51 protein-coding genes (2 of these 51 cut by a window edge) are annotated in these 56,965 nt (G+C 69.0%); 29 read left to right on the forward strand and 22 right to left on the reverse strand.

All coding sequences use genetic code 11. The features are described from left to right. Positions 1-625, forward strand: partial view of a porin gene (locus LGM42_RS13150; RefSeq protein WP_226232391.1) — the 3' portion only. Its footprint begins 560 nt before the window's first position; only the last 625 of its 1,185 coding nucleotides appear in the window; its start codon lies beyond the left edge, outside the window; its stop codon occupies positions 623-625. 72 nt (positions 626-697) lie between these two features. Here LGM42_RS13150 and LGM42_RS13155 read toward each other — a convergent pair whose 3' ends face one another. Further along, entirely contained in the window at positions 698-1,717 is a 1,020-nt protein-coding gene (locus LGM42_RS13155; protein WP_060315892.1) for a zinc-dependent alcohol dehydrogenase family protein, read from the reverse strand. A 131-nt stretch (positions 1,718-1,848) separates the two neighbouring features. Here LGM42_RS13155 and LGM42_RS13160 point away from each other — a divergent pair, with 131 nt between their 5' ends. Further along, positions 1,849-2,778, forward strand: coding sequence for a LysR family transcriptional regulator (locus LGM42_RS13160; protein ID WP_059579950.1), 930 nt, complete (start codon positions 1,849-1,851; stop codon positions 2,776-2,778). Positions 2,779-2,900: 122 nt separating this feature from the next. On the opposite strand, the gene LGM42_RS13165 is transcribed toward LGM42_RS13160, so the two are convergent. After that, the gene (locus LGM42_RS13165) at positions 2,901-3,083 is read right to left on the reverse strand and encodes a hypothetical protein (RefSeq protein ID WP_226232392.1); all 183 of its coding nucleotides are present in this window, start codon (positions 3,081-3,083) and stop codon (positions 2,901-2,903) included. A gap of 17 nt (positions 3,084-3,100) precedes the next feature. Beyond that, a complete protein-coding gene (locus tag LGM42_RS13170; protein ID WP_226232393.1) occupies positions 3,101-3,724 on the reverse strand; it encodes a hypothetical protein in 624 nt (207 codons plus the stop codon). A gap of 1,252 nt (positions 3,725-4,976) precedes the next feature. Between LGM42_RS13170 and LGM42_RS13180 the strand changes: the two genes are divergently transcribed. The 6 genes from LGM42_RS13180 to LGM42_RS13205 all read left to right on the forward strand — a co-directional run bounded on the left by LGM42_RS13180 (position 4,977) and on the right by LGM42_RS13205 (position 10,772). Then, the gene (locus tag LGM42_RS13180; protein ID WP_226232394.1) at positions 4,977-5,288 is read left to right on the forward strand and encodes a hypothetical protein; all 312 of its coding nucleotides are present in this window, start codon (positions 4,977-4,979) and stop codon (positions 5,286-5,288) included. Between the two features lie 291 nt (positions 5,289-5,579). Next, positions 5,580-7,529: an arylsulfatase gene (locus tag LGM42_RS13185; protein ID WP_226232395.1), complete on the forward strand. Its 1,950-nt coding sequence runs from the start codon at positions 5,580-5,582 to the stop codon at positions 7,527-7,529. A 15-nt stretch (positions 7,530-7,544) separates the two neighbouring features. Further along, positions 7,545-8,594, forward strand: coding sequence for a formylglycine-generating enzyme family protein (locus LGM42_RS13190; protein WP_059579958.1), 1,050 nt, complete (start codon positions 7,545-7,547; stop codon positions 8,592-8,594). Continuing rightward, positions 8,591-9,403, forward strand: coding sequence for a MetQ/NlpA family lipoprotein (locus LGM42_RS13195; RefSeq protein ID WP_226232396.1), 813 nt, complete (start codon positions 8,591-8,593; stop codon positions 9,401-9,403). The genes LGM42_RS13190 and LGM42_RS13195 overlap by 4 nt, the downstream gene beginning before the upstream one ends. Further along, entirely contained in the window at positions 9,397-10,380 is a 984-nt protein-coding gene (locus LGM42_RS13200) for a YkgJ family cysteine cluster protein (RefSeq protein WP_226232397.1), read from the forward strand. The genes LGM42_RS13195 and LGM42_RS13200 overlap by 7 nt, the downstream gene beginning before the upstream one ends. Before the next feature lie 65 nt (positions 10,381-10,445). After that, the gene (locus LGM42_RS13205; protein WP_099317087.1) at positions 10,446-10,772 is read left to right on the forward strand and encodes an antibiotic biosynthesis monooxygenase family protein; all 327 of its coding nucleotides are present in this window, start codon (positions 10,446-10,448) and stop codon (positions 10,770-10,772) included. Positions 10,773-10,782: 10 nt separating this feature from the next. Here the strand turns inward: LGM42_RS13205 and LGM42_RS13210 are convergent, their stop codons facing one another. Further along, positions 10,783-11,640 carry a hypothetical protein gene (locus LGM42_RS13210; protein ID WP_226232398.1) on the reverse strand — a complete coding sequence of 286 codons (858 nt, stop codon included), beginning with the start codon at positions 11,638-11,640 and terminating at the stop codon, positions 10,783-10,785. Positions 11,641-11,795: 155 nt separating this feature from the next. After that, entirely contained in the window at positions 11,796-12,728 is a 933-nt protein-coding gene (locus tag LGM42_RS13215; protein ID WP_059579973.1) for a LysR family transcriptional regulator, read from the reverse strand. Positions 12,729-12,933: 205 nt separating this feature from the next. On the opposite strand from LGM42_RS13215, the gene LGM42_RS13220 reads away from it, so the two are divergent. From LGM42_RS13220 to pdeR, 4 genes are all read left to right on the forward strand, one after another. After that, positions 12,934-13,707: a putative hydro-lyase gene (locus LGM42_RS13220; RefSeq protein ID WP_059640380.1), complete on the forward strand. Its 774-nt coding sequence runs from the start codon at positions 12,934-12,936 to the stop codon at positions 13,705-13,707. A gap of 84 nt (positions 13,708-13,791) precedes the next feature. Next, on the forward strand, positions 13,792-15,090 hold the full coding sequence (locus LGM42_RS13225) for an MFS transporter (RefSeq protein WP_226232399.1): 1,299 nt from the start codon (positions 13,792-13,794) through the stop codon (positions 15,088-15,090). Between the two features lie 121 nt (positions 15,091-15,211). After that, complete coding sequence (locus LGM42_RS13230; protein WP_226232400.1) at positions 15,212-18,850, forward strand: hydantoinase B/oxoprolinase family protein; 3,639 nt, start codon at positions 15,212-15,214, stop codon at positions 18,848-18,850. 575 nt (positions 18,851-19,425) lie between these two features. Continuing rightward, positions 19,426-21,429: a cyclic di-GMP phosphodiesterase gene (pdeR, locus tag LGM42_RS13235; RefSeq protein ID WP_059640374.1), complete on the forward strand. Its 2,004-nt coding sequence runs from the start codon at positions 19,426-19,428 to the stop codon at positions 21,427-21,429. Between the two features lie 48 nt (positions 21,430-21,477). Here pdeR and LGM42_RS13240 read toward each other — a convergent pair whose 3' ends face one another. After that, positions 21,478-22,341, reverse strand: a complete 864-nt coding sequence (locus LGM42_RS13240; RefSeq protein WP_059579986.1) for a crotonase/enoyl-CoA hydratase family protein — start codon at positions 22,339-22,341, stop codon at positions 21,478-21,480. A 699-nt stretch (positions 22,342-23,040) separates the two neighbouring features. Here LGM42_RS13240 and LGM42_RS13245 point away from each other — a divergent pair. Then, positions 23,041-24,957: a DUF3857 domain-containing protein gene (locus LGM42_RS13245; RefSeq protein WP_226232480.1), complete on the forward strand. Its 1,917-nt coding sequence runs from the start codon at positions 23,041-23,043 to the stop codon at positions 24,955-24,957. Positions 24,958-25,025: 68 nt separating this feature from the next. Continuing rightward, a complete protein-coding gene (locus LGM42_RS13250) occupies positions 25,026-25,190 on the forward strand; it encodes a hypothetical protein (protein ID WP_180278226.1) in 165 nt (54 codons plus the stop codon). Positions 25,191-25,245: 55 nt separating this feature from the next. On the opposite strand, the gene LGM42_RS13255 is transcribed toward LGM42_RS13250, so the two are convergent. Beyond that, a complete protein-coding gene (locus tag LGM42_RS13255) occupies positions 25,246-26,295 on the reverse strand; it encodes an AraC family transcriptional regulator (RefSeq protein ID WP_226232401.1) in 1,050 nt (349 codons plus the stop codon). A 70-nt stretch (positions 26,296-26,365) separates the two neighbouring features. Here LGM42_RS13255 and LGM42_RS13260 point away from each other — a divergent pair, with 70 nt between their 5' ends. Then, a complete protein-coding gene (locus LGM42_RS13260) occupies positions 26,366-27,568 on the forward strand; it encodes an MFS transporter (RefSeq protein WP_060010326.1) in 1,203 nt (400 codons plus the stop codon). A gap of 50 nt (positions 27,569-27,618) precedes the next feature. Here the strand turns inward: LGM42_RS13260 and LGM42_RS13265 are convergent, their stop codons facing one another. Beyond that, positions 27,619-28,497: an aldo/keto reductase family oxidoreductase gene (locus LGM42_RS13265; protein WP_060315847.1), complete on the reverse strand. Its 879-nt coding sequence runs from the start codon at positions 28,495-28,497 to the stop codon at positions 27,619-27,621. A gap of 101 nt (positions 28,498-28,598) precedes the next feature. On the opposite strand from LGM42_RS13265, the gene LGM42_RS13270 reads away from it, so the two are divergent. Further along, entirely contained in the window at positions 28,599-29,498 is a 900-nt protein-coding gene (locus LGM42_RS13270) for a LysR family transcriptional regulator (RefSeq protein ID WP_226232402.1), read from the forward strand. 149 nt (positions 29,499-29,647) lie between these two features. On the opposite strand, the gene LGM42_RS13275 is transcribed toward LGM42_RS13270, so the two are convergent. Together LGM42_RS13275 and LGM42_RS13280 are read right to left on the reverse strand one after the other, a co-directional pair. Continuing rightward, on the reverse strand, positions 29,648-30,409 hold the full coding sequence (locus LGM42_RS13275; RefSeq protein WP_226232403.1) for an isocitrate lyase/PEP mutase family protein: 762 nt from the start codon (positions 30,407-30,409) through the stop codon (positions 29,648-29,650). Between the two features lie 146 nt (positions 30,410-30,555). Beyond that, complete coding sequence (locus tag LGM42_RS13280; protein ID WP_226232404.1) at positions 30,556-31,023, reverse strand: MarR family winged helix-turn-helix transcriptional regulator; 468 nt, start codon at positions 31,021-31,023, stop codon at positions 30,556-30,558. Positions 31,024-31,104: 81 nt separating this feature from the next. On the opposite strand from LGM42_RS13280, the gene LGM42_RS13285 reads away from it, so the two are divergent. Further along, positions 31,105-31,473 (forward strand): YciI family protein, encoded by a 369-nt coding sequence (locus LGM42_RS13285; protein WP_059580008.1) that lies wholly within the window; start codon positions 31,105-31,107, stop codon positions 31,471-31,473. A 93-nt stretch (positions 31,474-31,566) separates the two neighbouring features. Further along, positions 31,567-32,184, forward strand: coding sequence for a glutathione S-transferase family protein (locus tag LGM42_RS13290; protein ID WP_226232405.1), 618 nt, complete (start codon positions 31,567-31,569; stop codon positions 32,182-32,184). Between the two features lie 60 nt (positions 32,185-32,244). Here the strand turns inward: LGM42_RS13290 and LGM42_RS13295 are convergent, their stop codons facing one another. From LGM42_RS13295 to LGM42_RS13315, 5 genes are all read right to left on the reverse strand, one after another. Further along, a complete protein-coding gene (locus LGM42_RS13295) occupies positions 32,245-32,967 on the reverse strand; it encodes an HAD family hydrolase (protein WP_226232406.1) in 723 nt (240 codons plus the stop codon). Positions 32,968-32,991: 24 nt separating this feature from the next. Beyond that, positions 32,992-33,963 carry an ornithine cyclodeaminase family protein gene (locus tag LGM42_RS13300; protein ID WP_060315838.1) on the reverse strand — a complete coding sequence of 324 codons (972 nt, stop codon included), beginning with the start codon at positions 33,961-33,963 and terminating at the stop codon, positions 32,992-32,994. A gap of 109 nt (positions 33,964-34,072) precedes the next feature. Then, a complete protein-coding gene (locus LGM42_RS13305; protein ID WP_060315835.1) occupies positions 34,073-35,203 on the reverse strand; it encodes a DSD1 family PLP-dependent enzyme in 1,131 nt (376 codons plus the stop codon). Between the two features lie 129 nt (positions 35,204-35,332). Continuing rightward, positions 35,333-36,292 carry a LysR substrate-binding domain-containing protein gene (locus LGM42_RS13310; RefSeq protein WP_060315832.1) on the reverse strand — a complete coding sequence of 320 codons (960 nt, stop codon included), beginning with the start codon at positions 36,290-36,292 and terminating at the stop codon, positions 35,333-35,335. Positions 36,293-36,400: 108 nt separating this feature from the next. Next, positions 36,401-37,315 carry an NAD(P)/FAD-dependent oxidoreductase gene (locus LGM42_RS13315; RefSeq protein WP_226232407.1) on the reverse strand — a complete coding sequence of 305 codons (915 nt, stop codon included), beginning with the start codon at positions 37,313-37,315 and terminating at the stop codon, positions 36,401-36,403. Between the two features lie 142 nt (positions 37,316-37,457). On the opposite strand from LGM42_RS13315, the gene LGM42_RS13320 reads away from it, so the two are divergent. The 4 genes from LGM42_RS13320 to LGM42_RS13335 all read left to right on the forward strand — a co-directional run bounded on the left by LGM42_RS13320 (position 37,458) and on the right by LGM42_RS13335 (position 43,340). Further along, a complete protein-coding gene (locus LGM42_RS13320; RefSeq protein ID WP_059580023.1) occupies positions 37,458-37,898 on the forward strand; it encodes an Rrf2 family transcriptional regulator in 441 nt (146 codons plus the stop codon). 251 nt (positions 37,899-38,149) lie between these two features. Further along, complete coding sequence (locus LGM42_RS13325) at positions 38,150-38,740, forward strand: DUF2760 domain-containing protein (protein ID WP_226232408.1); 591 nt, start codon at positions 38,150-38,152, stop codon at positions 38,738-38,740. After that, a complete protein-coding gene (locus LGM42_RS13330) occupies positions 38,737-40,578 on the forward strand; it encodes an Hsp70 family protein (RefSeq protein WP_099317101.1) in 1,842 nt (613 codons plus the stop codon). Before LGM42_RS13325 ends, LGM42_RS13330 begins: the two co-directional genes overlap by 4 nt. Positions 40,579-40,583: 5 nt before the next feature. Further along, a complete protein-coding gene (locus tag LGM42_RS13335) occupies positions 40,584-43,340 on the forward strand; it encodes an Hsp70 family protein (protein WP_226232409.1) in 2,757 nt (918 codons plus the stop codon). A 267-nt stretch (positions 43,341-43,607) separates the two neighbouring features. Here the strand turns inward: LGM42_RS13335 and LGM42_RS13345 are convergent, their stop codons facing one another. Genes LGM42_RS13345 through LGM42_RS13360 form a run of 4 tightly spaced genes read right to left on the reverse strand, consistent with a single transcriptional unit; the run spans position 43,608 to position 47,195 of the window. Further along, positions 43,608-44,201 (reverse strand): peroxidase-related enzyme, encoded by a 594-nt coding sequence (locus LGM42_RS13345; protein WP_226232410.1) that lies wholly within the window; start codon positions 44,199-44,201, stop codon positions 43,608-43,610. Continuing rightward, complete coding sequence (locus LGM42_RS13350; protein WP_226232411.1) at positions 44,198-44,728, reverse strand: CMD domain-containing protein; 531 nt, start codon at positions 44,726-44,728, stop codon at positions 44,198-44,200. Before LGM42_RS13350 ends, LGM42_RS13345 begins: the two co-directional genes overlap by 4 nt. Next, entirely contained in the window at positions 44,725-46,185 is a 1,461-nt protein-coding gene (locus tag LGM42_RS13355) for an NAD(P)-binding domain-containing protein (RefSeq protein ID WP_226232412.1), read from the reverse strand. Before LGM42_RS13355 ends, LGM42_RS13350 begins: the two co-directional genes overlap by 4 nt. Continuing rightward, on the reverse strand, positions 46,182-47,195 hold the full coding sequence (locus LGM42_RS13360; RefSeq protein ID WP_059580041.1) for a LysR family transcriptional regulator: 1,014 nt from the start codon (positions 47,193-47,195) through the stop codon (positions 46,182-46,184). The genes LGM42_RS13355 and LGM42_RS13360 overlap by 4 nt, the downstream gene beginning before the upstream one ends. Before the next feature lie 355 nt (positions 47,196-47,550). Between LGM42_RS13360 and LGM42_RS13365 the strand changes: the two genes are divergently transcribed. From LGM42_RS13365 to LGM42_RS13380, 4 genes are read left to right on the forward strand one after another with little or no spacing between them, the layout of a single operon-like run. Continuing rightward, positions 47,551-48,744 (forward strand): ABC transporter substrate-binding protein, encoded by a 1,194-nt coding sequence (locus LGM42_RS13365; RefSeq protein ID WP_226232413.1) that lies wholly within the window; start codon positions 47,551-47,553, stop codon positions 48,742-48,744. Between the two features lie 39 nt (positions 48,745-48,783). Next, entirely contained in the window at positions 48,784-50,595 is a 1,812-nt protein-coding gene (locus tag LGM42_RS13370) for an ABC transporter permease (RefSeq protein ID WP_226232414.1), read from the forward strand. A gap of 11 nt (positions 50,596-50,606) precedes the next feature. Next, entirely contained in the window at positions 50,607-51,464 is an 858-nt protein-coding gene (locus LGM42_RS13375) for an ABC transporter ATP-binding protein (protein WP_226232415.1), read from the forward strand. Further along, on the forward strand, positions 51,461-52,225 hold the full coding sequence (locus LGM42_RS13380) for an ABC transporter ATP-binding protein (RefSeq protein ID WP_226232416.1): 765 nt from the start codon (positions 51,461-51,463) through the stop codon (positions 52,223-52,225). The genes LGM42_RS13375 and LGM42_RS13380 overlap by 4 nt, the downstream gene beginning before the upstream one ends. A gap of 6 nt (positions 52,226-52,231) precedes the next feature. Here the strand turns inward: LGM42_RS13380 and LGM42_RS13385 are convergent, their stop codons facing one another. Further along, entirely contained in the window at positions 52,232-52,480 is a 249-nt protein-coding gene (locus tag LGM42_RS13385) for a DinB family protein (protein WP_226232417.1), read from the reverse strand. Positions 52,481-52,528: 48 nt separating this feature from the next. Between LGM42_RS13385 and LGM42_RS13390 the strand changes: the two genes are divergently transcribed. Then, a complete protein-coding gene (locus tag LGM42_RS13390) occupies positions 52,529-52,978 on the forward strand; it encodes a hypothetical protein (RefSeq protein WP_226232418.1) in 450 nt (149 codons plus the stop codon). 54 nt (positions 52,979-53,032) lie between these two features. Here the strand turns inward: LGM42_RS13390 and LGM42_RS13395 are convergent, their stop codons facing one another. Together LGM42_RS13395 and LGM42_RS13400 are read right to left on the reverse strand one after the other, a co-directional pair. Then, positions 53,033-54,454, reverse strand: a complete 1,422-nt coding sequence (locus LGM42_RS13395; RefSeq protein WP_226232419.1) for a sensor histidine kinase — start codon at positions 54,452-54,454, stop codon at positions 53,033-53,035. After that, a complete protein-coding gene (locus tag LGM42_RS13400; protein ID WP_226232420.1) occupies positions 54,441-55,106 on the reverse strand; it encodes a response regulator transcription factor in 666 nt (221 codons plus the stop codon). Before LGM42_RS13400 ends, LGM42_RS13395 begins: the two co-directional genes overlap by 14 nt. A 237-nt stretch (positions 55,107-55,343) precedes the next feature. On the opposite strand from LGM42_RS13400, the gene LGM42_RS13405 reads away from it, so the two are divergent. Next, complete coding sequence (locus LGM42_RS13405; RefSeq protein WP_059580061.1) at positions 55,344-56,369, forward strand: ABC transporter substrate-binding protein; 1,026 nt, start codon at positions 55,344-55,346, stop codon at positions 56,367-56,369. A gap of 124 nt (positions 56,370-56,493) precedes the next feature. Continuing rightward, a protein-coding gene (locus tag LGM42_RS13410; protein ID WP_226232421.1) for an MFS transporter crosses the window boundary here: on the forward strand, positions 56,494-56,965 show its beginning. It continues 839 nt past the right edge of the window; the window shows 472 of its 1,311 coding nt (coding positions 1-472); the start codon lies at positions 56,494-56,496; its stop codon lies off the right edge, out of view.

The raw sequence follows: 56,965 nt of genomic DNA on the forward strand, positions 1-56,965 counted from the left end.
CGTCGGCGCGCAGTACGAGCACGGCGGCCTGCTCGTCGGCGCGGCGTTTCTCAACGCGGACAACCCGGGGGCGACGTCGGGCGGTGCGATCGCCGGTTCGGGGTCGGTCGGCGCCGATGCCAATTTCGCGTCGGCGCGGTTGCGGATCTTCGGCGCGGGCATCAACTACACGGCGGGGCCCGCCACGGTCGGCTTCGCTTACACGAACAGCAACGTCACGCGGCCGGGCGCGAACGTCGGCTACCTGTTCGGCGACGAAACGATCGAGCCGGTGACGGGCCCGCTCGCGGGCGGCACGGTCACGTCGATCAAGTACCAGAACTTCGAAGTGAACGGCAAGTATCAGTTCACGCCGGCGCTGTTCGTCGGTGCGCAGTACGTGTACACGACGGTGCGCTATGACGCGACGACGGGATCCGCGAAACCGAAGATCCATTCGATCGGGCTGATGGCCGACTACAACCTGTCGAAGCGCACGGACGTGTACCTGATGGGCGCATACCAGCGCGTGGCGGGCGACGCGACCGGCTCGTCGCTCGACCAGGCTTATATTCCCGGTGCGGCGGATCTGTCGTCGACGTCGAAGCAGTTGATGGTGCATGCCGGGATTCGTCACAAGTTCTGACGAGGTGATCCGGGAAGCGGCGAGCGCGGCACGAGGCCGTCCGTCGCTCGCCGCCCGTGCATCTCGCGTCGCTCATTGAGCGACGCGAATCACGACCTTGCCGAAGTGCTGCCCCGACTCCAGGTACGCATACGCCTGCGGCGCTTCGTCGAAGCCGAACACGCGATCGACCACCGGCTCGATCCGTTTCGCGTCGACGAGCCGCACGACGTCGTCGAGCATCGTGCGGCTGCCGACCATGAAGCCGTGCAGCCGCCGGAAGCCGCCGATCAGCGGCAGCAGCGCGAGTTCCGGGCCGCCGAAGCTGCTGAGTCCGCCGATCACCGACACGAGGCCGCCCAGCTTCGTCGCGGCGACCGAGCGCGGCAGCGTGTCGCGGCCGCCGACTTCGACGACCAGATCCGCGCCGGCGCCGCCGGTGAGCCGCAGCACTTCGTTTTGCCATTCGGGTGTCGCGCGATAGTTGATCGTTGCGTCCGCACCGAGTGCGCGGGCGCGTTCGAGCTTCGCGTCGCTCGACGAGGTCACGATCGTGCGTAGCCCGGCCGCCTGCGCGAGCTGCAGCGCGATGATCGACACGCCGCCGGTGCCGAGCAGCACGACAGTCGCGCCCGGTGCCAGCCCGCCGTCGACGAACAGCGCGTTCCACGCGGTGACGCCCGCACACGACAGCGTCGCCGCTTCGTCGTAGCCGAGATGCGCGGGAATCTCGACCAGCGCGGTTTCGTCGGCGACGAAGCGCTCGGCCAGCACGCCGTCGAATTGCGCGCCGGGCGAGCCCGACACCTTGTGCGGCGTCGGCGGCCCGTCGATCCAGCGTGGGAAATAGGTATTGATCACGCGATCGCCCGGCTTGAAGCGCGTGACGTCGCGGCCGGTCTCGACGACTTCGCCGGCGCCGTCGGCGACCGGGATCAGCGCGTCCTTTCCGATGCCGAGATAGTCGCCGCGCGCGAACATCAGGTCGCGATAATTCAGCGCGGCCGAGTGGATCTTCACGACGACGTCGGTCGGCCCGACCGGATGCTCCGTCGCATCGACGCGACCGAGCCCGGCAATGCCGTCGCCCGGTTTGATTTGCCATGCATGCATGTCGGCTCCTTTTCGAGATAGTCGGGACTATCATAGTGTCGCGCCCGGGGACGCATTGGCGAGAATTCGGCCAACGATTGTCGCCGGTGTGGACACAACCCTGTCATCCCATTTCATCGGAGCGGAACGACATGGACGAACGGCTCAGAGGCGTCGCCGAATTCGTCGACGTGGTGGAATCGGGCAGCTTCGCGGCGGCGGCGCTGCGCCTCGGCATGACGCGCTCGGCGGTCGCGAAGATCGTCGCGCGGCTCGAACAGCGTCTCGGCGCGAGGCTGCTGCAGCGTACGACGCGCCAGCTCGGCCTGACCGACGAAGGGCACGTCTATTACGAGCAGTGCCGGCGGCTGCTCGCCGAACTCGGCGAGACGGAGGCCGCGCTCGACGCGGGCCGCCGCGAGCCGGTCGGGCGCGTGCGCATCAGCGTGCCCGTGCTGTTCGGGCGGCAATGCGTGGCGCCCGTCGTGCGGCGCCTCGTCGAGCGTCATCCGCGGCTCGAAATCGACGTGTCGTTCAGCGATCGCGTGGCCGACCTCGTCAACGACGGTTTCGACCTGGCGGTGCGCATCGGCGAGCTGGCCGATACGAGCGCGCTGGTCGGCCGCAAGCTCGGCGTGCAGCGCATGGGCATCTGCGCATCGCCCGCGTATCTCGCGCGTCACGGCCGGCCAGCGGGGCTCACCGAACTCGCGTCGCACGTCGGCATCGCGTATTCGCGCGGCGGACAGCCGGCGCCGTGGCGGATCATCGGCGCGGACGGCGCGGTGCACGACCATCGCGCGGCCGGCCGCCTGCGGTTAGACGACCTGCAGGCGATCGCAGACGCGGCCGCCGCCGGTGCGGGCCTCGCGTGGCTGCCGTGCTGGCTGATGGCGCCGTACGTGCGCGACGGCCGTCTCGCGCTCGTGATGGACAGCGACAGCGTGTCGGGCGCCGAGGTGTTCGCGGTGCGGCCGGCTGCGCGCCACGTGCCGTCGAAGGTGCGGGTGGTCGTCGATGCGCTGGTCGACGAGATTCCGCGGATGCTGGCGTCGGACGACGCGAATGGGGAGCGCGCATGACGGCGGCCGATTCTCCGATGACGACGCAGTAATCTGGTTGGATGCGCATCGCGCTCGCGCCCGTCTCGCATAGACGGCAGAACCGAGTGGGGAAAAGCTGGCAAGCCGCTTTTTTCGGGCGATTAGCGCTTGCGTCGTCGCGGATCGATGCCGTTTTGTTCGAGCAGCTTGCGCAGCCGCGAGTTTTCGATCCACAGTGAAGCGAACGCGGTCACCGTCATCAGGATCGGAAACCATTCGCCTGTCGCGCTGATGATCGCCCAGCCTACGGCCGTGACGATCAGTGCCGTGACGATGAGAAGCAATCGGTCTGCAAGCCACTTCATTGCGCACCCCGGATCGCAGTGCTCGCCTTCAGGCCGAGATAGCTGTGCGAGCCCGGTGCAAGCACTTCGGGATGGCGCAGAATTTGAGCCATGACCCATGGGTGAATCGCGAGTCCGTAACGTGTGCCCCATCGAGCGACCGCCAAAGAGATATTGATTCCTCGCTTGCCGACTCCGCATGCCAATGACGCATCGGTTGCGACCATCAAGCTGCCAATGACTGCGCCCAGGTAGATGCTGGCAAGAATCGAACTGCCGATGGTGACGCCTTCCAACTTCGTCGTGGCGCCAATCAGTTCACCGACCGTTGCATCCGCACCTAATGTTTTCAAGACATCCATCATCGCGGCAACGCTGACGATGGACGTTTGTAGCGTTGCGAAAAGCGTGGTTGGAGCGGGCATGTGCAACGCGGTCATGTTTGCATGGAAGGCTGCGGAAAAACTCGGACATTTCGACATCTGGACTTTCTCGGGATAAGTCGTGCAATTCTTGCATATCCCTTTCTCCAGATTGACCGGCAACTCTAGCAGGTTGTCGAGCAGATCGATCGAGTTTAGATCGGGTGATTGCGCCGGTGATATCCCGCCCATCGTGCCGGGTAGCGCTGATGCTGGCATGCCGACCGGTCGCGGTAACCTTCGCTATTGTCGCGATCGGTGTAGTTTTGCAGCTCTTGGCGGCCGTCTTGAGACTTTTTCTAACGTTTTCGCGCCAAGGATGGCGACCGTATGGAGCGCGTTGGTGCGCTACGGCGACAAGTCGTGTGTGTCGGCGCTGTTTCCCGATACCGCGCGCCACCGCGTTGATCGCGCTCGTCGTGCTCGGCGAGAAGAGCGGCGGGCTCGCGTGCTGGGGCATGGCGCTCGCGGCCGCCGGTCTATATCGGGTGATGCGGTATTGAGCGAACTACAGGGACTACCTGGGGCAGGTAACAGAATTTAAAGGTTTCCGACGCAGGGCGCACATACGTGCACACATCCGGAATGCGGGCGTCTGCTGGCGCCAAACAGCGAGCCGCAGCGCCTCGGCGGCATGTCTCGGGGAAACAATGCGAGCCGTCAGTCCCGCTGAGCGCGGCGTTTTGCGTGTTCCATGAAAACCGCGAGCTTGTGATGTCGTGTTGCGAAAAGTAGATTCTCCCGACGGTAACGCCGGGGTTTCGAATGGCTTCAATCGGAATCGAATTGGGTTCGGGAAAGCGCGCGACGCTGACGCGCGCGGGACGTGGGACGTTGTTGGCCGGTCAGCGCGCCGCGATCTCCGAACTGATTCACTGGCCGAAGTATGCAGGCCTGACGACGAATGCGGTGATGTACGTGCGGCAGTTGGGCCTTGGTGCCGTTCGTGGTGCACCGCTCGATGTGCTCCGGTCTGCCATCGAAGATGGGCGGGTCGCCGTCGAGATCGAGCGCGTGGCGGTGAATGGCGGCGCTTCTGGTGGTCAGCGGTCCACGCCCCCTTTCCCTCGTGGGAACCGGTTCGATAGAGTGGCACCAATGGCATCGCGGTCTGCGGACAAGCCAATCCCGAGCTGGGCACGGCCGAGCGATGTATCGGCTGATGAGTTGATACGATGCCTGGAGAGCATCATAGCTGGCACAGGCAGGAGCCCTGCCGACCTCTCGCCCGTACGGGTTGATAGCGCGCTGCTCAGCGACGCGACACCGTTCTCGCTCGGCGACTCACCGTGGGGCGACGCCATGACCATGGCGGCTGTCGACGCGTTTCAAGAGGAACAGTGTTTCGCACGATACGAAATCGACATGGAAATGTGTGCGGCCGCTGGCGCGATGTATAAAGACCCGAGGACCTACGCACTGTGCAGGCAACGTGCTTTTGAAAAATTCCAGACTTGTAGAGGAATGCGACATGAGCAAACCGAGACGCGCCACCATCGTGTTTTACGACGAGGAGACGGAACAGGTTACGCTGTGCACGGTGTTTCGCCGCGACGTGCAGGCCCTTCTTGACCGCGAAATGAATGCAGGTGTCGCCGTCACGATTCCGCCGCATGCCGAACCGAACGACGGGTGCCCGATTACCGATGAGGACGCGCGGCGATTGGGCGGCATGGCGCTGCTGATGCAGGCGGGTGTACATCCGGAATTGCGCGAACGGCTCAAGTTCGCAGAGTCAGGTTCCATCGACTGGTCCCCCGTTCAGCGCCCGGACACCGACTGAGAATTGGGGTGGGGCGCCTGCATCATGCCGTCGTGATGGTCTACGACGAGAAGAAGCGCGGACGTCCCCGTAAAAGGCGCGGTGCCGGACAAACGTCCGCCGCAATCACGATTCGCCCGAAGCTGATGCGACGTGATCCAACCTGACGCGGCGAATCAATCGTCGTGCGAGTGGCGGAATACTGGCCACCTTACATATTCCCGCACCCCGTTAGCATGTGACGAATCCGACTTTGGGCGCCGCGCAAGCAACGCTAAGATCGCCGCTCCCGTAGCTTGAGCGTCAACAAAAATGAAAAAGTCCGCGTCGCCGTTGCATGCCGTTCGTTTCCGTGTCGTCTGCGCCGCGATTGCCGGCGCGGTGTCGCTCGCGTCGTGCGGCGGCGTCGACAGCAATCCGCCGCCGCAGGCCAGCGCGACGCCGTCGGCCAAGCGCCCGAACATCCTGTACATCATGGCCGACGATCTCGGCTATTCCGACATCCACGCATTCGGCGGCGAGATCAATACGCCGAACCTCGACGCGCTCGTCGCATCGGGCCGCATCCTGTCGAACCATCACACGGGCACCGTCTGCGCGATCACGCGCGCGATGCTGGTGTCGGGCACCGATCACCATCTCGTCGGCGAAGGCACGATGGGCGTGCCGACCGACGAGCGGCGCGGGCTGCCCGGCTACGAAGGCTACCTGAACGATCGCGCGCTGTCGTTCGCGCAATTGCTGAAGGACGCCGGCTATCACACCTATATCGCGGGCAAGTGGCACATCGGCTCGGGAATCGTCGGCAGTGCGACGGGCAGCGGGCAGACGCCCGACCAGTGGGGCTTCGAGCGCAGCTACGTGCTGCTCGGCGGCGCGGCGACGAACCACTTCGCGCACGAGCCGGCCGGCTCGTCGAACTACACGGAAGACGGCCGCTACGTGCAACCGGGCCAGCCCGGGCAGCCGGGCGGCGCGGGCGGCAGCCCGGCCGTGTTCTATTCGACCGATTTCTATACGCAGAAGCTGATCTCGTACATCGATGCGAACAGGCAGGACGGCAAGCCGTTCTTCGCGTACGCGGCCTATACGTCGCCGCACTGGCCGCTGCAGGTGCCCGATCCGTGGCTGCACAAATACGCGGGCGTGTACGACGCCGGCTACGATGCGATCCGCAACGCGCGGATCGCGCGACAGAAGGCGCTCGGTCTGATTCCGGCCGATTTCAAGCCGTTCGACGGGCTGCCCGAGGCGACGACGGCATCGCCCGCGACGGCGAACAACGGCACCGCGAACGCGAAGTACATCAGCGCGGTACATTCGGCCGCGGACGGCTACAGCGACTACGGCACCGGCAAGGTCGACAAGCTGTGGTCGAGCCTGTCGCCGGCCGAGCGGAAGGCGCAGGCGCGCTACATGGAGATCTACGCGGGGATGGTCGAGAACCTCGACTACAACGTCGGACTCCTGATCCAGCATCTGAAGGACATCGGCGAATACGACAACACGTTCATCATGTTCCAGTCGGACAACGGCGCGGAAGGCTGGCCGATCGATTCCGGCGCGGACCCGACCGCAACCGATACCGCGAACGCGCAGGAGCCGGCCTATTCGGCGCTCGGCACCGACAACGGCAAGCAGAATGCGCAGCGTCTGCAGTACGGGCTGCGCTGGGCCGAAGTGAGCGCGGCGCCGTTCCGGCTCACGAAGGGCTATTCGGGCGAAGGCGGCGTATCGACGCCGACGATCGTGCACCTGCCGGGCCAGTCGCAGCCGTTGCCGACGCTGCGCGCGTTCACGCACGTGACCGACAACACGGCGACGTTCCTCGCGGTCGCGGGCGTCACGCCGCCGTCGCAGCCGGCGCCGCCGCTCGTCAACACGCTGACGGGCGTCGACCAGAACAAGGGCAAGGTCGTTTACAACAACCGCTACGTGTATCCGGTCACCGGCCAGTCGCTGCTGCCGGTGCTGACCGGCTCGGCAACGGGCGAGGTGCACACGACGCCGTTCGGCGACGAAGCGTACGGCCGCGCGTACCTGCGCAGCGCCGACGGCCGCTGGAAGGCGCTGTGGACCGAGCCGCCGCTCGGGCCGCTCGACGGTCACTGGCAACTGTACGATCTCGCGTCGGATCGCGGCGAGACGACCGACGTGTCCGCGCAGAACCCGTCGGTGATCGGCACGCTCGTCGACCAGTGGAAGGCCTACATGAGCAACGTCGGCGGCGTCGAGCCGCTGCGTCCGCGCGGCTATTACTGATCGCGGGGCGACACGATGCGGTTGCGTTTCTGGACGATCGGCGCGGCGCTGGCCGCCACGCTGTTCGCCGCCGCGTTCGCGGCGGGCTATGCGAATCCGGCGGCGCCGGCAGGCGACGCGTTCGACGAGCTGAATCGCGGCCGCGCGCTCGCGCCGCTCGGTTCGGAGCGCGCGTGCGAACGCTATTCGGGGCTGCCCGCGAAGTGGCGCGACGATCCGAAGGCCGGAATGGTGCATCTGCGCGGCGGCGCGTTCGTGTTCGGCAGCACGCGCGGCTATGCGGACGAGCGTCCGGCGGGCGACGGCCGCGCGCGCGTCGGCGGCTTCTGGATCGACCAGACCGACGTGACGATCGCGCAGTTCGCGGCATTCGTGCAGGCGACCGGTTACGTGACCGAGGCCGAGCAGCAGGGCGGCGCTGCGGTGTTTCATGTGCCGACGCGCGACGAGTTGAATGCGCGCGACCTCGCGTGGTGGTCGTGGGTGAAGGGCGCGTCGTGGCGGCATCCGCGCGGGCCCGGCAGCAACGTGGACGGGCTCGGCAACCTGCCGGTGACGCTCGTCACGCAGCGCGATGCGCTCGCGTATGCGCACTGGCTCGGCCGCGACCTGCCGACCGAGGCCGAATGGGAATATGCGGGCAAGGCCGGCCGCGACGACGCATCGCTCGATGCGGCGCCGCGCGATGCGCACGGCAAGCCGGCCGCGAACTACTGGCAGGGCGCGTTTCCGGTGCTCGACTCGGCCGAGGACGGCCATGCGGGGCTGGCGCCGGTCGGCTGCTATGCGGCGAACGGCTTTCGTCTTTACGACATGATCGGCAACGCATGGGAATGGACGAAGGACGCGTACACGGGACCGCATCAGTCGCACACGAACGGCGACACGGCGGCCGTCGCCCCGCCGACGCACCGGCACGATACGCCGATGGTCATCAAGGGCGGCTCGTTCCTGTGCTCGCGCGATTACTGCGTGCGCTATCGCGCATCGTCGCGCGAACAGCAGGAAGCCGATCTCGGCGCGTCGCACATCGGCTTCCGCACGATCCTGAGGGACGCGTCATGACGACGCGCATCGGGCGTTGGGTGGCGGCCTGGCTGCTGGCCGCATGCGGCGTCGTGCATCACGGCGCGGCGATGGCCGCCGAAGCCGCCGCTCCGGCCGTGCGCGTGGGCGTCACGCGCGGCGTGCATGCGCAGATTCTCGACGAAGTGAAGCGGGTGGCGGCCGCGCGCGGGCTGAGCGTCGACGTCGTCGAGTTCGACGATGCGTCGCGCATCGACACGGCGCTGGCCGACGGGCGCATCGACGCGGCCAGCTTCGAGGATGCGCAACAGCTTGCCGCGACGCGTGAGCGCAAGCGCTATGCGCTGACCGAAGTCGCGCCGACGGTCACGCTGCCGATGGCGTTCTATTCGCGCAAGCTGAAGCGCCTGAACGAACTGCAACCCGGCGCGACGGTCGCGCTTCCCGCCGATCCGCGCGGCATGGCGCGCGCGCTCGTGCTGCTGCAGAACGACACGCTGGTGACGCTGCGCGAAAAAGCCGGCCTGCATGCGACGCTGCGCGACGTGACGGGCAACCGGCTCGGGCTCAAATTCGTCGCGCTGCGCCGCGACCGGCTTTACGCGGCGCTCGATACGGCCGCGTTCGTCGCGATCGACAGCGACGACGCGGCCCGCTTCGGGCTGCAGCCGGCGCGCGACAGCATCAGCCTCGAGGACGCCCGCTCGCCGTATGCGAACGTGATGACGGTGCGCGACGCCGATCGCGCGAAGCCGTGGGTCGCGCAGCTCGTCGCCGCGTATCACTCGGACGACGTCGCGCGCTTCATCCTCACGCGCTACCAGGATTCGGTGCGGCGGCCGTGGTAGACACCTGGCTGCTCGCGTGCAACGCGTGCGGACGCTGCTGCAACAGCGCGCCCACGTTGTCGTTGCGCGAGCTGTTCCGGCATCGGCATCGCTTCGTCGGCGCGTTGACGATTCGCCGCGTGCCGAAGCGGCGGATCGGCGAACGCTGGCAGGCGGGCGGGCGCGAGCATGCGCTCGATGCGGCCGACGTCGCGGCCGCCGATGCGCTGTCCGACCGGTTGTTCCACGGCGGCGGCGTGCATGGCGAATGGCTCGCGCTGACGCTGCAAGGCTACGACTATCCGTCGCTGGGCCGCTGCACGGCGCTCGCCGACGACGGCCGTTGCGGCGTGCACGCGAACAAGCCGTCGATCTGCCGCGCAGTGCCGCTCGATCCGATGCTGCCCGACCGGTTGCAGTCGCGCGTGCTCGTGGCACGGCGCGACGATGCGGCGTGGCTGGGCGCGAACTGCATCGTCGAGGCGGGAAGCGGGCAATCCGCCGGCGAGCGGGCGTTTCCGATTCCGCTGGTGATGGCCGGGCAGGTCGCGGATCGTGCGGCGCTCGACGCGCATCGCGATGCGCTCGTGTTCGAGCGCGCGGTGTGGCGCGACGCCGTGTTCGCGTCGTTGACCGACGGCGGGCACGACGTGCGTCATGCGCTGTCGCGGCTTGCGCCCGGCGGCTACCTGACCGTGTCGATCGTGCCGGTGCTGTTGGCCGTCGCACCGGTTTCCGCACGTTGTCGCGCACTGTGCATCGACTTGATCGATGCTCAACTCGCGTTGATCGGCACCCGCATCGAAGCGGCGCTCGCGCGCCGACGAGCCGAAGACCGGCCGGCGACGAGCGAATTGCGCGGCTTCGCGCAGGCGCTGGAACGGGCGCGACGCGCGCTTGCGGCCATGCCGGCTCCGGCAGCCGCAACGCATGAGGACGCGCCGCGCATCGACGCGTGGCTCGACGATCGCGTCGACACCGATTCGCTCGCCGCCTGACGATCGCGGTACGCCGCGTGTGCCTTACACTTGGCGCTCTTTCAATCGTTGCAGAGCGAGCGGACATGTACGCGTCGACCTTCATTTTCCGTGCCGGGCAGTACGACGACGAATTCCACCGGCTCGACCGGCAGATCGCCGACGTGGCGCGCGCGACGCCCGGCTATCTCGGCGAGGAAACGTGGGAGAACGCGGAAGCTGGCCTGATCCAGAACGTCTACTACTGGGAATCCGAGGCGGCGCTGCGGCAATTGATGCAGCATCCCGCGCATCTCGAAGCCAAGGCGAAGCACGCGCGCTGGCTGGACGGGTATCGCGTCGTGATTTCGCAGGTGCTTCGCGAGTACGGCGACGGCAAGCTGACGCCGCCGCGTGCGGGGCCCTCCGCGTAACGGCTGCCGGTCAGGCGGTCGCGCCGGCGTCTCCCGGCGTGGCCGGTTCGCGCGCCGGGCGCTCCCAGATCGGGAACGTCGCGTTCTGGATCGACGTCTGCGCGTCGATGACCTTGCGGTGATCGATGCCGGGCAGGTCGAGCAGCCGATCGACCGCCGCCTTCGCGCCCTCCGCATCCTGCGGGAATGCGCACGCGAATTGCCTGCTCGTATCGAACAGGACCCACCAGACATCCGACGCGAACGGCCCCTGGTCGTTGGTTTCGATCAGGATCGCGCCGAGGTCGGACAGCGCGATGCCACGCGTCGCTCCGGTCCGGTCGGTCGACTCGATGCGCGTATCGGTTGCCGTCACGGTCCAGCCGCGCGGCCGGGCATTCGGCCGGGCCGCGGTGCGGGGGCCGATGCCGGTCGGCACGGCCGCGTCCGCGGCGCCGGTGGCAAGGCCCGGCGCACCGCCCTCCTGCGCCCCGCGCCCGTCGATCCACGGTAGCGCGGCGGCGCCCGCGATCGCTGCAACCCACAAGTAGTATCCGGCCCCGAACGTACGGATCGTTTCGTAGTTCGCGTCGGTCGGGATCGTATGCCACCCGAGCGCAAAGACCACGACGACGGCCAGCAACGCCGACACGGTGCGGCTCGGCCTGAGCAGCGCGACGACGAGCAGCGGGTTGCCGAGCCATGCGAATTGCAGGTCGAGGATCGCGAGCGGCCCGAGCGCGAGCACGGTGTAGCCGTGCCACCAGCTCACCGCGCCGGCCGCATTCGGCGGTTCGGCCGCGACGGGCAGCAGCAGCGACGCGACATACAGCGCGACGATCACGATGCGCGCGAGGTTCAGGCGGGGCGAAGCGGAGCGAATCTGCATGTTGCCTTCTCGTGGTGCACGATCATGCGAAGCGACGAATGCCGGACGGCGGGGCCGTCATTCACGACGCGCGGCGCCGATGTGGCGACGCGCCGAACGCGATTGTGGGCGATTCGCGCCGCGATGTCGAACGCGCGATATCCGGCGCGTCACGGTCAAAGCGCTTCGACCAGCAACCGCGTGCTCTTCTCGCAATACTCGTGACATGCCGCGCGCGCGGCGATCGATGCGCCGTGCACGAACCGCGGCGCGTCGGCCCGCCGCGACATCGACACGACGATCGACGGCGGCGACGGCTGCAGCGGCAGCTCGACGACTTCGCCGCTTTCGATCAGCGCGTCGACGAACAGCACCGGAATCGCGGCGACGCCGAAGCCGTCGCGCACCAGTTGCACGATCACCGAGATCGACGGCGACCCGGTGATGCGCGTCTCCGAGAGCGGCACGCCGTGCGCGTGCGCGAGCGTGCGCACGATGTCTTCCAGCGCGCGATGGGGCGCGGTGCCGCGCCCGTAGGTGAGGATCGGCTGGCGCAGCACCTGCCGCGCGAGGCCCGTGCGCGTGTTCGGCAGCAGCCCGGCGCGCGCGATCCAGCGCACCGGGTAGTTCGCGAGCGCATCGCATACGACCGACGCCTCGTCGCTGCCCTCGACGCGGATGATCAGGTCGAGCTCGCCGGCCATCAGCCGGCGCTGCAGCACGACGCTGACGTCGACGGTCAGGTCGATCTCGAGCTGCGGATAGTCGGCCGCAAGCCGCCGCATGTAGTGCGGCAGCCAGCTGTGCACGACCGTCTCGATCACGCCGAGCCGCAGCTTGCCGCGCAGGGCGCTCTCGCCGGACGCGGCGGCCTGCAGCTCCTGCGTCGCCTCGACCACCGCTTTCGCATAGCCGAGCAGGTATTCGCCGTTCGGCGTGAGCCGGAATTCACGGCTGTCGCGATCGACGAGTACCGTATGCAGCTCGTCCTCGAGCGCCTTCAGGCGCTGCGAGATCGCGGCCGGCGTCGCGTGCAGCGCAGCCGCGGTCGTGCGGAAGTTGCGCAGCTTCGCGAGCGTGACGAAGGTTTCGAGAAAACGCGTGTTCATGGCGGTCGAGCGAGCAGTGGATGCGCAGCTTGCCGGCGACGAAAAATGAACGGGACCGGGGAAAACCCGCGGATCCGTTAAGAAATTCTATACAGCGGGCGCAAAAAAACTCGTTGGCGACAAAATTTTTTCCTTTCTATTCTTCGCCGTATCCGATGACACACCACCGTCATCGCCACGTCATCCCGACCCGAGACCGATTCTCATGACGCCTTCCGAATTCCGCCAGTCCGTGCGCCGCGGCGCGTTCCGCGGCCCGACCGCCGGCCATTGCGGCCCGTTTGCCCAGGCGAACCTGGCGATCCTGCCCGACGCGTACGCGCACGATTTCCTGCGCTTCTGCCAGGCCAACCCGAAGGCCTGCCCGCTGCTGGGCGTCGGCGAACCGGGTGCGTTCCGGATCGACGCGCTGGGCGAGGATCTCGACATCCGCACCGACGTGCCGAGCTACAACATATATAGGGACGGCCGCCTGACCGAGCGCGTCGAGTCGCTCGAAGCGCTGTGGCGCGACGATTTCGTCGTATTTGCGATCGGCTGCTCGTTCTCGTTCGAGGACATGCTCGCCCGCGAAGGCATCGGGCTGCGCCACGTCGAAGAAGGTCGCAACGTGCCGATGTACCGCACGTCGATCGCGAACCGCCGCGCGGGCATCTTCGGCGGCCAGCTGGTCGTGTCGATGCGGCCGCTGCGCGGCGCCGACGCGATCCGCGCGGTGCAGATCACGAGCCGGTTCCCGGGCGTGCACGGCGCGCCGATCCATATCGGCCACCCGCGGGAACTCGGCATCGAGGATCTGAACGCGCCCGAATTCGGCGACGCGGTGACGATTCGCGACGGCGAACTGCCGGTGTTCTGGGCGTGCGGCGTGACGCCGCAAACCGCGCTGATGGACGCGAAGCTGCCGATCGCGATCGCGCATACGCCCGGCCACATGCTGATGACCGACATCCCGAACGCGTCGCTGGCCGTATTCTGACGCGGCCGGCATCCGGTACGCCACGCACATACGACACACCGCACCCCACGCCCTTTGACGGCGCACAACGACAGGAGCACCACCATGGAAAGCAAGACCTTCGCGGCGCCCGCCGCCGAGCCCGCGAGCCGCACGCGCAGCGGCCTGTTCTCGTGGTACGCGGATGCGCAGCCGCGCGAGCGCCGCGCATTCTGGAGCTGCAAGGTCGGCTACATGCTCGACGGGATGGACACGCAGATGCTGTCGTTCGTGATCCCGACGCTCGTCGCGACCTGGGGCATCTCGCTCGCCGACGCAGGCTTCATCGGCACGGTCACGCTGCTCGCGTCGGCGCTCGGCGGCTGGATCGCCGGCATCCTGTCCGACCGGATCGGCCGCGTGCGCACGCTGCAGCTCACGGTGCTGTGGTTCGCGGTGTTCACCGCGCTGTGCGGGCTCGCGCAGAACTACCACCAGCTGGTCGCGGCGCGGGCGCTGATGGGCTTCGGCTTCGGCGGCGAATGGACGGCCGGCGCGGTGCTGATCGGCGAGGTGATTCGCGCGCGCGACCGCGGCCGGGCCGTGGGCCTCGTGCAATCGGGCTGGGCGATCGGCTGGGGGCTCTGCGCGCTGCTGTATGCGCTGCTGTTCTCGGTGCTGCCGGCCGAGCAGGCGTGGCGCGCGCTGTTCCTCGTCGGGCTCGCGCCCGCGCTGCTGGTCGTCGCGATCCGTCGCTACGTGAAGGAGCCCGACGTCTACGAGAAGGAAAAGGCCGCGCAGGCGAAAGTGGCCGACGCGCCGCGCCTCACCGAGATCTTCGCGCCGAAGCTGATCACGACGACGCTGCGCGCGGCACTCCTGACGACCGGCGCGCAGGGCGGCTACTACGCGATCACGACGTGGCTGCCGACCTTCCTGAAGACCGAGCGGCATCTCACCGTGATGGGCACCGGCGGCTATCTCGCGATGATCATCTTCGGCTCGTGGGTCGGCTACCTGACGAGCGCGTACCTGACCGATCGCCTCGGCCGCAAGCCGAACTTCATCCTGTTCGCGGTCGGCTCGATGGTGATCGCGTTCTCGTACACGTCGCTGAACCTGACCAACGCGTCGATGCTGTGGCTCGGCTTCCCGCTCGGCTTCTTCGCCTCGGGCATCTTCTCGGGGATGGGCGCGTTTCTCACCGAGCTGTTCCCGACCCGCGTGCGCGGCTCCGGCCAGGGCTTCTGCTACAACGTGGGCCGCGCGATCGGTGCGCTGTTCCCGTTCCTGATCGGCGCGCTGTCCAGGCAGTACGGGCTCGGCACGAGCATCGGCATCTTCGCGGTCGCCGCCTACGGCGTGGTGATCGTCGCCGCGCTGACGCTGCCCGAGACCCGCGGCCGCGAACTCGACGCCGCCTGACCGACGGCGGCGGCCGGCCGTTCGTTTTTCTTCCCCTTTCATCGACACCGTGACACGGCGCGCGACGCGCGCCGTGCGGCGGCGCTCGTCCCTCGAATCAACGACGCATCGACCCGACATCATGACCGATCGACACCTTTCCCCCGTTTCCTCCGACGCCGCACGCTGGCAATTCTGGATCGACCGCGGCGGCACGTTCACCGATATCGTCGCGCGCCGGCCGGACGGCACGCTCGTCACGCACAAGCTGCTGTCGGAGAACCCCGAGCAATACCGCGACGCGGCCGTGGCTGGCATCCGCCACCTGCTCGGCCTCGCGGCCGGCGAGCCGATCACGCCCGAGCGCGTCGACATGGTGAAGATGGGCACGACGGTCGCGACCAACGCGCTGCTCGAACGCAAGGGCGAGCGTACCGCGCTGGCGACGACGCGCGGCTTTCGCGACGTGCTGCGCATCGCGTACCAGAACCGGCCGCGCCTGTTCGATCTCGACATCGTGCTGCCCGACGCGCTGTACGAGACGGTCGTCGAGATCGACGAGCGCGTCGGCGCGCATGGCGACGTGGTCGTGCCGCTCGACGTTCAGGGCGCCGAAGCGTCGTTGCGCCGCGTGTTCGACAGCGGCGTGCGCGCGCTCGCGATCGTGCTGATCCACGGCTACCGCCATACCGCGCACGAACGCGCGCTGGCCGAACTCGCGCGCCGCATCGGCTTCACACAGGTGTCGGTGTCGCACGAGGTGTCGCCGCTGATGAAGATGGTGTCGCGCGGCGACACGACCGTCGTCGACGCGTACCTGTCGCCGATCCTGCGCCGCTACGTCGAGCAGGTCGCGCACGAGATGCCGGGCGTGAACCTGCAGTTCATGCAGAGCAGCGGCGGGCTGACGCGCGCCGATGCGTTCCAGGGCAAGGACGCGATCCTGTCGGGCCCGGCCGGCGGCATCGTCGGGATGGTGCGCGCGGCCCGCGCGGCCGGCTTCGACCAGGTGATCGGCTTCGACATGGGCGGCACGTCGACCGACGTGTCGCACTACAACGGCGAATTCGAGCGCGTGTTCGAGACGCAGGTGGCCGGCGTGCGGATGCGCGCGCCGATGATGAGCATCCATACCGTCGCGGCGGGCGGCGGCTCCGTGCTCGGCTTCGACGGCGCGCGGCTGCGCGTCGGGCCCGAATCGGCCGGCGCGAACCCGGGGCCGGCCGCGTACCGGCGCGGCGGCCCGCTGACGGTGACCGACTGCAACGTGATGCTCGGCAAGATCCAGCCCGACCATTTCCCGCGCGTGTTCGGCCCGCAGGCGGACCAGCCGCTCGACCGCGACGGCGTGGTCGCGAAGTTCGCGGCGCTCGCCGACGAGATCCACGCGGCGACCGGGCGGCGCGAGACGCCCGAGGCGCTCGCCGAAGGGTTCCTGGAGATCGCGATCGGCAGCATGGCGAACGCGATCAAGAAGATTTCCGTGCAGCGCGGCCATGACGTATCGCGCTACGTGCTGACGACGTTCGGCGGCGCGGGCGGCCAGCATGCGTGCGGCGTGGCCGATGCGCTCGGGATGACGCAGGTGTTCGCGCATCCGCTCGCGGGCGTGCTGTCCGCGTACGGGATGGGGCTTGCCGACCAGACGGCGATGCGCGAGCGCGCGGTCGAGGCCGTGCTGACCGACGAATCGCTGCCGGCGCTGAATGCCGCGCTCGACCGGCTGGCCGACGAGGCCGTCGGCGCGCTGCTCGAACAGGGCGTGCCGCCGGAGCGGATCGCGACCGAACGGCGCGTGCACCTGCGCTATCAGGGCACCGACTCGGCGCTCGACGTGCCGGCCGGCAGCGTCGCCGCGATGCAGCAGGCGTTCGAGGCCGCGTATCGGCAGCGCTACGCGTTCCTGATGCCCGGCACGCCGCTCGTGGCCGAACTCGCGTCGGTCGAGGCGATCGGCCGCTCGGACGCGCCGGTCGATATCGCGCCGCTCGCGCCGCGCGAGGCGGGCGCGGCGCCGCAAGCGCACGCGGCCGTGCGCTTTTATTCCGGCGGCCGGTGGCACGACGCGGCGCTGTACGTGCGCGACACGCTCCTCGCCGGCGACGCGATCGACGGCCCGGCGATCGTCGCGGAGCAGAACGGCACGACCGTGGTCGAGCCCGGCTGGCGCGCCGGGATGACCGCGCAGGGCAACCTCGTGCTGACGCGCACGACGCCGCTGCCGACGCGCCGCTCGCTCGGCACCGACGCCGACCCGGTGCGGCTCGAGATCTTCAACAACCTGTTCATGTCGATCGCCGAGCAGATGGGGCTGCGGCTGCAGAACACCGCGTACTCGGTGAACATCAAGGAGCGGCTCGACTTCTCGTGCGCGATCTTCGACGGCGACGGCAACCTGATCGCGAACGCGCCGCACATGCCCGTGCACCTCGGCTCGATGGGGGAGAGCATCCGCACGGTGATCGAGCGCAACCGCGGCCGCATGCGCGACGGCGACGTGTTCATGCTGAACGACCCGTACCACGGCGGCACGCACCTGCCGGACGTGACGGTCATCACGCCGGTGTTCGCGGACGGCTCGGACGCGCCGCTGTTCTACGTCGGCTCGCGCGGCCACCACGCGGACATCGGCGGCACGACGCCGGGCTCGATGCCGCCCGATTCGATCCATATCGATGAGGAAGGCGTGCTGATCGACAACTGGCAGCTCGTGTCGGCCGGCGTGCTGCGCGATGCCGAGACACGCGCGCTGCTGGCGTCGGGCCGCTACCCGGCGCGCAACGTCGAGCAGAACATGGCCGACCTGCGCGCGCAGGTCGCCGCGAACCAGAAGGGCGTCGACGAGCTGCGCCGGATGGTCGCGCAGTTCGGCCGCGACGTCGTGCTCGCGTTCATGGGGCACGTGCAGGACAACGCGGAAGAAGCCGTGCGGCGCGTGATCGGCGCGCTGCAGGACGGCGCGTACCGCTACCCGCTCGACAACGGCGCCCAGATTCACGTCGCGATCCGCGTCGATCGCGCGGCGCGGCGCGCGGAGATCGATTTCACCGGCACGTCCGCGCAGCTCGACAACAACTTCAACGCGCCGAAGGCCGTCTGCATGGCCGCCGTGCTGTACGTGTTCCGCACGCTGGTGGGCGACGACATCCCGCTGAACGCCGGCTGCCTGAAGCCGCTGACCGTGATCGTGCCCGCCCGCTCGATGCTGAACCCCGAGTATCCGGCGGCCGTCGTGTCGGGCAACGTCGAGACGTCGTCGGCGATCACCAACGCGCTGTACGGCGCACTCGGCTGCGTCGCGTCGAGCCAGGGGACGATGAATAACTTCACATTCGGTAACGATCGCTACCAGTACTACGAGACGATCGCGGGCGGCAGCGGCGCGGGCGACGGCTTCGCGGGCGTCGGCGCGGTGCAGACGCACATGACGAACTCGCGGCTCACCGATCCGGAGGTGCTCGAATGGCGCTACCCGGTGCGGCTCGATTCGCACCGGATCCGCGCCGGCTCGGGCGGCGGCGGGCGCTGGCGCGGCGGCGACGGCGCGGTGCGGCGGATTCGCTTCCTCGAGCCGATGACGGCGTCGATCCTGTCGAACAACCGGATCCACGCGCCGTTCGGCGCGGCGGGCGGCGAGGCCGGCGCGCTCGGCCGCAACACGATCGAGCGGGCGGACGGCACCATCGAGACGCTCGATCACATCGGCCGCGCGCAGATGGCGCCGGGCGACGTGTTCGTCGTCGAAACGCCGGGCGGCGGCGGCTACGGCGTGGCGGGCTGAGCTGTGCACCCGGCGCGAACATCCCGCGCCGGGTTGCCGGCGGCGGGTGGAAGATATTGCAACGAACTGTGGAATAAAGCCGCGTATTCGCGCACAAATTGAATCAAAAACAGCAAAAAACGGGATCGCGGCATCCGGGTCGACCCAGCCGCCACGGCGACGCCAAAAGATCTGGCCCGATATTCGCGGATTGGCCGCGACCGCCCGCCTGTCGGGCCGCGCGGCGTGGCACGCGGCGCCCGGCACGCGCCGCGTCGCCCGCCCATTCGCACGCCGCCAATCATGATAAATCCGGCTTGCCAATCGAGTCCCAATTCCTTGACACTCTGCTCTAAATGTGAGTGCCAATCCTCATCGTCATTTGATAAGATGGCTCTCATCATTCATTCGTAAGGCAGAACCTGCGCATCACGCGCGAACGCCGGTCGCATCAGCTGCAAACAAGTACGGGACGAGACTCGCCGTCACGGCAATCACGTCCGCCCTGCCGGCCCGCGCACCGCGCGTCCCGGGAAGGCGGCCGGCCCGCTCGCCTCCGTCTACACTGTGCGTTTTTTCTGGATCGGGGCGTGTCCATGGATGACGAAAACGATAGCGCGGTGCTCGAGGCGCATGTCGGTACGCGCAGCCCCTGCTGGCGTCTCGGCAGCGACAGCAACGCGCTCGAACTCGCCGCGGTGCGCGGCCTGACCAACGTCGCGGTCGCGCTGACGGCCGAGCAGGCCGCGCGCATCCGCGCGCTCACCGGCGTCACGTCGCACCTCGTGCTCGACATCGTGCTGTTCGGCAGTCCGGTCAGCCTCCATCTCGTCGGCAGGAAGGTCAACACGGTCGACTGGGCCGGCACGGCGTCCGCCTATTCCGATACCGAATCCGTCGCCGGCGATCTGTCGCACGGGCTCGCGTTCGCCGAGCAGGTGGTGTCGGAGGTGAATTCGCTCGTCGTGATCCTCGACCGCAACGGGATGGTGCAGCGCTTCAACCGCCTGTGCGAGGAAGTGACCGGCAAGCGCGAGGTCGACGTGATCGGCCGCAGCGCGTTCGAGCTGTTCATGAGCCCGGAGCAGGGCGCGCAGTCGCGCAGCAACATCACGGGCTTCTTCGCGAGCAACCAGTCGTTCGCGGTCGAGCGCTACATCAACACGGTCAACGGGCCGCGCCTGTTCCAGTTCCGCAACAAGTTCGTGCAGAGCGGCAGCGGCGTCGACGAGCAGTACCTGATCTGCTCGGGCATCGACATCACCGAGGAGCGCAACGCGCAGCAGCGGCTCACCGAGCTCGCGAACACCGACGTGCTCACCGGGCTGCCGAACCGCCATGCGATCAGCGAGCGCATCCACGCGGCGATCGCGGAGGAAGACGCCAATACGCGCGGCCAGGTCGGCATCCTGTTCCTCGATCTCGACAACTTCAAGCGCGTCAACGATCACTACGGGCACATCACCGGCGACCGGCTGCTGCAGGACGTGTCCGCGGTCATCGGCGGCTGCCTGCCGTCCGGCGCGACGCTCGCGCGGCTCGGCGGCGACGAGTTCCTGGTGCTGTTCGAGCACGGCACGCGGCCGCTGCTCGAGGCGACCGCGCAGATCATCCTCGAGCGGCTGCGCACGCCGATCCACCTCGGGCTGGTGGAGGTCTACACGAGCTGCTCGATCGGCATCGCGATGTATCCGCAGCACGGCGATTCGCTCGAGACGCTGATCCGCAGCGCCGATACCGCGATGTACGTCGCGAAGGAAGAAGGCAAGCATACGTACCGCGTGTTCTCGCTGGAGATGAACCAGAAGGTCGCGAAGTACATGTGGCTCGACACGAACCTGCGCAAGGCGCTCGAGGAAGAGCAGTTCGTGCTGCACTACCAGCCCGTCGTCGACATCGCGACGGGCGACGTGCACGGCGTCGAGGCGCTGATCCGCTGGCAGTCGCCCGATCGCGGGCTCGTCGCGCCGGTCGAGTTCATCCGTTTCGCGGAAGAGTCGGGGCTGATCGCGCCGCTCGGACGCTGGGTGATGCGCACCGCGGCCGCGCAGGCCGCCGCGTGGAAGGCGAAGGGGCTCGGCATCCGGATCGCGGTGAACGTGTCCGCGCGGCAGTTGCAGGACATGAACATCGTGCACCAGTTCGCATCGATTCTCGACGGCGCGGGGCTCAAGCCGAGCCTCGTCGACATCGAGCTCACCGAGAGCAGCTTCATCGAGGACGAAGAAGCGGCGATCGGGCTGATGCGGCAGTTCCGCCAGCTCGGCGCGGAAATCCACCTCGACGATTTCGGCACCGGCTATTCGTCGCTGTCGCAGTTGTCGCGCCTGCCGCTCGACGCGATCAAGCTCGACCGCACCTTCATCACGGCCATCGACCGCAATCCGCGCTCGCAGGCGCTGGTGCGCTCCGTCGTGTCGCTCGCGAAGGCGCTGAATTTCGCGGTGATCGCCGAAGGCGTCGAAACGCATGCGGAGGCCGAATTCCTCAAGCAGCTCGACGTCGATCACGCGCAGGGCTACTACTACGCGCGGCCGATGCCGGCGCAGGCGTTCGAGGCGTGGCTCGCGGAGACGAGAAAGCTCAGGCTGATCGCCTGAGCTTCGTTCCGGAAAAAGGCGTCGCCGACGGCCGGCGGCGCCGTCGCATTACACCGTGCGCAGCTTCGACACGCGCCGGTTCTGCAGCATCACCAGGCGTTCCATGTACGCGAGATCCTTCGGCTCGATCGTGAACGCCGCATGCACCCACGCTTCCGTGATGTCCATCAGCTCCGAGCGCGACAACTGGAATACGCGTTCGCGCGCGCGCAGCATCGCGCGGATGCCGTTCAGCTTGGGCTTGGTCACGTCGATGAAGGTGCGCGTCGCAAGATACGCGTCACCGGCGTCGAACGTCTCGTCGATCAGCCCCTGGTCTTCGTACCACTCGGCCGCATGCGCCTCGCCGGTCGCGATCAGCGATTCCGCGAGGCCGCGGTTCGCCTTGCGCGCGACGAGCGAATAGCCGCCCATGCCCGGGAACAGGTTGAACGCGATCTCCGGGAACCCGAGTTTCACGCCCTTCTGCGCGAGCACGTAGTGATGCGCGAGCGCGGCCTCGAAGCCGCCGCCGAGCGCGCTGCCCTCGACCATCGCGATCGAGATCGCGCCGGTGCCGAAGCCGGTGTAGATCTCGTACACGCCGTCGATGCACGAGCGCGCGTAGGCCATCAGCTGATCGCGCCGGCCGCTGCGGATCGCGTCGACGAAGAAGCTCAGGTCGCCGCCGACGTTGAACAGCTCGGGGACGAGCGAGCCCGTCACCCAGAAGTCGAACGTGAGGCCCGAGTCGCGTGCGACGCGCGCGAGATGGATGATGTCGGTGACGAGTTGCTGGTTGAAACACGGCCGCGGCTCCGATCGCAGCATCATCCACATGACGTTCCGGCCTTCTTCGTAGAAGGCCGTCAGTTGCGAGAGTTCGCCGGCTTCGTAAAACGGGCGGCACGCCGGATGGGATTGGAGTTGCATGGTATGTCCTCGTGAGATGTGGTTTTTGAAGACCATCGCGCCCGGTGCCCTGCGGGAATCGGGTTGCCCGCCGGGCGCCAGGCGCGAGGCATCGCCATTGTTGCGCGCGCACAAATGTCGAAATGCGGGGAACAACGCACGAGCGGGACGCCGGTGCGGATCGCGTCCGGGCGACGGGGCGGGGGGCGGTGGATTGGGGATGAGGGGCCGAGATCGGCGGGTGGAAGGCGGCGCGAGCGGAGCGGCGCGCCGGCGATGAGGCGGCCGGCGTCGCCGGTCGCTTGCGCGCCGAATATGACGTCGGGACGCCGATCGACGGTAGCGGGTCGGGCCGATCGGCGTGGCGGCCCGCCGATTCGCCGTGAGCGATCGCGCACCGCGCATGACCGTGCGGCGCCGATCGGTGTCGGGTGCCGCCGTTCGAGATGCGGCGCCGTCGGCAAGAGGCCGAACGGGATCACGCGCAGCCATGCGAACGCAATCGCGAGGTCGCCGATTTTGAAATCGGTGTTGCTCCGCATGATGTCTGCTTCCCGATGGCGCGGCTTGACGCTCGCCGGCACGTCGCCCACACTGGGTCGCACGACGGCCACGCGTGAGGGTGGCGCGGGCGGCCGTCATGCGCGCGTCATGCGGGTCGGGCTGCCGTGCCGGCGCGCGGTGCTGACGCCCGGCAACGAACGCGCGGGGAGCTTCGACGTGGTGCGCTTTCCTTCCCGATGGACCGGCTGCCTGCTCGCGTGCGCCATCGCGCTCCGCGCGGGGGCGGCCGCGGCCGATACGCGCGACTCACACGACACGCGCGATGCTCGCGATGCGGGCGATACGGCGCCCGTCACGCTCGTCAGCGACGTCCACGAATTCGTGATCCAGCGCGACGGCTCGCTCGACGAGCACGACGATTCGACGCTGCGCGCGAATGACGCGAACGGCATCGACGCGGTCGCGCAGCGCTACGTGTGGTTCGACAAGCATCTCGAGAAGGTGGAGTTGCTTGCGGCCGAGACGATCGACCGCGACGGCGTCGCGCATCCGGTCGGCGCGGACGGCATTCGCGACGTGCAGGAGCCGCGCTCGGCCGGCGCGCCGACGTTCCAGGACGGGCTGCTGCGCACCGTCGTGTTCCCCGGCGTCGAAGCCGGGTCGAGCACGCGCGTCGCGTTCCGCAAGACCCGCACGAAGCCGGTCAATCGCGGCTACTTCGGCTACACCGTCGAGCCGTCGCGCGAGCCGGTCGACAGCCAGCGGCTGATCTTCGACGTGCCGGCCGACATGCCGCTGTATGCGGATGCGCGCGGCTACGTCGCGCTGCCGCCCGTCACGGCGAACGGCCGCACGCGCTACGCATTCGACTACCGGCACGGCGCGTACGATCGCATCGAGAGCGGCGCGGTCGGCTACCCGACCTACGGCGACCGGCTCGTCGTGTCGACGCTGCCCGACTACGCGGCATTCGCCGCGCGCTACCGCAACGCAGCCGTCGATCCGGGCGCGAACGATCCGGCCGTCGTGCAACTGGCGCGTGCGCTCACGGCGGATGCCGCCGATCCGCGCGACAAGGCACGCATCCTGTACGACTGGGTGCAGGCGAACGTGCGCTACGTCGGGCTGTTTCTCGGCGAAACGGCCGCCGCGCCGCACCGCGTCGCCGACATCCTGCGCAACCGCTACGGCGACTGCAAGGATCACGTCGCGCTGTTCGGCGCGTTGCTCGCGGCGGTCGGCATTCGCAGCGAACCGGTGCTGATCAATCTCGGCGCCGTGTACACGCTGCCGTCGGTGCCCGGCTACGGCGCCGGCGCGATCAATCATGCGATCACGTGGCTGCCCGATCTCGGCCTCTACGCGGATACGACGACGGCCGGCATCGCGTTCGGCTACCTGCCGCCGATCGTGATGGACCGCCCGGCGCTGCTGGTCGATACGGGCGTGCTGTCGCGCACGCCGGCCACGCAGCCGCGCGGCCGCATCGCACGGATCGCGATCGATGCCGCGCAGCCCGGCGCCGCGCGCGTTCAGGCGTATGTCGAGGACGACGGCTGGACGGCGGAGCTCGAACGCAACCTGTTTCGCCGCGCGTCGCGCGAGCGCATCGCGCAACTCGCGAACGAGCGCCTGCGGCAAAGCGGCCTGCGCGGCCGCGCGCAACTGTCGACCAGCGACCGGCGCGTGTCGACAGGCCCGTTCGACGTGACGATAACCGGCACGCTCGATCATTTCGTGTGGCCTGACGGCACGACCGCGTTGCCCGCGCTGTCGAGCGTCACGGGCGGCATCGCGACACAGGTCGAGACGTGGCTGGCCGAGCCCGTGCGCACGCAGCCGTGGGGTTGCCTCGGCGGCACGTTCGACGAGAGCGGCCAGATCGCGCTGCCGGCGGGCGTCGCCGTGACCGACCTGCCGGCCGATACGGCCGTGCACGACCGCTTCGTCGACTTCACGTCGCATTACGTGTTCGATGCGGCCGCGCGGGTCGTGCAGGTCACGCGGCGGATGAAGGCGGATTTCGGCCGGCAGGTCTGTACGCCGGCCGAATTCACGGCGCTGCGCGCGTCGCTCGAGCGCATCGAGCGCGACACGCAGGCGCAGATCGTCGTGCGGGCGAAGCAGCGTTGAGCGGCGCGGGCACGGCATTCGCTCCGAACGGGCGAATCACCGGAATCGCCGACGCGCAGGAGGACATCATGACGGAACGGGATCACGAGATCGCCGAACTCTCGAAGGAATTGTTGGGCAGGATCGTGCAGGGCACGGTCGCGACCGGCGCGGCAGTCGACGCGGAGCAGTGCGCGGCGCTCGCGGTGCGGTGCGCGACGGCGCTGGTCGACCGGCTCGACGCGTTGAAGTGACGCTCGCGGGCCCCCGCCCCAGCCGCCGCCACCACCGGCGCCGCGCGTCGGCGCGTTACGCTTCGGCGTGCACGTTGCCGTCCGCGCGCACGGCGCCGGGCGGCTTGCCGACCACGCGCTTGAACGCGCGGCTGAACGCGGCGAGCGAACCGTAGCCGAGCCGGTACGCGACCGCTTCGATCGTCTCGCGGTCGCGTGCGATCCACTGCGCGGCGAGCCGCATCCGCAGCTCGGTCAGGTAGCGCACGGGCGTCATCCCGGTGGCCGCGAGAAAACGCTCGGCGAACACCGAGCGCGACACGCCCGCTTCGGTCGCGAGCTCCGCGACGCTCCAGTTGCGGCCCGGGTCGCGATGCAGCGCGACGATCGCGCGGCCGAGCTTCGGCTCGCGCAGCGCCTGCACCCAGCCGGTCGCATCGCCGCATCCGCACTCGACCCAGCCGCGCACGATGAACGCCGCGACCACGTCCGCGAGCCGCGCGAGGATGCCCGCGAAGCCCGCGCGCGCCGTGCACGCCTCGCGCTCCATCGCGTCGAGCATCGGCCGGATTTCCGGGTAGCGCGCGAGCAGCGTGCCCACGTGCATGAGTGCGGGCATCGTGCCGACGAGCGGCTGCATGCCGCCGAGGTCGAGTTCCATGCACGCGCTGAAGATCAGCGCATCGCCGGCGCCGGGTTCCGTCGTCGCGCAGGTCGGGGGCGACATGCCGGCCGACGCGACCGACGCCACCGTATCGCATATCTTCCTGGCCTCGAAGCCGTTGATCTCGCGGCACGGCACATCCGGATCGGATACCAGCGCATGCATGCCGCCGTGCGGCAACAGGATCGCGTCGCCGGCCTCGAGCCGCATCGTCTCGCCCGACGCGTCGCGCAGCAGCACGGGCCCGCGCACGACGAAATGGAACTGCGCGCGGCCCGGCGCATGGCCGAAATTCAGCCCGAACGGCCGCGCGACCTGGATGCGGCGGTACTGGACGCCGCTCAGGCGCATCCCCAGCAGCAACTCGCTGACGAGGTCGTGCGCATCGGGAATCGGCGGCAGAAGGGGTTCGGACATCGTGAGATACGGACGATCGATCAACAGGAACGGATTGTATGTCATAGACCGTCCTGCCGCTGTTCCTTACGATACGCCCTCATCAGTACTTTCCCTAACCGACACGGAATCCCGCATGAATCCCGGAATCTCCCCGGCCGCCTCGACGGCGGCCCCCCGCGAACCGGCCTGGGGCGCGGTATTCGCGATGGCGCTCGGCGTGTTCGGGCTCGTCACGGCCGAATTCCTGCCGGCGAGCCTGCTCACGCCGATGGCCGAGAGCCTCGGCGTGACCGAAGGCGTGGCCGGGCAGGCCGTCACGGCCACCGCCACGGTCGCGCTCGTCACGAGCCTGCTGATCTCGGCGCTCACGCGCACGATCGACCGGCGGCGCGTGCTGCTCGTGTTTTCGGTGCTGCTCGTGGCGTCGAACCTCGCCGTCGCGTTCGCGCCGAACCTGGGCGTGCTGCTGTTCGGCCGCGTCGTGCTCGGCATCGCGCTCGGCGGCTTCTGGACGATGGCCACCGCCACCGCGATGCGGCTCGTGCCGACGGCGATGGTGCCCCGCGCGCTGTCGATCATCTTCAGCGGCGTGGCGGTCGCGACCATCGCGTCCGCGCCGATGGGCAGCTACTTCGGTCACCTGATCGGCTGGCGCAACGTGTTCCTGATCGCGGCCGTGCTCGGCGGCATCGCGTTCGTGTCGCAGCTTCTCACGCTGCCGTCGATGCCGCCGAGCGGCACGACGCGGCTGCGCACGCTGATCGACGTGCTGCGCCGGCCGACCGTCGGCCTCGGGATGTTCGCGACGATCCTCGTGTTCACCGGCCATTTCGCGTTCTTCACGTATCTGCGGCCGTTCCTCGAACAGGTGGCGGGCGTCGGCGTGAACGGGCTGTCGGCGATCCTGCTCGGCTACGGCATCGCGAACTTCGTCGGCACGTCGCTCGCGGGCCGCGTGCTCGAACACCGGTTGCGGCCGATGCTGATCGGCATGCCCGCGTTGATGGTCGTGCTCGGCATCGCGCTCGTCGCGCTCGGCCGTGCGCCGATGATCGACGCGGTGCTGGTCGCGTTGTGGGGGATGGCGTTCGGCGGCGTGCCGGTCGCGTGGTCGACGTGGGTCACGCGCACCGTGCCCGACGAGGCCGAGAGCGCGGGCGGGCTGATCGTCGCGGCGATCCAGCTCGCGATCGCGACGGGCGCCGCGGCCGGCGGCGTCGTGTTCGACGCGAACGGCGCGGCGGGCGTGTTCGTCGGCGCGGCGATCGTGCTGGCGGTGGCGGTCGCGACGATCGTCACCGGCGTGCCGAAGCGCGTCGGCGTGGCCGCGTCCTGACCGGCGTGGCGGCCCGCGTTGCACGGGCTGCCAGGCGGATTATCCGCGCGTCACGCGGCGTCGGCGCCCGCGATGCGGTCGAGTTCCGCGAGCGCGTCGGCCGGCAGCTCGAGGTCGGCTGCCGCGAGATTCTCGCGCAGATGCGCGACCGACGACGTGCCCGGAATCAGCAGGAGATTCGGCGCGCGGCGCAGCAGCCATGCAAGCGCGACCTGCATCGGCGTCGCGCCGATGCGCGCGGCCACGCCGGACAGCGTCGACGACTGCAGCGGCGAGAAGCCGCCGAGCGGGAAGTACGGCACGTATGCGATGCCGTCGCGGGCGAGCGTGTCGATCAGCGCATCGTCGCCGCGGTGCGCGATGTTGTAGTGGTTCTGCACGCACACGATGTCGCAGATCCGCCGACCTTGCGCGACCTGCGCGGGCGTGACGTTGCTCAGGCCGATGTGCCGCACGAGCCCGCGCCGCTGCAGCTCGGCGAGCGTGGCCAGCGGCGCCTCGATCGATCCTTCGGCCGGCCCGTGCGTATCGAACATGATGCGCAGGTTGACGACGTCGAGCACGTCGAGCCCCAGGTTGCGCAGGTTGTCGTGCACGGCCCGTTCGAGTTCGTCGGGCGCGAAGGCGGGCAGCCACGACGCGTCGTCGCCGCGGCGTGCGCCGATCTTGGTGACGATCACGAGATCGTCGCGATACGGATGCAGCGCGTCGCGAATCAGCCGGTTCGTCACGTGCGGGCCGTAGAAGTCGCTGGTGTCGAGATGGTCGACGCCGGATGCGACGGCTTCGCGCAACACGTTCAACGCGGCCTCGCGATCTTTCGGCGGGCCGAATACACCGGGGCCCGCAAGCTGCATCGCGCCGTAGCCGATTCGTCTGACGGGGCGATCGCCGAGCCTGAAGGTGGCGGTATGGCGAATATCGGGCATGACCTTACTCCTGTCGAAGAGATGAATGCGTTCAGCATAAGGACGAGTCGGCTGCGCGATAAGCGGGCATAATTCGCACGGGTTGTACGAAAAGGCGAACAATGCAAACCGATCTGGGTGATCTGAACGCATTCATGGCCGTCGCACGCGCGAGCGGATTCCGCGACGCCGCACGCATGACGGGCCTCAGCGCGTCGGGGCTGAGCGAGGCCGTGCGCCGGCTGGAAGCGCGGCTCGGCGTGCGGCTGCTGCACCGCACGACGCGCAGCGTCGTGCCCACCGAAGCCGGCGAGCGCCTGCTCGCGCGTCTCGAGCCCGCACTGACCGAAGTGGCGGCGGCGCTCGACGGTATCGATGAATTCCGCGGCCGACCGGCCGGCACGCTGAAACTCAACGTGCCGGTCAGCGCGTCGCGGCTCGTGTTACCGGCGATCGTGCCGCGCTTTCTCGATGCGTATCCGGACATCCGGCTGGAAGTGACTGCCGACGAAAATTTCGTCGACGTGCTCGCGGCCGGATGCGACGCGGGCATCCGCTACGACGAACGGCTCGAACAGGACATGATCGCGGTGCCGATCGGCCCGCGCATCCAGCGGTTCGCGACCGCGGCGGCGCCCGGCTATCTCGACCGGCACGGCCGGCCGCGGCATCCGCGCGACCTGCTCGCCCATCGGTGCCTGCGCGGGCGCTTCGCGAGCGGCGCGATGCCGCCGTGGGAGTTCGAGCGCGACGGCGAGGTCGTGCGGGTCGAGCCGGCCGCCGGGCCGCTGCTGGTCCAGATCGGCGGGGCGACGGAGCTGCTGGTCGACGCGGCGATCGCCGGGACGGGCATCGTGCATCTGTTCGAAGACTGGCTGCGTCCGCATCTCGACAGCGGCGCGCTCGAACCCGTGCTCGAACCGTGGTGGCGGCCGTTTTCGGGGCCCTTTCTGTATTATCCCGGGCGGCGTCTCGTGCCGCCGGCGCTACGCGCGTTCATCGATTTCATCAAGGTATCCTGAGCGTTCGACCACGCCCCGGGGCATGCGCGCCCAGCGGGCCGCGTGCCGTCGCCGCTCATGGGGCCGGCCGATGCGCGGTGCACGCGCTGCAGCAAGCGGCGCGACGACCGAAGCGCGGGAGCGGGCGTGCGCGCCGCCCCGCGAATCCGTCAGCCGCCTTGCCCGACCAGCGCCGCCAGCGTCTTCATCGCCTGCAGATACGGATACGGCCCGTGGCTGATGCGCGCCACGCCGTAATCGGCGAGCTCCGCGAGCGTCGGCGTTTCCGACACCCGCATCACGTTCACCGGCAGCGGCGACGCGGCCGTCAGCGCGCGAATGAGCGCCGGCGCGCGCAGGCCCGGCACGAACAGGCCGTCGGCGCCGGCCGCCGCATAAGCGCGCGCACGTGCCAGCGTCGCGTCGAGCAATCGTTCGTCGTGCGTATCGGCTGACGCCTTGAAGAACACGTCGGTGCGCGCGTTGATGAAGTAGTCGGCGCCCGCGCGATCGGCCGCCTGCCGGGCCGCCGCGAGACGGGCCGCCGCTTCGTCGGCGTCGCGCAGTTCGCCCGTCGCCGGAAAACTGTCTTCGAGATTGCAGCCGATCGCGCCGGCCCGGATGCTGAGCGCGATCGTTTCGGCGACATCCTCCGGCCGCTCGCCGTAGCCGCTTTCGAGGTCGACGGTGACGGGTAGCGCCGTCGCGCGCGTGATCCGCTCCAGCACGTCCATCATCAGCGCGCGCGGCATCTGCTCACCGTCGACGAAGCCGTTGGCTGCCGCGACCGACCAACTGCCGGTGGCCAGCGCGACGGCGCCGGCATCGGCCGCCGTGCGCGCGCTGCCGGCGTCCCACACGTTGAACAGCACCAGCGGCTGGCCTGCGCGGTGAAGCGACCGGAAAGTCGCGCCTTTTTCGTTGTTGCCCATGCTCGTCTCCTCGTGAATACCGGATCGGTTGTCGTGCCGAGCGATATTGCCACCGAATCGGGCGGTGCGACGCGGGCCGGCAATGTCTGCTGACAGCGCGTGGCAGGAAGTAGACATGAGCGCCGCGCGGCGATCGGCGCGCCGGCTCAGCGGCGCGAACCCGGATCGATCGACAGCGTGCGCAACTGGCCGCGCAGCTGGTCGACTTCACCCGGCGCGAACGGCCGCTCGATCTCGGCATGCGTCTGCCGCCACAGCGGGAACGCTTCGGCCAGCAGGTCGTGCCCGGCCGGCGTCAGTTCCAGCAAGCGGCTGCGCCGGTCGTCCGGATCCTGCGCGATCGTGACGAGGCCGCGCCGCTCGAGCGGCTTGAGCGCCGCGGTGAGCGTGGTGCGGTCCATCGCGAGCAGCGACGCGACCGATTTCATCGAGGCCGGTTGCGGCCGGTTCAACGACATCAGCAGCGAAAACTGGCCGTTGGTAAGGTCGAGCGGGCGCAGCACATCGTCGAAGATGCGCGCCAGATTGCGCGCCGCGCGCTGCATGTGCAGGCACAGGCAGCAATCGCGCACCATCAGCGTCGTCTCGAAGGGAAGCTTTTCTTTTCGTGCCATGTTGCAATTGTGTTGATATCAACCTATCTTGTCAAGGTCGAGGCGCGGCAACCCGCCGCGTTCGTCATTGGAGGAGAAGGCATGAGTGCGCAACAACAGTTGTATCTCGCCGTATTTCTCGGGACCCAGGATAGCCCGGCGATGAAGGCATGGCTCGCGCTGCCGGATGAAGAGCGGCGCACGCGCGAGCGCGACGGCATCGCCGCATGGCATGCGTGGGTCGAGCGGCATCGCGACGCGATCGTCGAGCTCGGCGGGCCGCTCGGCAAGACCAAGGCCATCGATGCAGGCGGCATCCGCGACACGGCCAATGCGTTGACCGGCTTTACCGTCGTGCGCGCGGCGTCGCACGACGCGGCCGCCGCGTTGTTCGAAGGTCATCCGCATTTCACGCTGTTCCCGGGCGTGTCGGTCGACGTGATGCCGGTGCTGGCGATTCCCGGCGCATGAGCGACGCGTGACGCGGGGCGCTGCGTGTCGCCTGGTTCGATGCGCGCGGCCCGCATGCGGACATTTTCGCGACATTCTGGATGGAGACTCGCGATGAAGCTTTACGGATTTGCCGGCACCCGCTCGCAACGCGCGCTGTGGGGGCTGAAGGAACTGGATGCGGACTTCGAATTCGTGTCGGTCAACCTCCTCGAGGGCGAGCACAAGCGGCCCGAATTCCTGCGCCTCAATCCGGCCGGCAAGGTGCCCGTGCTGGTGGACGGCGACCTCGTGATTCCCGAATCGGCCGCGATCGTGCTGTATCTCGCGGACAAGTATCCGGAGAAGGCGCTGTTGCCCGTCGATCCGGCGCTGCGGGCGCAGGCCTATCGGTGGATCATGTTCGCGGTGACGGAGCTCGAGCAGCCGCTGTGGCGGATCACGCGGCATACGTTCCTCTATCCGCCGGAGAAGCGCTCGCCGGCCGATATCGAACTCGCGCGCGAGGATTTCACGACGATGGCCGCGATTCTCGACGCGCATCTCGAAGGGCGCGCGTTCATCGTCGGCGATACGCTGACGGTGGCCGATTGCGTGACGGCCTATCTGATCGACTGGGCGAGCGAATGCCACCTGATCGAGCCGTTCCCGCAATTGCGCGCGTATCTGGAACGGCTGTATGCGCGGCCGAAGGCGCCGCAGCGGATCGCGGAGGCGAGGAAGGCGGCGTGAAAGTGAAACGCGTGCCGGGTCGTGTGCCGCATCGGCATGACCCGCCGCGCCCGCCTGCGATCACGAAACCGTATCGGGCCCACCCAGCGCGTGACACAGCGTCGCCAGATCTCGCAACGTAAGATGCGGCGTCACCGCCTGCCGTGAAGCCTGTTCTCCTTGCGCCCGCGGCTCGCGTACGACCCACGCCGCCTGCAGCCCCGCATTCAGCGCGCCGACGATATCGAGATGAAAATCGTCGCCGACATGCAGCAATTCGCCCGGCCGTACGTCGAGCGCATCCGCCGCCGCATGGAAGATCTCGGGTTCCGGCTTCGCGAAGCCGAACTCACGCGCACTGAGCGTCGTGCGAAAGAATTCGCCGCCGCCGGTCAGCCGGAGATCCGCGTTGCCGTTGGTGACCGCGATCAACGGAAAGCGCTCGCTCAGCCACGCGAGCGCCGGCAGCGCGTCTTCGTAGAATTCGACGCGGTTGCGCGCCGCATAGAACACGTCGTACGCACGATCGGTCAGCGAGACATCTTCGTTCGCGCGTTCCAGCGCCAGCCGGATCGACCCGATTCGCATCGCGCGAAAGTCGCCGGCAAGCTCTGGACACAAACGCTCGTATTCGTCACGTAGCGCACCAAGTGCCTGTTGCGTGGGCAGCACGCGCTCGGTGTTCGGCGCGTGCTCGATCAACCATGCGCGAAGCGCCGCCTCGGCCCGTACGACGGACGGCCCGAACGGCCACAGGGTGTCGTCGAGGTCGAACGAGAGGGCGGAGACTTTGGCGAGACGCATGGCGGTTGAAAGCGGGAAGTCGTTTTACCAGGGCCACGGAACGGCAGTGCCGGTGCCGTGGTCGAGGGCGTGCCGATACAGGAAGCGCGCGACGGTCAGATCCTGCAGCGCGAGCCCCGTCATGTCGAAGACGGTGATCTCGTGCGCGGCACGATCGATCGATGTCGCACCCGCGAGGATGTCACCGATTTCCGTGCGCGGCAAATCCGGCGCCCACTGGCACTCGCCGATGCCGCGCGCCTGATCGTGATCATCGACGACGATGCGCGCGCGTTCCAGCACGCCCGCCGGAAGTTCGCGCTTGCCCGCGGTATCGGCGCCCACGCAGGTCAGGTGGGTGCCGGGTTGCACGGCATCCGCGTCGAACAACGCGCCGCCGCCCGGCGTGGCCGTGATCACCACGTCGCTATCGGCCACCGCGTCGTTGCGGTCGCGCGCCACGCCGATCGTGCATCGATCGACGAAGTGCGCTTCGAACGCCGGGTCCGGTTCGCCGCTCACGGTCACGTACTGCACCGTGCATCGCCGCGGCAGCAGCCTGAGCGCGTAGTCGAGCTGCACGCGCGCCTGCACGCCCGTGCCGAACACGCAGAGCCGCGTGCTGTCGCGGCGCGCGAGCAGTTGCAACCCGAGGCCGCCGGCGGCCCCGGTGCGCGCGGTGGTGATCGCGTTGCCGTCCATGATGCACAGCGGGCGTCCCGTCGCCGGATCGAACAGCGCGACGGTGGCCTGATGCGGCTCGCCGCCCAGCGCACGGTTGCCCGGCCAGAACCCGGCCGCCTTGAAGCCGAGCAAGTCCTGACCGGCGACGTCGCCCGACTTGATGCCGAACACGCCGCCGGTATGGAGCTTCTCGCGCACGACCGGGAATACGCGTCCTGCCCGTTGACTGTGCAGCACGAAGGCTTCGCGGACGGCCGCCATCACTTGCTCGACCTGCAGGGCGGGCTCGACGGCATCGCGGTCGAGGAGAAGAAGGCGGGCGTCGGTCGGCATGGTCGGGGGCGCCTGTTCGGCACGAGATGAATCAAGGGTGTTTAAAGTTTGTCCAAATATGGACAAATAGTCAATGCGTGGATGAGACGGCATGGACGCCGGACGACGCTCACCACCCGTAGAACCGCGGCCACGTCTGCGCGGCGCCGTCGCCGCCGATGGCCTGGTATTCGGGATGCTGCGCGCCGGTGGCGCACGCATGATTCGGGAGAATGCGCAGCCGCGTGCCGATCGGAAACCGCTGCGCGATGTCCGTATCCGGCGCGCCCGTTCGCGACACGATCCCGTGTTCCTGATTGGCGGCGCTCATCAGGTAGCCGCCGAGCACCTCGCCGTCTTCGGTGCAGACCTGCCCGTAGCCGAAATCGCGCGCCTGGCGCTGCGTGCCGCGGTCGCGGCTCATCGCCATCCAGCCCGCGTCGACGATCGCCCAGCCTTTCTCTTCCTGATGGCCGACGACGGTGGTCAGCACCGACAGCGCGATGTCGGACGGTTCGCACACGCCGATGTTGTGCATCACGAGGTCGAACATCACGTACACGCCGGCGCGCACTTCGGTCACGCCGTCGAGCCGTTGCGCCGCCAGCGCGGTGGGCGTCGATCCGATGCTGACGACCGGGCAGGGCAAGCCGGCGGCCCGCAGGCGCTCGGCGGCGCGCACGGTGCGGCTGCGCTCCTGTTCGGCGATCGCGACCAGCGCTTCGGGCGTGTCGTACTCGTAGCTGGAGCCTGCGTGCGCGAGCACGCCGCCGAGCAGCATGCCGCCGTCGGTCAGCGCGCGGCCGACCTCGATCAGCAGGTCGGCATCGGGCGGAATGCCGGAGCGGTGCCCGTCGACGTCGACCTCGATCCATACGTCGAAACGTTCGCCATGCTCGCGCCCGAACGCGGCGATCGCGTGCGCGGCCGGCAGGCTGTCGGCGACGATCTTCAGGTCGCAGCCCTGCCGGCGCAGCGCCAGCGCCTGGCCGAGCTTGGCGGGCACCATGCCGACCGCATAGACGATATCGACGATGCCGTCGGCGAAGAATTGCTCGGCTTCCTTGAGCGTGGACACCGTGATGCCCTGCGCGCCCGCCGCGATCTGCGCGTCGACGACTTGCCGGCATTTGGTGGTCTTGACGTGCGGCCGGAACCGCACGCCGAGCGCGTCCAGATGCGCCTGCATGCGTGCGATGTTGCGGTGCATGCGGCCGATGTCGATCAATGCGGCCGGGGTGTTGAGGGTGTGAAGGTCCACGATGCGTCCGTTTGCGAAGTTGCCGATACGGACACTGTAGGGGTGGGGAGCAGCGCCGTGTTTAATGCACGGCTAATCTGCCATTAAGCAGAATTTAATCAACGAAGTCCTCCTGGATCGCACCGGAACTCAGGCCTTGCCGCGCCAGGGCGGCGGATCGAGAAACTGCCGCGCGGCGTCGAGAAACACCCGCTGCCGCGCGGAGCGGCCGGTACGCGATGGCACGAGCGCCGTCACCGGCGCGGGCGGCAGGCGCCAGCGGGGCAGCAATCGGACGAGCTTGCCGTTCGCGAGCAGCGGTGCGACGTCCCACTCGGAGCGCTCGACGATGCCGAGCCCGGCCAGCGCCCATTCGGTGATGACGGTGCCGTCGTTGGACGACAGCGCGCCGGTGACGCGGATGACGGTGGACCGCCGCGAATCGCCCTTGGCGCCGCCAACAGGCGAGAAGCGCCAGCGCGGGATGTCCTCGTCGTTCTCGCGCAGGCACAGGCAGTCGTATCGCGCCAGGTCGGACGGATGCTTCAGATCCTTGATGCGACGCGCGTACGCGGGGCTCGCACAGAGGAAGCGCTCGTTGGGCGCGAGCGGATAGCCGATCCACGAAGACGACTTGAGGCTGCCGACATGGACGACCACGTCGGCCCCCGCCGCGCTGGTCAGCGGGCTTTCCGACAGATGGAGCGAGATCTCGAGTTTCGGATGTGCGCGCTGCACGTCGCGCACGATTCGTGCGACATATTTGCGGCCGAAGCCGAGCGGGGCGACGACGCGCAGCGTGCCCTGCACGTCGCCGTGGTCGCCCGCGATGCTGACCGGCAGCGCCTCCACGCGCTCGAGAATGCCCACGGCTTCCTGGTACAGCCGCTGCCCTTCGTCGGTCAGCGCGATGCCTTTCGGTTGCCGCACGGCGAGCCGCGCGTTCAGGCGCGCTTCCATCCGCTGCAGGCGAATCGTGACCGCGGGCGGCGTGAGATCGAGCAGCCGGGCGGCGGCGGCCAACGATCGGGACGTGCCGATCGCGCGGACGAGTCGAAGATCGTCGAGGTCGAGCATTTCATGGCTCTTAATGCAGAAGGTATCCAGCATTAAACCGCACATTCAGTGCAGACGCCATCGAGGTGGCCGGCGCCCGCCTGCCGCATTCGCCGATATATTGAATCGTCCGATCGATCGTGACGCCCGGCGCCCACCCGCCTACGCGTGCAGCGCCCAGATCAGCGCCCGGTGCGCGGCCACTCCGGCCATCACGCCCGATGCCGATGCGAAGGTTGCGTTGCTCATCGACGTCGACGCATCGCCCGCCGCGAATACGCCGGCGACGCTCGTCTGCTTCGACGCATCGACGCGAACGACGGGGCCGAGCGGCCCTTCGTCGAACGCGCAGCCGAGCTGCCGCGCGAGATCGCTCGCCATGTCGGTGCGCGCGCCGATGAACAACGCGTCGATCGGCACGACCTGGCCGTCGGCGAGCCGCAGCGCGTCGATACGCGGCGCATCGCCGAGGATCTCGGCGACCGGCGAGCGTTCGATCCGCACCCCGCGCGCGGCGAGCAATGCGGCTTCTTCGTCGTTCGCTTCGACCACGCCCTGCGTGAACCACGTCGTCGGGCCCCAGTCCGGAATCAGGATCGCCTGATGGACCGACAGCGGATGCGTGGCGAGCACGCCGAGCCGCTGGCCGCTTACTTCATAGCCATGGCAGTACGGACAATGCAGCACGCTGATGCCCCAGCGTTCGGCGAGCCCCGGCAGCGCGGGCAGTTCGTCGCGGATGCCGGTGGCGAGAATCAGCCGGTCGGCGCTCGCGCGGCCGCCGTCGGCCAGCGTCACGTGAAAGCGCCCGTCCGCGTCGCGCTCGGCTGTGCGAACCGTGCCGTCGATGCGCCGCACCGTCGGATACGCGTCGAGCTGCGCGCGCGCATCGGCGACGATTTGCGCCGGCGGCTTGCCGTCCTGCCCGAGGAAGCCGTGCGCGTGTTCGGCAAAGCGGTTGCGCGGCCGGCCGGCGTCGATCACGAGCACGCGGCGGCGCGCCCGCGCCAGTTGCATCGCGGCCGACAACCCGGCAAAGCTGCCGCCGATCACGATCACTTCATGATGAGAATGCATGCGTCCGCTCCTTTCTGAACCTGCGTGAATGACCGATGTGCTCCGCTGACGGTCAACTCATGAAACATGAGAAGTTGCATGATAGGGCGATGGTATCCTTCATGCAACTTCGGAAGTTTCGAGAGAGAGGGGAGTTCTACCCGTGAGAACCGACAGCCGTTTGTCGCGCATCCTGCATGCGCTGATCCACATGGACCAGGCCGACGGCCCGCTGACGTCGGAGACGATCGCGACGATGCTATGCACGAACCCGGTCGTCGTGCGGCGCCTGCTCGGCGGGTTGCGCGATCGCGGGTACGTGCAGTCGGAGAAGGGGCACGGCGGCGGCTGGGCGCTCAGCGTCGCGCTCGACGACATCACGCTGCTCGACGTCTATCGCGCGGTGGGCGAGCCGCCGCTGTTTTCCGATCTCGTGTCCGACGACGCGCCCGAATGTCTGGTCGAACAGGCCGTCAACGCGCATCTGTCGGCGACGCTGAAGGAGGCCGAAGCCTCGCTGCTCGCGCGCTTCGGCGAAGTCACGCTCGGCATGCTCTCGCGCGATTTCGACGCGAAGGCGGCGCGGCCGCGCAAGCCGCGCTGACGCGGCGCGGCACGCCGGCCGTACGCGCGTGACGTGCGCGCCGGCGCGATCGAAACCGTCGCGCCGTCATGTTCTGTCCCCCAACTTCTGCCCGGTTCGCCCGCCACAGGGCAAAATACGGGTTTTCCGCACCCGCGAGGGCGCGTTCGAATCACGCGCCGGGCGGCGGCAGTGCGCATGCCGCACGCCGCCGCCCGGCGCCCCAGGCAAGATCGCTCGCCACGCTGCGAGCCCACAGGAGTCCAGACCCCATGCCCGAATCCAACCTGTCCTTCTTCGGCCGGCTGTCGCTGGCCGTCGGCACGTTCTTCTCCGTGCTCGGCAATCGCGAGTTCGCCGCCGACGTGCTGCGTGTGCGCGATGGCGCCGCGGCGCGCGGCGCGCCGGCTCCGACGCCGGCACCGGCCGCCGCGCCCGTCGCCCCCGCGCCCGTGAAGCCGCCGGCGCCCGAGCTGCGCGAAGCGAGCCCGCAGGCCGCGCTGCAACTGCTCGGCCTGCTGCAGCGCGATGCGCGCTTCATCGATTTCGTCGAGGAAGACATCGCCGGCTACGCGGACGCCGACATCGGCGCGGCCGCGCGCCTCGTGCACGACGGCTGCCGCGCCGCGCTGCGCGAGCACTTCACGATCGTTCCCGTGCGCGACGAAGCCGAAGGCAGCCGCGTGACGCTGCCGGCCGGCTTCGACGCGACGGCCGTGCGCGTGACCGGCAACGTGGTCGGTTCCGCGCCGTTTACGGGCACGGTCAGCCATCGCGGCTGGCGTGTCGCCGACGTGCGCCTGCCGAAGCTGACGGGCAGCCACGACGCATCGGTCATCGCACCGGCGGAGGTGGAACTGTGAGCGATCCGCGCTATTCGATCGGTATCGACCTCGGGACGACCCATTGCGCGCTGTCGTACGTCGACAGCAGCACGAGCGACGGCGAGAAGATCACGCAGCAGGTGCTGCCGATCGCGCAACTTACTGCGCCCGGCGCGCTGGAATCGCGCGACCTGCTGCCGTCGTTTCTCTACTTGCCGCATGAAAGCGAGCTGACGCAGGGCGACCTGACGCTGCCGTGGACGGCCTCGCGCACCTTTGCGGTCGGCGAGATGGCGCGCACGCGCGGCGCCGGCACGCCGATCCGCCTCGTGTCGAGCGCGAAGAGCTGGCTGTGCCACCCGGGCGTCGATCGCCGCGCGGCGATCCTGCCGAGCGATGCGCCGCCGGAAGTGACGCGCGTGTCGCCGCTGGAAAGCTCGATCCGCTATCTGACGCACCTGCGCGAAGCGTGGGACCACGCGCATCCCGACGCACCGTTCGCCGACCAGGACGTGACGGTGACGATCCCCGCGTCGTTCGATCCGGCCGCGCGCGAGCTCACGGCCGAGGCCGCGCGCGCCGCCGGCTACTCGCGGATGACGCTGCTCGAGGAACCGCAGGCCGCACTGTATAGCTGGATCCAGAAGAGCGAAGGCGGCTGGCGCAAGCAGGTGCAGGTCGGCGACCTGATCCTGTGCGTGGACGTCGGCGGCGGCACGACCGACCTGTCGCTGATCGCGGTGGTCGAGCGCGACGGCAATCTCGAACTGCATCGCGTGGCGGTGGGCGAGCACATCCTGCTCGGCGGCGACAACATGGACCTCGCGCTCGCGCACGTGGTGGCGCGCAAGCTCGCGCAGCAGGGCACGCAGGCCGATCCGTGGCAACTGCGCGCGCTGACCTACGCGTGCCGCTCGGCCAAGGAAACGCTGCTGTCCGACCCGAGCGCCGACGCGGTGCCGCTCGTCGTGCCGAGCCGCGGCTCGAAGCTGATCGGCGGCTCGATCCGCACCGAACTGACGCGCGCGGAACTGACGCAGACGATCCTCGAAGGCTTCTTCCCGCAGGTCGATGCGGCCGCGCGCCCGGTGAGCCGCGCGCGTGTCGGCCTGACGCAGCTCGGCCTGCCGTATGCGCAGGACGCCGGCATCACGCGCCATCTCGCGGCATTCCTCGGCCGCCAGGTCGCGGCGCTCGACACGCTCGAAGGCGTGCAGCGCACGCTGCCGCAGGGCGCGACGTTCCTGCATCCGACCGCCGTGCTGTTCAACGGCGGCGTGTTCAAGTCGACGCTGCTCACGCAGCGCGTGCTCGACACGCTCAACGGCTGGCTCGCCGCCGAAGGCGCGCCGCCCGCGCGCCTGCTCGAAGGCGCGGATCTCGATCTCGCGGTCGCGCGAGGCGCGGCGTACTACGGCTACGTGAAGCGCGGCCGCGGCGTGCGCATTCGCGGCGGCACGGCGCGTGCGTACTACGTCGCGATCGAATCGGCGATGCCCGCGGTGCCGGGGCTGGAGCCGCCGGTGCAGGCGCTGTGCGTCGCGCCGTTCGGGATGGAGGAAGGCTCGGACGCGGCGCTGCCGCCGCAGGAGTTCGGCCTCGTCGTCGGCGAACCGGTGCAGTTCCGCTTCTTCGGCTCGTCGGTGCGGCGCCAGGACCAGGTCGGCACGCTGCTCGACTACTGGTCGCCGGAAGAGCTGCAGGAGCTGGAGGAAATCCAGGCGACGCTGCCCGCCGAAGGGCGCACCGTCGGCGAAGTCGTGCCGGTGAAGCTGCATGCGCGCGTGACCGAAGCCGGCACGCTCGAACTCGAGGCGATCCCGAGCGGCACGAACGAGCGCTGGAAGGTCGAGTTCGACGTGCGCGGCGCCGCCTGAGCGCGATGAAGCGTTATACGGTCGGCATCGACCTCGGTACGAGCAATACGGTCGTCGCGTACGTCGAGGCCGGTTCCGACGCGATCCGCGTGTTCGACGTCGAGCAACTGGTCGGGCCCGGCGCGGTGGCCGCGCAGCCGCTGCTGCCGTCGGTGCGCTATCACCCGGCGGCGGGCGAGCTGCCGCCGGATGCGTTGCGACTGCCGTGGGCGGCCGATCCGAAGGTCAACACGAAAGCGGACGCGGCCGACGCGCCGCCGGCCGTGATCGGCCGCTACGCGCGCACGCTCGGCGCGCAGGTGCCGGGCCGGCTCGTGTCGAGCGCGAAGAGCTGGCTGTCGCATGCCGCGGTCGATCGGCTCGCGGCGATCCTGCCGTGGGGCGCGGCTGACGGCGTCGACAAGGTGTCGCCGGTCGACGCGAGCGCGAGTTATCTCGCGCACGTGCGCGACGCATGGGACGCGCATTTTCCCGATGCGCCGCTCGCGCAGCAGGACGTGATCCTGACGGTGCCCGCGTCGTTCGACGACGGCGCGCGCGCGTTGACGGTCGAGGCCGCGAAACGCGCGAAGCTGCCGGCGCTGCGCTTGCTCGAAGAGCCGCAAGCCGCGTTCTACGACTGGCTGTATGGGCAACGCGACACGTTGCGCGAGGCGTTCGCCCATGCACGGCGCGTGCTGATCTGCGACGTGGGCGGCGGCACGACCGACCTCACGCTCGTCGACGTCGCGCCGGGCGACGACGGCGAGCCGACCTTTACGCGCGTCGGCGTCGGCAACCACCTGATGCTCGGCGGCGACAACATGGATCTCGCGCTCGCGCGCCTCGTCGAGACGCGGCTGACCGAGCCCGGCACGCGGCTGTCGGCCGCGAGCCTGTCGCAGCTCGTCGAGCGCTGCCGCGGGGCGAAGGAGCGGTTGCTCGGCGACGACGCACCCGCGTCCGTCACCGTCACGCTGCTCGGCGCGGGCAGCAAGCTGGTGGGCGGCGCGCGCTCGGCCGAGCTGACCCGGCAGGAAGTCGAGCAGATCGTCGTCGACGGGTTCTTTCCGCAGGTCGACGCCGACGAATTGCCGCGCCGGGCGCGCGCGGCGATCGTCGAATTCGGCTTGCCGTATGCGAGCGACGCGGCCATTACGCGCCACGTCGCCGCGTTCCTGAAGCGTCATGCGGAAGGCCCGCTGCCTGACACGCTGCTGCTCAACGGCGGCGTGTTCCGCGCGGATGCGCTCGCCGGCCGTCTCGCGCAGACGCTCGGCGTGTGGCGTGGCGCGCCGCTCGACGTGCTGCACAACGCGCACCCGGACGTGGCCGTCGCGCGCGGCGCGGTGGCCTACGGGCTCGCGCGCGCCGGGCATGCGCCGCGCATCGGCGGCGGCTCCGCGCGCAGCTATTTCCTCGTGCTCGACGATGGCGCCGATGGCGCGGCCGCACGCGGCGTCTGCCTGCTGCCGCGCGGCGCGGAAGAGGGCCGCGAGATCCGGCTCGACGATCGCACGTTCGCGCTGCAGCTTGGGCAGCCAGTGCGCTTCCACCTCGTATCGACCGTGGCCGACACGAAGTATCGACCCGGCGATCTCGTCGATCTCGACGGTGGCGATTTCGTGCGGCTGCCGCCGATCGCGACGGTCGTCGACGCGAAGGCGGGCGGCGACGCGCGCGAAACGCCGGTGACGCTCACCGCGTCGCTGACCGAGGTCGGCACGCTCGAAATGCACTGCATCGCGATCGACGATTCGTCGCGCCGCTGGCGGCTCGAATTCCAGTTGCGCGGCGATGCACCGGTTCACGGCGACGCTGCCGCGCCCACGCGGCATCCAAGGCTCGACCAGGCGATCGAGCTGATCGAGCGCTCGTTCGGCAGCAAGGCCGCGGGCGTGACGCCGAAAGACACGCGCCGGTTGCGCGCGCAACTCGAGCAGGTGCTCGGCGCGCGCGAAGAGTGGGACGTCGCGCTCGCACGCGAACTGTTCGACGCATTGCTCGCGCGGGCGCGGCGCCGCCGCCGCTCGGCCGATCACGAGCGCGCGTGGTTGAATCTCGCCGGATATTGCCTGCGTCCGGGTTTCGGCCATCCACTCGACGCGTGGCGCATCGAGCAACTGTGGCCGCTGTTCGACGACGGCATTCAATACGTGACCGACGCGCAGGTGTGGTCCGAGTGGTGGACGCTGTGGCGGCGCGTGGCCGGCGGGCTCGACGACGCTGCGCAGACGCAGGTGCGCGATGCGATCGCGTTCCTCGAACCGTCCGACGACAAGCGGCGCAAGCTGCCGTTCGATCCGGCCAAGGTCGGGCCGGCCGACATGACGCGGTTGTCCGCGTCGCTCGAACGGCTGCCGGTCGAGCGCAAGGTCGAACTGGCCGAGCGCCTGATCGCGCAATTGCAGAAGCCGGCCGAACGCACGCTGTGCGCGTGGGCGCTCGGGCGGATCGGCGCGCGCCGGCCGTTCTACGGCAGCGCGCACGGCGTCGTACCGGCGGAAATCGTCATCGGCTGGCTCGATGCGCTGTTCGCGCTCGACTGGAAGCAGGTCGAGCCGGCTGCGTTCGCGGCTGCGCAGATTGCGCGAATGACGGGCGACCGCTCGCGCGATCTGCCGGAGGACACGCGCGAGGCGGTGATCAAGCGCCTGTCGGCCGCGAATGCATCGACAGCGTGGATCGACATGGTGCGTGAAGCGATCGCGTTCGACGAAGCCGATACGGTGCGCGTGTTCGGCGAAACGCTGCCGGCCGGGTTGAAGCTGCTGGGCGATTGATGGCAGTACAGGATGTTTCGATCTCGTTGGAAGGTCGAAGCATCCGGTCGCGGTCGCGCCAACCATGGCGCGACCGCGACGCCCGTTCCATTCAGGCGTGCGATACCGACGCTGCTTCGCGTCGTTTTTCCATTGATTCGAATTTCGCGCCCTCCTGCGCCGCCGCCGAACGCCGCGCGAGATGAATTCCCGCGAGCATGCAGCGCACCGACCGTTGACGCACAAGGCGCGACGCGGGCCGGTTCCGCGCCACGTTCTCCCGTGCGGTCAGGCGCCGGCCGCCGGCTCCGGGAACACCGGCTCGCCAAGCGTCAGCATCAACCGGTTCGCCCACGCGAAGATCGCGATCGCGTGCGACAGGTCGAGAATTTCCTCATGCGGGAGCCCTTCGGCTTCGAGCGCGGCGATGTCGCTTGCGTCGATCGCGTCGGGCCGTTCGGTCAACGCGATCGCATAGCGGATGATCGCGCGTTCGCGCGCCGTGGTGCCGGCCGTCGCCGGATCGTCGAACACCTGTTCGATCGCATCGGTGCGTTTCGCGAGTTGCGCGAAGCGCTGCGCATGCACCGACGCGCAATACACGCAGCCGTTCACGCGCGATACCGCCGTGCTCGCCAGTTCGCGCTCCGCGCGCGACAGCCCGCCGGGGCCGTACATGATCGCGTTGAACACGCCCGAGCGCTGCCGCAGGATGTCGGGCAGATGGACGAGCAGCAGGTAATAGTCGGACGTCTTCGCTTGCGGATGGCTCGCTTCGAGCACCGCGAGCTGATCGGGCGTCGCCGCATCGAGCGAGACCGTGTCGAGCCACGCGCGCCAGCCGAGCGTGTCGGAGGTGAAGCCGTGGGTGGCAGTCGTCATGCGGCCTCCTGTGTGGCGCGTGCCTGAAGCGCCCGCGCGGCCGCGGCGACGCGCAATTGATACGCGACGAACGCGACGAGCTGCGACAGCGCGACGATCGCGGGCGTCGTGAGCCCGGCCGATTTCAACGTGTCGAGATCGGATGCGCGCGCGTCGACCGGCGCATGCGTCAGGCGCTTCGCGTGCAGCAGGATCGCGCCGAGGCGGCGAGGCAGCGCGTCGAACGCGTCGGCATCTGCGTGCTCGATGTCGTCGAGCGTGCCGCCTGCGTCGAGCAGCCGGGCGCGATAGATGTCGGCCAGCGCGTGCGCATTCGACTGCCACGCGACATACCGTGCCGCATGCAGCCGCTCGATCAGCGAAAGATCGGGTAGCGCGGGATCGAACAGCGCGGCTTCGCTCAGTTGCGTATGCAACAGCACCTTGTCGCGCACGCGGCGCAGCGCGGCGACGGCGTCGCCGGCGCGCAGGCCGGCTGCCGCGTCGATCGTGTCCGGCCCGGCGGCCGGCGTGATGGAGTCAGTCATCGTTTCGGTTTCCCTTCGTCGTCAAAGTGATCGATGGCGTCGGCGTCGCGCCATTCGTCGCCTTGCAGTTCGGCATTCGCGTACGCGACGAGCGCATCGTAGTGGCGGTCGCGATCGGCATCGAAGAGCCGGCTCGCAATGCCGCGCGCGAGCCGCTGCGCGCCCGCGCTGATCGCCGGGATATCGCCGGACAGCTTGCCGTGGCTCAGGCTCGCCGCGTGGTTGAAGCAGTGGATGCGCGTGACGGCCGGGCACGCACCGCGCTCGCGTTCCTGGAACGCGAACGCGGGGCCGAGATCGGGCGACTCGGCGAGCTCGTCGAGCCACAGCGCCGGTTCCGGCCGATACCGATCCTTCCAGCGCCGCACGTGCGCGCCGAACGACGCGAATTCCTCGCGCGTCGTCCAGTCCGAATGAAAGCCCGTCGCGAAGATCAGGAAGTCGACCGTGTAGCGTCCGCGCGGCGTCGTCACGTCAAGGCCGTCCGCGTGGTCGGCGAGCATTTCGATCGGGCTGCCCGCATGGAAATGCGCATGGTCGTGGCGCGAGACGCGCAGCACGCTGTCGCGCGGCGGTGGCGTCTGCGACGTCAGCGCGTAGTGCATGAAACGCCACTTCGTCGCATCGTCGAGATCGGCGTAGCCGTGCACGAGGCCCGGGCTGCCGATGCCGGTCAGCTTGTTGATGCGCGGAATGTCCGCGCGACGGAAGAACAGGTCGACGCGCGCGGCGCCCGCTTCGAGCGCGGTACCCGCGTTGTCGAACGCGGACGCGCCCGCGCCGACCACGCCGACGCGCTTGCCCGCGAGCGCGGCGAAATCGATCGGCTCGGACGAATGGGCCCAGCGCGCGCGCGGCGCGCGCCGCGCGACGGGCGGCACGTACGGGCCGCCGAGGCCGTCGCGGCCGGTCGCGAGCACGACGTGCCGCGCGAGCAGCGTGTGCGCTTCGCCGTTGCCGCGCACGTCGAGCGCGAGCAGCCCGTCGTCGCGCGGGCGCAGCGCGACGAGCGTCGTGTCGTTGCGCACCGGCAGGTCGAGCACGCGCCGATACCAGCGCAGGTAGTCCATCCATTGCGGGCGCGGAATCTTGTACAGCGCGTCCCACGCGTCGCGGCCGTATTGCGCTTCGAACCACGCGCGGAACGTCAGCGCGGGCAGGCCGAGTGCGGGGCCTGCAAGCTGCTTCGGCGAACGCAGCGTCTCCATCCGCGCGAACGTGACCCACGGGCCTTCGTAGCCGGCCGGCGCGCGGTCGATCACGCACTGGTTGTCGATGCCGAGCAGGCGCAGCTCGGCCGACGCCGCGAGCCCGGCCATGCCGCCGCCGACGATCGCGACGTCGAGCACGCGCGCGCCGTCCGCTTCGCGCGGCGGCACCCACGACGGCGCGGGCAGGTCGAGCCAGCGCAGGTCCTGCGCGAGCCGCGCCTCGAGTGCGTCGAGCGGGGTCGTCATGCGGCCTCCGGGCGCACGCGGCGGGTACGTGCCGGGCGAGGCGCGCGCGTCGCGCGGTCGGCCCGCAGCCGGTCGCCGCGCAGCAGCGCATCGTGCGCGGCGGCATCGTGAAAGGTCACGTCGTCGAGCAGCGCGCGCGTCGTGCGATGCAGCGCGTCGAGCAGTGCGTCGACGGCCGCCGTGCGCGCCTTGCCGGCCGGCGTCGCGACGCCGAACGCGAACGGGATGTCGACGTCGAGCGCGCGCGCGACGACACCGTCCACCGGCAGCGCGACGCCCGTGGCCGGATCGACGATGCCGACCCCGATGCCCGCGCGCGCGGCCATCACCGCATTCAGCGACGCGTTGGTTTCGATGAACACGTGCGCATCGACACGCGCGGCCGCGAACGCCGCGTCGATCCGCTGGCGCAGCCGGTGCCGGTTCGCGACCGTCACGATGCGGCGCCGCGCGAGGTCGCGCAGCGCGATGCGCGGTTTCGCCGCGAGCGGATCGTCGGCCGGCAGCACGGCGACGCACGGCGTTTGCGCGATCCAGTGCACGTCGAGCCCGGCATGCGCCATCGGCAGCGTGACGACGCCGACATCGGCCGTGCCGGCCAGCACCTCGTGCACGACGTGCTCGGCCGATTCGCTGCGCAACTGATAGTGCGGCGCATGCGCGTCGTCGGGCAGCGCGGCGAGCGCGGCCGGCACGAGCGTGGCCGCGAGCGACGGCGTGGCCGCGATGCGCACGGGTTCGGCCGTTTCGTCGCCGAGTGCGCGGGCCCGCGCCTCGATCGCGCGCAGGCCGACCAGCGAGCGCTCGACTTCCTCGTACAGCAGGAACGCGCGCCGCGTCGGCGTCACGCGCGGGCCGTGCCGGTCGAACAGCGCGTAGCCGAGATCGGCTTCGAGTTCCTGGATCTGCCGCGTGACGGCCGGCTGCGAGCGGCCGAGCAGCTCGCCCGCGCCGGTGACGCTGCCGGCCGACATGACCGCGGAAAAGGCTTCGAGTTGATGCAACTCCATGACGCGTTCCGATGATGCGATTTGCGCATTGTAGGAGTGCGAGCATGCGCGATTCATATAATGATTTTTGCTATCGACAGCGGGAAAACTGCGAAGGGCGTAACAGCCGCGGCGGCCCGTCGTGCGTGCATTCGCACCGGTCGTGCACGGTGCGCCGAACGAAACGCCAATCGAATCAACACGATGCGATGCATGCCGGCATGTCGATCGATGCGGCGGGTATCGGCGGCCGTCCGCGCTCGTCATCGGCTTCGCGCCGCATGCGATATCGATATGCGCAAAACTTCGTTGGATCGTCCTGAACCGGATGGTTACATGCCCTCACTCTTTTCGACTGACTGAAGCTGGGGGACGCATGAAGGTTTCGGGGTACGACGCGCGCGGCGCATGGCGGCGCGTGCTGGGCACGGTGGCGGCGCTCGCCGCCGCATGGGGCTTGTCGACGGGCGGCGCGCTCGCGGCCGGCGTGTCGGGCGAGCCGGTGGTGATCGGCGTGAGCGGGCCGCTGACGGGCCAGGACGCGCAATACGGCGAGCAGTGGAAGCGCGGTTTCGATCTCGCGCTCGACGAGATCAACGGCAGCGGCGGCATTCACGGCCGGCCGCTCGCGATCGACTTCCAGGACAGCCGCAGCGATCCGCGCCAAGCGGTGGCGATCGCGCAGAAGTTCGTCGCCGATCCGCGCATCGCGATCGAGCTCGGCGATTTCTCGAGCGCGACGTCGATGGCCGCATCGCCGATCTACCAGCGCGGGCAACTGGTGCAGTTCGGCTTCACGAATTCGCATCCGGATTTCACGAAGGGCGGCGATTATCTGTGGAGCACCGCGCTGAGCCAGGCCGAGGAGCAGCCGCTGCTCGCCCGCTACGCGGTGAAGGAACTCGGCTTCAAGCGGATCGCGGTGCTGTACCTGAACACCGACTGGGGCCGCACCAGCAAGGACATCTTCGCGAAGGCGGTGACGGGGCTCGGCGCGCAGGTCGTCGCGGCCGAAGGCTACCAGCCGGCGGAGAAGGATTTCCGCTCGACGCTCGTGCGGATCGGCGCATCGAAGCCCGATTCGATCGTGCTGATTTCCTACTACGCGGACGGCGCGCAGATCGTGCGTCAGGCGCGCACGTCGGGCGTCGCGCTGCCGATCGCGGCGGTGGGCTCCGTGTATTCGCCGAAGTTCCTCGAACTGGGCGGCACGGCCGTCGAAGGCGTCTATACGGAATCGAACTTCTTCCCGGCCGAGCCGCGCCCCGAGGTGCAGGCGTTCGTGCAGCGCTATCGCTCGAAATTCCACGCCGATCCCGATTCGTTCGTCGCGCGTGCGTACGATGCGCTGATCCTGTCGGCGGAAGTGCTGCGCCGCTACGGCACGACGCGCCAGGCCGCGCACGACGGCTTCGCGAAGATCAGCGACGTGCCGAGCGTGATCTTCGGCAAGGTGCGTTTCGATCCGCAGACGCGCCGCGTCGCGGGCGCGCGCACCGTGTATCTGGTCGTGAAGCAGGGGCAGTGGGCGCTGTGGGACGGCGCGAAGCCGCAGCTCGCGGCGCGCTGAACCCGACATGAACCGCCTGCACCTGACGGACGCATCGTGATGGCTTCCTGGCTCGACTACACGCTCAACGGTCTCATCGTCGGCAACATCTACGCGCTGCTCGCGGTCGGGCTCGCGCTGATCTTCGGCGTGTCGCACCTGATCAACTTCGCGCACGGCTCGGTGTACATGGTCGGCGCGTTCATCGGCTGGCTGTGCCTGACGCGCTTCGGGCTGCCGCTGCCGGTCGCGCTCGCGGCGGTCGTCGTCGGCTGCGGCGCGCTCGGCATCGCGATCGAGCGGATCGGGCTGCGGCCGCTGCGCCATGCCGCGCGCATCGCGCCGCTGCTCGCGACGATCGGCATCAGCTTCATCCTCGATCAGCTCGCGCAGCTCGCGTTCGGCGCGGACCCGCGCGCGGTGCCGACGCCGCTGCCCGACTGGCACCTGCGGATCGCCGGCGCGACGCTCGGCTCGCTCGACCTGCTGATCGCGGGCATCGGCATCGCGGCGGCCGCGCTGCTGTACGGCTTCCTGCGCTTCACGCGGCTCGGCTGGGCCGTGCGCGCGACCGCGCAGGATCGCGACGCGGCGTTGCAGATGGGCGTCGACGTCGATCGCGTGAACCAGACCGTATTCGCGATCGCGTGCGCACTCGGCGGCGTGAGCGGGCTGCTGGTCGGCATGTACTACAACAGCATCGATCCGGCGATGGGCTTTCAGGCGACGCTGAAGGGCGTCGTCGCGCTGCTGATCGGCGGGCTCGGCAACGTGCCCGGCGCGATCGCCGGCAGCCTGCTGCTCGGTCTCGTCGAAAGCTACGGCGTCGCGCTATTCGGCACCAGCTACCGCGACCTGTTCGCGTTCGGGCTGCTGATCGTGTTCCTCGTGTGGCGGCCGAACGGCTTGTTCAGCGCGAACCGCGCGTTGCCGCCCGAACCGATGACGGGCACCTTCCTCGCCGCCGCGAAAGCCGTACGCGTGCCGCGCCCCGTACTCGTCGCGCTGATCGCGGCGGCGGCCGTGCTGCCGTGGCTCGGTGCATCGCCTTACGTGCTGCAGACGCTGACCAACGCGTGGCTGTACGGGCTGCTCGCGCTGAGCCTCACGCTCGTCGCGGGCACGGTCGGGCAGATCTCGCTTGGCCACGCCGCGCTGCTCGTGATCGGTGCGTATGCGTCGGCGCTGCTGTCGTCGGATCTCGGCTGGTCGCCGGCCGTGACGATTCCGTGCGCGGGTGTGATCACCGCCGTGCTCGGCACGCTGCTCGTCTATCCGGCGTTCCGGCTGCGTGGGCATTACGTGTCGATCGCGACGCTCGGCATCGGCGAAGTGGTGAGCCTCGTGATCCTGAACTGGGATGGCCTCACGCGCGGCCCGCTCGGCATCACCGGCATCGCGCCGCTGCCGTGGGCGATGACCGCGCGCGCCGCGTACTGGTTCACGTTCGCGGTGCTCGTCGTGTTCGCGCTCGTGCAGGTGCGGCTGCTGCGCTCGCATCTGGGCCGCACGCTGCGCGCGGTGCGCGAGGACGATGTCGCCGCGCGCGCGCACGGCATCGCGCCGAACCGCTACAAGGCGATCGCGTTCGCGGTCGGCGGCGTCGCGGCGGGCGTGAGCGGCGGGATCGCCGCGCATCTGTACAGCTACATCAATCACCAGACCTTCGACTCGCAGGTGTCGATCCTCGCGCTGACGATGGTGATCCTCGGCGGGCTCGGCAACGTGCTCGGCGGTATCGTCGGCGCGATCGCGCTGATCGGGTTGCCCGAGCTGTTCCGCTGGGCGGCCGATTACCGGATGCTGATCTACGGCCTCGTGCTGCTGCTGCTCGTTCGTTTCCGGCCACAGGGCCTGCTCGGCACGGTGTGAGGAGGAATGCGATGACGACGACTCGACCCCTGCTCGACGTGCAGGGCCTGACGCGCCGCTTCGACGGCGTGACCGCGCTCGACGGCGCGAGCCTGACGCTCGCCGACGGCGAACTGCTCAGCGTGATCGGCCCGAACGGCGCGGGCAAATCGACGCTGTTCAACCTGATCGCGGGCGCCGACCGGCCCGATGCCGGCCGCGTGACGTTCGACGGCCGCGACATCACCGGCACCGCGCCCGAACGGCTCGCGGCGCTCGGCATCGCGCGCACGTTCCAGCATGGCCGCGTGTTCGGCAACCTGAGCGTGCTCGACAACGTGCTGATCGGCGCACATGCGCGGCTGCGTGCGGCGCGGCCGGGCTGGCCGGCGCTCGGCGCGGCGGCCGAAGTGCTGCGCGCGCTCGTGCGGCCCGCGTCGGTGCGGCGCGAGGAAGTCGCTTTGCGTGAAGAAGCGCGCGACATCATTGCCGGCTTCGGCGAACGGCTTACGCCGCGCATCGATCATCCGGCGCACAGCCTGTCGTACGCGAACCGGCGGCGCGTGGAGATCGGTCGCGCGCTCGCGCTGCATCCGCGCTTGCTATTGCTCGACGAGCCGACGGCCGGGATGAACGAGACGGAGACGGCCGAGATGCTCCAACTGATCCAGTCGCTGAAGGCACGCGGACTGACGATCCTGCTGATCGAGCACAAGCTCGAACTCGTGATGCGCGTGTCCGACCGCGTGATGGTGCTCGACAACGGCGTGAAGATCGCCGAAGGCGCGCCGCGCGACGTGCGGCACGATCCGCGCGTGATCGAAGCCTATCTCGGTCGCCGCCACGCGATCGGTGCGCCGGCGGACCGCACTACGCAGGCGGCCGCATGACCGTGCAATCTTCCGTGCTTGATACGACCATGACCGACGCGCTGCTGAAACTCGAACATCTCGACACGTTCTACGGACCGGTGCAGGTGCACTTCGACGTGAACGTCGAAGTCGCCCGTGGGCAGATCGTCAGCCTGCTCGGCGGCAACGCGAGCGGCAAGTCGACGACGATGAAGCTGATTCTCGGGCTGATGCGTCCGCGCCGCGGCGTCGTGCGTTTCGACGGCGACGACGTGACCGCGCTCGCGACGCCGCAGCGCGTGCGGCGCGGGATCGCGGCCGTGCCCGAAGCGCGGCGGCTGTTCGGCGACATGAGCGTGCGCGAGAACCTGTTGATGGGCGCGTACACGCGCGGCGATCGCGCGGCGGTGGCCGAGGACTATGAGCGCGTGCTGGACCTGTTTCCGCGTGTGCGAGAACGATTGACGCAACGTGCGGGCACGTTGTCGGGCGGCGAGCAACAGATGCTTGCGATGGCGCGCGCACTGATGGCGCGGCCGAAACTGATCTGCATGGACGAGCCGACGATGGGGCTGTCGCCGCTCTACGTCGACAAGGTGCTCGAACTGATCGACGCAATCAACAAGCAAGGGGTGACGGTGTTCATGGTCGAGCAGAACGCGAGCCTCGCGCTGGAAATCGCGCACTACGGGTACGTGCTGCAGACCGGGCGTGTGGTGCTGGAAGGGCCGGCGAAAACGCTGCTCGACGACGAGCGCGTGCGCGATGCGTATCTCGGTGGGGAGGCGGTGGCGGCGTAGGGCGTTTCATCGCCCGGCGTTCGGCGGGTTCGCGTCGTCGACCTTGCCTTGCAGCCGTCGGTCGGGTTCTGTCCGATGCAAGTGAACCGCGTAGGTATCCCAAGGGAGTTCGATATCCTGTGCCAAGAGCGCGGCCGCCTGAATCATCAGTCTGCCCGCTTCGCCGCGATGATAGCCGCCGTGCGTGACAACATGGGTCAGCATCTCTTCGCGCATGAGCCGCCCAGAAAAATCGTCACCGATACCGAAATTCACGGTAGATTGACGATCTGCTGATCTCGAACGACACGGGGTTGCCGCGCCATGTTGACCTATTCCATCCAGAGAGTCGGCTACGATTTCAATCAGCTCGATCAGCAGGGCGCGACCGACTACGCGTCGTTCGTTCATGCGTTCGAGGCGTTTCCTTGGGCGGCCCAGCACATCGAATGGAACGAGACGCAGGACGGCCCGCTACCGGCGCTCGTGTTGCAGCATGCCGACGATCAGCGCGAGCTGTGGGTGACGGCATTGACGGATGCGCATTCGGACGGCTTCCAGCTGAATGCGGTGTCCATGCGGATGAAGAAGGGGCTCTTCGGCATCGGAAAGGGCAAGCTGGAGCTGCACGTCGAGACGATCGACGTGAGGAAGCGCGTGGACGTCGATACGTTGTGCCGGTTGTTCTGCGACCGTCAGTATGACGAACTGGACCAACTGGTGGCGCGGCATGCGCGGCGAAACGCCGACGACGGTCGGGACAGCGACGGCTGAACGCGTGTCGCCCGGTGGCGTTCAACCGAGCGTGCCTGCGCCGGATGCCGTTGCCTAAGTGTCGCTTGCGTGCGCCGTCACCGCACGCGGAAACGTCAACATCACCGCGAACCCGCCCGCCTCGGGAAACGCGAACCCGACGCGCCCGCCGTGCGCCTTCATCACTTCCTGCACGATCGCGAGCCCGAGGCCGGACCCCGTGCGCCGTTCGCTGCCGTCCGGCGCGATCCGCACGAACGGCTGCAACGCCGCGTCCCAGTGCTCGCGCGGTATCCCGCGCCCGTTGTCGGTGACGGTCAGCGTCACCGCCTGATCCGCGTTGCCGGTGGTCGCGACCGACACGACGAGGTCGTCCGCATGGCCGTGCAGCAGCGCGTTGTGCAGCACGTTCGACAGCGCTTCCTGAAGACTGATCGCATCGCCGTCGATCCACGCATGCGGCGCGTCGCTCGCGAACGCAACGGCCACGTCGCGTTCGCCGGCGAGCGGAATCGTGCGGCCCAGCACTTCTTTCGCGAGCGCGACGAGGTCGACCGGTTGCAGCGGCACGGCCTCGGTGCGATGAATCACCATCGCATGATTGAGCAACTGCCCGGTGAGCCGGCCGACGTCCGACGAGGTCGCACGCAATGCATCGAGCCGCGCCGCGTGACGCGCGGGATCGGATTCGCCGTCGAGCAGCTCGATCTGCGCGTCGAGCCGCGCGAGCGGCGTGCGCATCTGGTGCGCGGCGTCGGCGATGAAGCGTTGCATCGCGTTGATCCGCTCGGCGAGCCGCCGCATCAACCCGTTGATCGACCCGATGATCGCGTCGATCTCGCTCGGCGTATCGACGGCCACCGGCCGCAGGTCGGCCGGGTCGCGTGCGGCGATGATCGCGCCGATCCGCGCGAGCGGGCGCAGGCCGCGCCGGATCGCGAGGCCGCTCGCACCGATCGCGAGCACGCTCATCAGCAGGATCAGCGTCCACACCTTGATGCTCATGTCGTTCGTCAGTTGCTGGCGCGCGTTGGTGGTCTGCGCAACCGTCACGAGCGCCCAGCCGGGCGTGCTTTCTTCCGGCATGTAGCGTGCGATCGTCGCGGTGCGGACCTGGTGCCCCTGGTAGACGGCGTTCGCGAACGCGGGTCCCTGCTTCGCGGCGGCGAGTGTCGCGGGACTCGCGAGATCGTGATAGCCGGCCACGACGACGCCGCGCGAATCGACCACCTTGTAGTAGACGAGGTCGTAGCGCGACAGCGTCGACAGCGCGGCGACCGGCGGATTCAGCGCCAGCACGCCGCCTTGCACGTAGAGGTTTTCCGCGACCTGGATCGACGCGCCCGCCAGCAACTGGTCGTACGCGCGTTCGGCCGCGACGCCTGCGTAGTAGCGCGCGATCGCCGCGAGCGCGAGCGCGCCGGTCGCGACGACGAGCGCGATGAACAGCAGCGTGCGCCCGAACAGCGTCCTCGGGAACCAGTCAATGCGCGGCAATCTGATACCCCATCCCGCGTGCGGTTCGGATCTCGACCGAGCTGCCCTGCAGCTTCCTGCGCACGCGCGTCACGTATTGCTCGACCGCGTTCGCCGTGGGCTCGTTGCCGAAGCTGAACAACTGGTTCAGCAGTTCTTCCTTCGAGAAGATGCGCTGCGGACGGCTCGCGAGGATTTCGAGCAGCGCGAACTCCTGACGCGACAGCGACAGCGGCTGGCCGTCGAGTTCCGCGAGGCGGCTGCTGCGGTCGATCACGAGGCCGCCGAGCGTCAGCACGTCGTTCGCGTGGCCGCTGTTGCGGCGCAAGAGCGCCTGCACGCGCGCGTCGAGCTCGCGGTAGTCGAACGGCTTCACGAGGTAGTCGTCGGCGCCGAGGCCGAGGCCGCTCACGCGGTCGTCGATCGCCGAGCGCGCGGTGACGAGCAGCACGGGCGTCGTGCTGCCGGCCGCGCGCAGGTTGCGCAGCACCGTGAAGCCGTCCATGCCGGGCAGGTTCGCATCGAGCACGACGAGATCGAAGCGCTCGACGCGCAGCAGGCCGTTCGCGGTCGAGCCGTCGGTTTCGAGATCGACGGCATGGCCGAGCCGCGCCAGGCGGCTGCGGATCGCCGCGCCGATTTCGGCATCGTCCTCCACGACGAGAATGCGCATGGTGCCGTTTGCAGGTAGGTGGATTAGGGGTTTTCCCGGGGACGGGATGTCAGCATTTTCTCAGACTCGCCCGATAACCTGTGTCGAGCCGGAAGCAGGATGCAAGGACGGCATTAATACCAGAAATATTCAAGGAGACGGCAACATGCAGCATGTCACGGGCACGACGAACGCGCGCCGCCGCGCCACGCCGGCCGGCTCGTCGCCGCTGGCCGTTCGCCGCGCGGCGGTGCGCGCATGACGACGTCGCCGCGCCGCCGCGCGTTGATCGCCGCCGGCCTCGGCGTGCTGGGCGCGCTCGGGGCCCCGGCGCTCGTGCGCGCGAAACCGCGCACGGTGCGGATCTCGAAAGGCTATGGCGTGCTGTACCTGCCGCTGCTCGTGATGGAGAAGCAGCGGCTGTTCGAGCGGCATGCGGCGCGCCACGGCGTGCGTGACGTCGCGGTCGAATGGGTGCTGCTCGACGGCGGCAATTCCGTCAACGACGCGATGATGGCCGGCACGCTCGATTTCGCGGGCGCCGGCGCGCCGGGTTTCATCGAGCTGTGGGCGCGGGCGCGCGGTATTCCGAATGTCGAGGTGATCGGCATCAGCGGGCTGTCGACCACGTCGCTGTCGCTGAACGCGAACCGGCCGGGCCTCGTATCGCTGCGCGATTTCACGCCGTCCGACCGGATCGCGGTGCCGGGCATCCGCACGTCGCTGTCGGCGGTCGTGCTGCAGATGGTCGCGAGCCGGCAGCTCGGCCCCACGCATTTCGCGCAGCTCGATTCGATCACCGTGAACCTGCCGCATCCGCAGGCGATGCAGGCGCTGATCCGCCGCGAGCACGGCGTGACCGCGCACTTCACGTCGCCGCCGTTCTCGACGCTCGAATTGCGGCAGCCGGGCATCCATCGCGTGGTGAGCTCGGTCGACGTGCTCGGGCCGATGACGCTCGACGTCGTGTTCGCGCCGAAGCGGCTCGTCGATGCGGAGCCCGCGTTGGCCGCGGCGTTTCTCGGCGCGCTCGACGAAGCGAACCGCCTGATCGCGCAGGACCCGCGCGCGGCGGCGGCGCTCTATGCGGCGTCGTCCGGCGTCGGCGTGTCGCACGACGACGTGATGCGCATGCTGGCCGCGCCCGACACGCGCTTCTCGGTGCGGCCGAACCAGCTGATGGACTACGTCGAATTCCTGTACCTCGCCGGCACGATCAAGGCGAAGCCGCGCGCGTGGCACGAGATGTTCGCGCCGATGCTCGACGACTACCGGTCGGGTTGAGCCACGCGGGCCGCGAGCCGATTCCATTCATCGAACCACGTGGCGCCGGCGCGCTCGTTCCGCGCGGCGCCGATTCAACCCGCCGATTCAACCGATACGCAACCGATTCACGAAGGAGCCTGAAGTGAACGCTACCGACACCCTGGACCCCGCGTCCGCCGAAGAACAGCGCATCATGTCGAAGATGGCGCGGCGCCTGCTGTCCATCCTCGTCGTGATGTTCCTGATCGCGTTCATCGACCGGCAGAACGTCGGTTTCGCGAAACTGCAGATGGTGCACAGCCTCGGGATGACGGAAGCCGCGTTCGGGCTCGCGTCGTCGCTGTTCTTCATCGGCTACCTGCTGTTCGAGGTGCCGAGCACGCTCGCGCTGCATCGTTACGGCGCACGCGTGTGGCTCGCGCGGATCATGCTGACCTGGGGGCTCATCACGGTGCTGATGGGCTTCACCACGTCGATGCCCGCGTTCTGCTCGCTGCGCTTCCTGCTCGGCATCGCCGAGGCCGGCTTCTATCCGGGCGTGATCTACTACCTGACGCTGTGGTTCCCGCAGAGCTACCGCGCGAAGGTGCTCGGCATCTTCACGCTCGGCAGCG

Origin of the sequence: Burkholderia sp. AU39826 (assembly GCF_020419965.1) — a bacterium.
In the GTDB taxonomy this organism is placed as follows: domain Bacteria; phylum Pseudomonadota; class Gammaproteobacteria; order Burkholderiales; family Burkholderiaceae; genus Burkholderia; species Burkholderia semiarida.

What these genes read in the sequence shown, in the direction of transcription:
- LGM42_RS13155 (WP_060315892.1), bottom strand. Translation starts at nt 1,717, where the DNA reads ATGCATGCATGGCAAATCAAACCGGGCGACGGCATTGCCGGGCTCGGT.
- LGM42_RS13160 (WP_059579950.1), top strand. Translation starts at nt 1,849, where the DNA reads ATGGACGAACGGCTCAGAGGCGTCGCCGAATTCGTCGACGTGGTGGAA.
- LGM42_RS13170 (WP_226232393.1), bottom strand. Translation starts at nt 3,724, where the DNA reads ATGCCAGCATCAGCGCTACCCGGCACGATGGGCGGGATATCACCGGCG.
- LGM42_RS13180 (WP_226232394.1), top strand. Translation starts at nt 4,977, where the DNA reads ATGAGCAAACCGAGACGCGCCACCATCGTGTTTTACGACGAGGAGACG.
- LGM42_RS13185 (WP_226232395.1), top strand. Translation starts at nt 5,580, where the DNA reads ATGAAAAAGTCCGCGTCGCCGTTGCATGCCGTTCGTTTCCGTGTCGTC.
- LGM42_RS13190 (WP_059579958.1), top strand. Translation starts at nt 7,545, where the DNA reads ATGCGGTTGCGTTTCTGGACGATCGGCGCGGCGCTGGCCGCCACGCTG.
- LGM42_RS13195 (WP_226232396.1), top strand. Translation starts at nt 8,591, where the DNA reads ATGACGACGCGCATCGGGCGTTGGGTGGCGGCCTGGCTGCTGGCCGCA.
- LGM42_RS13205 (WP_099317087.1), top strand. Translation starts at nt 10,446, where the DNA reads ATGTACGCGTCGACCTTCATTTTCCGTGCCGGGCAGTACGACGACGAA.
- LGM42_RS13210 (WP_226232398.1), bottom strand. Translation starts at nt 11,640, where the DNA reads ATGCAGATTCGCTCCGCTTCGCCCCGCCTGAACCTCGCGCGCATCGTG.
- LGM42_RS13215 (WP_059579973.1), bottom strand. Translation starts at nt 12,728, where the DNA reads ATGAACACGCGTTTTCTCGAAACCTTCGTCACGCTCGCGAAGCTGCGC.
- LGM42_RS13220 (WP_059640380.1), top strand. Translation starts at nt 12,934, where the DNA reads ATGACGCCTTCCGAATTCCGCCAGTCCGTGCGCCGCGGCGCGTTCCGC.
- LGM42_RS13225 (WP_226232399.1), top strand. Translation starts at nt 13,792, where the DNA reads ATGGAAAGCAAGACCTTCGCGGCGCCCGCCGCCGAGCCCGCGAGCCGC.
- LGM42_RS13230 (WP_226232400.1), top strand. Translation starts at nt 15,212, where the DNA reads ATGACCGATCGACACCTTTCCCCCGTTTCCTCCGACGCCGCACGCTGG.
- pdeR (WP_059640374.1), top strand. Translation starts at nt 19,426, where the DNA reads ATGGATGACGAAAACGATAGCGCGGTGCTCGAGGCGCATGTCGGTACG.
- LGM42_RS13240 (WP_059579986.1), bottom strand. Translation starts at nt 22,341, where the DNA reads ATGCAACTCCAATCCCATCCGGCGTGCCGCCCGTTTTACGAAGCCGGC.
- LGM42_RS13250 (WP_180278226.1), top strand. Translation starts at nt 25,026, where the DNA reads ATGACGGAACGGGATCACGAGATCGCCGAACTCTCGAAGGAATTGTTG.
- LGM42_RS13255 (WP_226232401.1), bottom strand. Translation starts at nt 26,295, where the DNA reads ATGACATACAATCCGTTCCTGTTGATCGATCGTCCGTATCTCACGATG.
- LGM42_RS13260 (WP_060010326.1), top strand. Translation starts at nt 26,366, where the DNA reads ATGAATCCCGGAATCTCCCCGGCCGCCTCGACGGCGGCCCCCCGCGAA.
- LGM42_RS13265 (WP_060315847.1), bottom strand. Translation starts at nt 28,497, where the DNA reads ATGCCCGATATTCGCCATACCGCCACCTTCAGGCTCGGCGATCGCCCC.
- LGM42_RS13270 (WP_226232402.1), top strand. Translation starts at nt 28,599, where the DNA reads ATGCAAACCGATCTGGGTGATCTGAACGCATTCATGGCCGTCGCACGC.
- LGM42_RS13275 (WP_226232403.1), bottom strand. Translation starts at nt 30,409, where the DNA reads ATGGGCAACAACGAAAAAGGCGCGACTTTCCGGTCGCTTCACCGCGCA.
- LGM42_RS13280 (WP_226232404.1), bottom strand. Translation starts at nt 31,023, where the DNA reads ATGGCACGAAAAGAAAAGCTTCCCTTCGAGACGACGCTGATGGTGCGC.
- LGM42_RS13285 (WP_059580008.1), top strand. Translation starts at nt 31,105, where the DNA reads ATGAGTGCGCAACAACAGTTGTATCTCGCCGTATTTCTCGGGACCCAG.
- LGM42_RS13290 (WP_226232405.1), top strand. Translation starts at nt 31,567, where the DNA reads ATGAAGCTTTACGGATTTGCCGGCACCCGCTCGCAACGCGCGCTGTGG.
- LGM42_RS13295 (WP_226232406.1), bottom strand. Translation starts at nt 32,967, where the DNA reads ATGCGTCTCGCCAAAGTCTCCGCCCTCTCGTTCGACCTCGACGACACC.
- LGM42_RS13300 (WP_060315838.1), bottom strand. Translation starts at nt 33,963, where the DNA reads ATGCCGACCGACGCCCGCCTTCTTCTCCTCGACCGCGATGCCGTCGAG.
- LGM42_RS13310 (WP_060315832.1), bottom strand. Translation starts at nt 36,292, where the DNA reads ATGCTGGATACCTTCTGCATTAAGAGCCATGAAATGCTCGACCTCGAC.
- LGM42_RS13315 (WP_226232407.1), bottom strand. Translation starts at nt 37,315, where the DNA reads ATGCATTCTCATCATGAAGTGATCGTGATCGGCGGCAGCTTTGCCGGG.
- LGM42_RS13325 (WP_226232408.1), top strand. Translation starts at nt 38,150, where the DNA reads ATGCCCGAATCCAACCTGTCCTTCTTCGGCCGGCTGTCGCTGGCCGTC.
- LGM42_RS13335 (WP_226232409.1), top strand. Translation starts at nt 40,584, where the DNA reads ATGAAGCGTTATACGGTCGGCATCGACCTCGGTACGAGCAATACGGTC.
- LGM42_RS13345 (WP_226232410.1), bottom strand. Translation starts at nt 44,201, where the DNA reads ATGACGACTGCCACCCACGGCTTCACCTCCGACACGCTCGGCTGGCGC.
- LGM42_RS13350 (WP_226232411.1), bottom strand. Translation starts at nt 44,728, where the DNA reads ATGACTGACTCCATCACGCCGGCCGCCGGGCCGGACACGATCGACGCG.
- LGM42_RS13355 (WP_226232412.1), bottom strand. Translation starts at nt 46,185, where the DNA reads ATGACGACCCCGCTCGACGCACTCGAGGCGCGGCTCGCGCAGGACCTG.
- LGM42_RS13360 (WP_059580041.1), bottom strand. Translation starts at nt 47,195, where the DNA reads ATGGAGTTGCATCAACTCGAAGCCTTTTCCGCGGTCATGTCGGCCGGC.
- LGM42_RS13365 (WP_226232413.1), top strand. Translation starts at nt 47,551, where the DNA reads ATGAAGGTTTCGGGGTACGACGCGCGCGGCGCATGGCGGCGCGTGCTG.
- LGM42_RS13370 (WP_226232414.1), top strand. Translation starts at nt 48,784, where the DNA reads ATGGCTTCCTGGCTCGACTACACGCTCAACGGTCTCATCGTCGGCAAC.
- LGM42_RS13375 (WP_226232415.1), top strand. Translation starts at nt 50,607, where the DNA reads ATGACGACGACTCGACCCCTGCTCGACGTGCAGGGCCTGACGCGCCGC.
- LGM42_RS13380 (WP_226232416.1), top strand. Translation starts at nt 51,461, where the DNA reads ATGACCGTGCAATCTTCCGTGCTTGATACGACCATGACCGACGCGCTG.
- LGM42_RS13390 (WP_226232418.1), top strand. Translation starts at nt 52,529, where the DNA reads ATGTTGACCTATTCCATCCAGAGAGTCGGCTACGATTTCAATCAGCTC.
- LGM42_RS13400 (WP_226232420.1), bottom strand. Translation starts at nt 55,106, where the DNA reads ATGCGCATTCTCGTCGTGGAGGACGATGCCGAAATCGGCGCGGCGATC.
- LGM42_RS13405 (WP_059580061.1), top strand. Translation starts at nt 55,344, where the DNA reads ATGACGACGTCGCCGCGCCGCCGCGCGTTGATCGCCGCCGGCCTCGGC.